Origin of the sequence: Candidatus Accumulibacter aalborgensis, from assembly GCF_900089955.1 — a bacterium.
In the GTDB taxonomy this organism is placed as follows: Bacteria; Pseudomonadota; Gammaproteobacteria; order Burkholderiales; family Rhodocyclaceae; genus Accumulibacter; species Accumulibacter aalborgensis.
On record NZ_FLQX01000155.1, the window covers coordinates 1 to 46,217 of the forward strand.

General features: G+C 60.6%; 50 protein-coding genes, 4 tRNA genes and 2 pseudogenes. 52 read left to right on the forward strand and 4 right to left on the reverse strand.

Features of this window, described 5'->3' with window-relative positions; genetic code table 11:
• Window positions 1–129 precede the first annotated feature (129 nt).
• Together ACCAA_RS19470 and ACCAA_RS19475 are read left to right on the forward strand one after the other, a co-directional pair.
• Entirely contained in the window at window positions 130–465 is a 336-nt protein-coding gene (locus tag ACCAA_RS19470) for a nucleotidyltransferase domain-containing protein (RefSeq protein WP_186408915.1), read from the forward strand.
• Between the two features lie 25 nt (window positions 466–490).
• Window positions 491–877 carry a HEPN domain-containing protein gene (locus tag ACCAA_RS19475; protein ID WP_245754694.1) on the forward strand — a complete coding sequence of 129 codons (387 nt, stop codon included), beginning with the start codon at window positions 491–493 and terminating at the stop codon, window positions 875–877.
• Between the two features lie 75 nt (window positions 878–952).
• Here the strand turns inward: ACCAA_RS19475 and ACCAA_RS19480 are convergent, their stop codons facing one another.
• From ACCAA_RS19480 to ACCAA_RS19490, 3 genes are all read right to left on the reverse strand, one after another.
• A complete protein-coding gene (locus ACCAA_RS19480; RefSeq protein WP_186408917.1) occupies window positions 953–2,077 on the reverse strand; it encodes a PQQ-dependent sugar dehydrogenase in 1,125 nt (374 codons plus the stop codon).
• 4 nt (window positions 2,078–2,081) lie between these two features.
• A complete protein-coding gene (locus ACCAA_RS19485; protein WP_186408918.1) occupies window positions 2,082–2,873 on the reverse strand; it encodes a class I SAM-dependent methyltransferase in 792 nt (263 codons plus the stop codon).
• A gap of 143 nt (window positions 2,874–3,016) precedes the next feature.
• Window positions 3,017–6,589 carry an indolepyruvate ferredoxin oxidoreductase family protein gene (locus tag ACCAA_RS19490; protein WP_186408919.1) on the reverse strand — a complete coding sequence of 1,191 codons (3,573 nt, stop codon included), beginning with the start codon at window positions 6,587–6,589 and terminating at the stop codon, window positions 3,017–3,019.
• Between the two features lie 188 nt (window positions 6,590–6,777).
• Between ACCAA_RS19490 and ACCAA_RS19495 the strand changes: the two genes are divergently transcribed.
• From ACCAA_RS19495 to rplQ, 46 genes and pseudogenes are all read left to right on the forward strand, one after another.
• Window positions 6,778–6,862: transfer RNA gene (locus tag ACCAA_RS19495), tRNA-Tyr, on the forward strand.
• Window positions 6,863–6,919: 57 nt separating this feature from the next.
• Window positions 6,920–6,993 (forward strand) — tRNA-Gly (locus ACCAA_RS19500).
• Between the two features lie 39 nt (window positions 6,994–7,032).
• Window positions 7,033–7,107: transfer RNA gene (locus ACCAA_RS19505), tRNA-Thr, on the forward strand.
• 53 nt (window positions 7,108–7,160) lie between these two features.
• Complete coding sequence (gene tuf / locus ACCAA_RS19510; protein ID WP_186408920.1) at window positions 7,161–8,351, forward strand: elongation factor Tu; 1,191 nt, start codon at window positions 7,161–7,163, stop codon at window positions 8,349–8,351.
• A gap of 57 nt (window positions 8,352–8,408) precedes the next feature.
• Window positions 8,409–8,484: transfer RNA gene (locus ACCAA_RS19515), tRNA-Trp, on the forward strand.
• 1 nt (window position 8,485) lies between these two features.
• Window positions 8,486–8,860, forward strand: a pseudogene (gene secE / locus ACCAA_RS19520) (preprotein translocase subunit SecE); the annotation flags it as partial.
• A complete protein-coding gene (gene nusG / locus ACCAA_RS19525) occupies window positions 8,857–9,390 on the forward strand; it encodes a transcription termination/antitermination protein NusG (protein WP_186408922.1) in 534 nt (177 codons plus the stop codon). The pseudogene secE and the gene nusG, both read left to right, overlap by 4 nt.
• A 128-nt stretch (window positions 9,391–9,518) precedes the next feature.
• Entirely contained in the window at window positions 9,519–9,950 is a 432-nt protein-coding gene (gene rplK / locus ACCAA_RS19530; protein ID WP_186408923.1) for a 50S ribosomal protein L11, read from the forward strand.
• Between the two features lies 1 nt (window position 9,951).
• Entirely contained in the window at window positions 9,952–10,641 is a 690-nt protein-coding gene (gene rplA / locus ACCAA_RS19535; protein ID WP_186408924.1) for a 50S ribosomal protein L1, read from the forward strand.
• Between the two features lie 283 nt (window positions 10,642–10,924).
• Window positions 10,925–11,422 carry a 50S ribosomal protein L10 gene (gene rplJ, locus ACCAA_RS19540; RefSeq protein WP_186408925.1) on the forward strand — a complete coding sequence of 166 codons (498 nt, stop codon included), beginning with the start codon at window positions 10,925–10,927 and terminating at the stop codon, window positions 11,420–11,422.
• 48 nt (window positions 11,423–11,470) lie between these two features.
• Window positions 11,471–11,839 (forward strand): 50S ribosomal protein L7/L12, encoded by a 369-nt coding sequence (gene rplL / locus ACCAA_RS19545; protein WP_186408926.1) that lies wholly within the window; start codon window positions 11,471–11,473, stop codon window positions 11,837–11,839.
• Window positions 11,840–12,100: 261 nt separating this feature from the next.
• On the forward strand, window positions 12,101–16,384 hold the full coding sequence (gene rpoB / locus ACCAA_RS19550; protein WP_186408927.1) for a DNA-directed RNA polymerase subunit beta: 4,284 nt from the start codon (window positions 12,101–12,103) through the stop codon (window positions 16,382–16,384).
• Between the two features lie 91 nt (window positions 16,385–16,475).
• Complete coding sequence (rpoC, locus tag ACCAA_RS19555; protein WP_186408928.1) at window positions 16,476–20,687, forward strand: DNA-directed RNA polymerase subunit beta'; 4,212 nt, start codon at window positions 16,476–16,478, stop codon at window positions 20,685–20,687.
• 164 nt (window positions 20,688–20,851) lie between these two features.
• Window positions 20,852–21,229, forward strand: coding sequence for a 30S ribosomal protein S12 (gene rpsL / locus ACCAA_RS19560; RefSeq protein ID WP_015767930.1), 378 nt, complete (start codon window positions 20,852–20,854; stop codon window positions 21,227–21,229).
• 96 nt (window positions 21,230–21,325) lie between these two features.
• Window positions 21,326–21,796 (forward strand): 30S ribosomal protein S7, encoded by a 471-nt coding sequence (rpsG, locus tag ACCAA_RS19565; RefSeq protein ID WP_186408929.1) that lies wholly within the window; start codon window positions 21,326–21,328, stop codon window positions 21,794–21,796.
• 62 nt (window positions 21,797–21,858) lie between these two features.
• Window positions 21,859–23,952, forward strand: coding sequence for an elongation factor G (fusA, locus tag ACCAA_RS19570; RefSeq protein WP_186408930.1), 2,094 nt, complete (start codon window positions 21,859–21,861; stop codon window positions 23,950–23,952).
• 23 nt (window positions 23,953–23,975) lie between these two features.
• Window positions 23,976–25,166 carry an elongation factor Tu gene (tuf, locus tag ACCAA_RS19575; protein WP_186408920.1) on the forward strand — a complete coding sequence of 397 codons (1,191 nt, stop codon included), beginning with the start codon at window positions 23,976–23,978 and terminating at the stop codon, window positions 25,164–25,166.
• A gap of 55 nt (window positions 25,167–25,221) precedes the next feature.
• The gene (gene rpsJ, locus ACCAA_RS19580) at window positions 25,222–25,533 is read left to right on the forward strand and encodes a 30S ribosomal protein S10 (RefSeq protein ID WP_186408957.1); all 312 of its coding nucleotides are present in this window, start codon (window positions 25,222–25,224) and stop codon (window positions 25,531–25,533) included.
• 116 nt (window positions 25,534–25,649) lie between these two features.
• Window positions 25,650–26,294 carry a 50S ribosomal protein L3 gene (gene rplC, locus ACCAA_RS19585; protein WP_186408931.1) on the forward strand — a complete coding sequence of 215 codons (645 nt, stop codon included), beginning with the start codon at window positions 25,650–25,652 and terminating at the stop codon, window positions 26,292–26,294.
• Window positions 26,295–26,915 (forward strand): 50S ribosomal protein L4, encoded by a 621-nt coding sequence (rplD, locus tag ACCAA_RS19590; protein WP_186408932.1) that lies wholly within the window; start codon window positions 26,295–26,297, stop codon window positions 26,913–26,915.
• Complete coding sequence (gene rplW, locus ACCAA_RS19595) at window positions 26,912–27,214, forward strand: 50S ribosomal protein L23 (RefSeq protein WP_186408933.1); 303 nt, start codon at window positions 26,912–26,914, stop codon at window positions 27,212–27,214. Before rplD ends, rplW begins: the two co-directional genes overlap by 4 nt.
• Window positions 27,214–28,041, forward strand: coding sequence for a 50S ribosomal protein L2 (gene rplB / locus ACCAA_RS19600; RefSeq protein WP_186408934.1), 828 nt, complete (start codon window positions 27,214–27,216; stop codon window positions 28,039–28,041). The genes rplW and rplB overlap by 1 nt, the downstream gene beginning before the upstream one ends.
• Window positions 28,042–28,054: 13 nt before the next feature.
• Window positions 28,055–28,330, forward strand: a complete 276-nt coding sequence (rpsS, locus tag ACCAA_RS19605) for a 30S ribosomal protein S19 (protein WP_186408935.1) — start codon at window positions 28,055–28,057, stop codon at window positions 28,328–28,330.
• A 10-nt stretch (window positions 28,331–28,340) separates the two neighbouring features.
• Complete coding sequence (gene rplV, locus ACCAA_RS19610) at window positions 28,341–28,670, forward strand: 50S ribosomal protein L22 (RefSeq protein ID WP_186408958.1); 330 nt, start codon at window positions 28,341–28,343, stop codon at window positions 28,668–28,670.
• Window positions 28,671–28,679: 9 nt separating this feature from the next.
• The gene (gene rpsC, locus ACCAA_RS19615; protein ID WP_186408936.1) at window positions 28,680–29,516 is read left to right on the forward strand and encodes a 30S ribosomal protein S3; all 837 of its coding nucleotides are present in this window, start codon (window positions 28,680–28,682) and stop codon (window positions 29,514–29,516) included.
• Window positions 29,500–29,913 (forward strand): 50S ribosomal protein L16, encoded by a 414-nt coding sequence (rplP, locus tag ACCAA_RS19620; protein ID WP_186408937.1) that lies wholly within the window; start codon window positions 29,500–29,502, stop codon window positions 29,911–29,913. Before rpsC ends, rplP begins: the two co-directional genes overlap by 17 nt.
• Before the next feature lie 2 nt (window positions 29,914–29,915).
• A complete protein-coding gene (gene rpmC, locus ACCAA_RS19625; RefSeq protein ID WP_186408959.1) occupies window positions 29,916–30,110 on the forward strand; it encodes a 50S ribosomal protein L29 in 195 nt (64 codons plus the stop codon).
• Window positions 30,107–30,370 (forward strand): 30S ribosomal protein S17, encoded by a 264-nt coding sequence (rpsQ, locus tag ACCAA_RS19630; RefSeq protein ID WP_186408938.1) that lies wholly within the window; start codon window positions 30,107–30,109, stop codon window positions 30,368–30,370. The genes rpmC and rpsQ overlap by 4 nt, the downstream gene beginning before the upstream one ends.
• A 131-nt stretch (window positions 30,371–30,501) precedes the next feature.
• Window positions 30,502–30,870: a 50S ribosomal protein L14 gene (gene rplN / locus ACCAA_RS19635; RefSeq protein WP_186408939.1), complete on the forward strand. Its 369-nt coding sequence runs from the start codon at window positions 30,502–30,504 to the stop codon at window positions 30,868–30,870.
• An 8-nt stretch (window positions 30,871–30,878) separates the two neighbouring features.
• Window positions 30,879–31,196 (forward strand): 50S ribosomal protein L24, encoded by a 318-nt coding sequence (gene rplX / locus ACCAA_RS19640; protein WP_186408940.1) that lies wholly within the window; start codon window positions 30,879–30,881, stop codon window positions 31,194–31,196.
• A 9-nt stretch (window positions 31,197–31,205) separates the two neighbouring features.
• Window positions 31,206–31,745: a 50S ribosomal protein L5 gene (gene rplE, locus ACCAA_RS19645; protein WP_186408941.1), complete on the forward strand. Its 540-nt coding sequence runs from the start codon at window positions 31,206–31,208 to the stop codon at window positions 31,743–31,745.
• A gap of 6 nt (window positions 31,746–31,751) precedes the next feature.
• Window positions 31,752–32,057, forward strand: a complete 306-nt coding sequence (gene rpsN / locus ACCAA_RS19650) for a 30S ribosomal protein S14 (protein ID WP_186408942.1) — start codon at window positions 31,752–31,754, stop codon at window positions 32,055–32,057.
• A 15-nt stretch (window positions 32,058–32,072) separates the two neighbouring features.
• Complete coding sequence (rpsH, locus tag ACCAA_RS19655) at window positions 32,073–32,468, forward strand: 30S ribosomal protein S8 (RefSeq protein ID WP_186408943.1); 396 nt, start codon at window positions 32,073–32,075, stop codon at window positions 32,466–32,468.
• Between the two features lie 9 nt (window positions 32,469–32,477).
• Window positions 32,478–33,014: a 50S ribosomal protein L6 gene (gene rplF / locus ACCAA_RS19660; RefSeq protein ID WP_186408944.1), complete on the forward strand. Its 537-nt coding sequence runs from the start codon at window positions 32,478–32,480 to the stop codon at window positions 33,012–33,014.
• 14 nt (window positions 33,015–33,028) lie between these two features.
• Complete coding sequence (rplR, locus tag ACCAA_RS19665) at window positions 33,029–33,382, forward strand: 50S ribosomal protein L18 (protein ID WP_186408960.1); 354 nt, start codon at window positions 33,029–33,031, stop codon at window positions 33,380–33,382.
• 27 nt (window positions 33,383–33,409) lie between these two features.
• Complete coding sequence (gene rpsE / locus ACCAA_RS19670) at window positions 33,410–33,934, forward strand: 30S ribosomal protein S5 (protein ID WP_186408945.1); 525 nt, start codon at window positions 33,410–33,412, stop codon at window positions 33,932–33,934.
• 3 nt (window positions 33,935–33,937) lie between these two features.
• The gene (gene rpmD / locus ACCAA_RS19675) at window positions 33,938–34,120 is read left to right on the forward strand and encodes a 50S ribosomal protein L30 (RefSeq protein ID WP_186408946.1); all 183 of its coding nucleotides are present in this window, start codon (window positions 33,938–33,940) and stop codon (window positions 34,118–34,120) included.
• A gap of 1 nt (window position 34,121) precedes the next feature.
• Window positions 34,122–34,556 carry a 50S ribosomal protein L15 gene (rplO, locus tag ACCAA_RS19680; RefSeq protein ID WP_186408947.1) on the forward strand — a complete coding sequence of 145 codons (435 nt, stop codon included), beginning with the start codon at window positions 34,122–34,124 and terminating at the stop codon, window positions 34,554–34,556.
• 23 nt (window positions 34,557–34,579) lie between these two features.
• Entirely contained in the window at window positions 34,580–35,905 is a 1,326-nt protein-coding gene (secY, locus tag ACCAA_RS19685) for a preprotein translocase subunit SecY (protein ID WP_186408948.1), read from the forward strand.
• A 1-nt stretch (window position 35,906) separates the two neighbouring features.
• Window positions 35,907–36,125 (forward strand): translation initiation factor IF-1, encoded by a 219-nt coding sequence (gene infA / locus ACCAA_RS19690; RefSeq protein WP_015767904.1) that lies wholly within the window; start codon window positions 35,907–35,909, stop codon window positions 36,123–36,125.
• A gap of 76 nt (window positions 36,126–36,201) precedes the next feature.
• Window positions 36,202–36,315: a 50S ribosomal protein L36 gene (rpmJ, locus tag ACCAA_RS19695; RefSeq protein WP_186408949.1), complete on the forward strand. Its 114-nt coding sequence runs from the start codon at window positions 36,202–36,204 to the stop codon at window positions 36,313–36,315.
• A 77-nt stretch (window positions 36,316–36,392) separates the two neighbouring features.
• Window positions 36,393–36,755 carry a 30S ribosomal protein S13 gene (rpsM, locus tag ACCAA_RS19700; protein ID WP_186408950.1) on the forward strand — a complete coding sequence of 121 codons (363 nt, stop codon included), beginning with the start codon at window positions 36,393–36,395 and terminating at the stop codon, window positions 36,753–36,755.
• 20 nt (window positions 36,756–36,775) lie between these two features.
• The gene (gene rpsK / locus ACCAA_RS19705) at window positions 36,776–37,171 is read left to right on the forward strand and encodes a 30S ribosomal protein S11 (RefSeq protein ID WP_186408951.1); all 396 of its coding nucleotides are present in this window, start codon (window positions 36,776–36,778) and stop codon (window positions 37,169–37,171) included.
• Window positions 37,172–37,183: 12 nt separating this feature from the next.
• Window positions 37,184–37,813, forward strand: coding sequence for a 30S ribosomal protein S4 (gene rpsD, locus ACCAA_RS19710; protein ID WP_186408952.1), 630 nt, complete (start codon window positions 37,184–37,186; stop codon window positions 37,811–37,813).
• Between the two features lie 39 nt (window positions 37,814–37,852).
• A complete protein-coding gene (locus ACCAA_RS19715; protein ID WP_186408953.1) occupies window positions 37,853–38,827 on the forward strand; it encodes a DNA-directed RNA polymerase subunit alpha in 975 nt (324 codons plus the stop codon).
• Between the two features lie 30 nt (window positions 38,828–38,857).
• Window positions 38,858–39,256 carry a 50S ribosomal protein L17 gene (gene rplQ, locus ACCAA_RS19720; protein ID WP_186408954.1) on the forward strand — a complete coding sequence of 133 codons (399 nt, stop codon included), beginning with the start codon at window positions 38,858–38,860 and terminating at the stop codon, window positions 39,254–39,256.
• An 84-nt stretch (window positions 39,257–39,340) separates the two neighbouring features.
• On the opposite strand, the gene ACCAA_RS19725 is transcribed toward rplQ, so the two are convergent.
• On the reverse strand, window positions 39,341–41,158 hold the full coding sequence (locus ACCAA_RS19725; protein ID WP_186408955.1) for an ABCB family ABC transporter ATP-binding protein/permease: 1,818 nt from the start codon (window positions 41,156–41,158) through the stop codon (window positions 39,341–39,343).
• A 203-nt stretch (window positions 41,159–41,361) separates the two neighbouring features.
• On the opposite strand from ACCAA_RS19725, the gene ACCAA_RS19730 reads away from it, so the two are divergent.
• The 4 genes and pseudogenes from ACCAA_RS19730 to ACCAA_RS19745 form a co-directional block, all read left to right on the forward strand.
• Window positions 41,362–42,138: a TetR/AcrR family transcriptional regulator gene (locus ACCAA_RS19730; RefSeq protein ID WP_245754695.1), complete on the forward strand. Its 777-nt coding sequence runs from the start codon at window positions 41,362–41,364 to the stop codon at window positions 42,136–42,138.
• 14 nt (window positions 42,139–42,152) lie between these two features.
• Window positions 42,153–44,504, forward strand: a complete 2,352-nt coding sequence (locus tag ACCAA_RS19735; protein ID WP_186408956.1) for an acyl-CoA dehydrogenase — start codon at window positions 42,153–42,155, stop codon at window positions 44,502–44,504.
• Between the two features lie 90 nt (window positions 44,505–44,594).
• Complete coding sequence (locus ACCAA_RS19740) at window positions 44,595–45,884, forward strand: acetyl-CoA C-acetyltransferase (RefSeq protein ID WP_186408961.1); 1,290 nt, start codon at window positions 44,595–44,597, stop codon at window positions 45,882–45,884.
• Window positions 45,885–45,904: 20 nt separating this feature from the next.
• Window positions 45,905–46,217: pseudogene (locus tag ACCAA_RS19745) on the forward strand (hypothetical protein); the annotation flags it as partial.

The window sequence follows — 46,217 nt, forward strand, 5'->3', positions numbered from 1 at the left end:
ACATCTTGACTTCAACACCACGACAGCGCCGCCGTTTCCTCCGCGTAGCGGCTTCGTCCAACAAGCTGCTATGCTTTCGGTATCAGAGGGAACTACAATCTCCAAAGTGGAACAAGGGAGTTAGCTTGGATGAGAAGCGAAGAAGAGAATCTGATTCGGCAGATGGTCGATGTGATCGTTCGCGAAGCTGATCCGGACGCGGTGATCCTGTTCGGTTCGTATGCGCGCGGCGAGGGGCGCCCAGATTCCGACGTCGATCTCCTGATCGTCGAGCGAGCACCCTTCAGCCCACAGCACAGTCGCCGCCAGGAGACCGCCAGACTGTACCTTGCCCTGCGCAAACTGGCCGTGCCCAAGGACCTGCTGCTCTACAGCCGCGAGGAATTCGAGCGCTTCAAGGACTCCCCACACCATGTCATTGGCCGCGCTAGACGGGAAGGCCAGGTCTTGCATGGGAGAGCTTGATGACCACCCCCAGGCATTTCTGGTCATGGCGCGCAAGGAGTTCGACGCGCTGCGTGGCATGATCGGCAATCCTTTGTTTGCCGATGAAATTTTCGGCTTCCATGCCCAGCAAGCGATTGAAAAGGCTCTCAAGGCCTGGCTTGCTGCGCAGTCAATTACCTTTCCCCGAACGCATGATATCTCCAGACTCCTCGACTTGCTGGAAGAGACAGGGGTCGATGTCGCCATATTCTGGCCGCTTGTCGAATACACGGTTCTCGCCGTACAGGCACGCTATGAAGCCCACTTGGTGGACATTGAAGCTCCGCTCGACCGGGCGGCTGCGATTGCGGATGTGCAGCGATTGCTCGACACCGTTGTCGCCGCTACTGAACCGGTCGTGGTCGGGATGCGCAAGCCGGACCTGTTGTGATGCCGGGATATCAGGGTGGGAGTGGCGCCAATACCGACGCCGTTGGGCCCTGTCCCAAAGGCCGTCCCAGTCACTTCAGCCGCGATAGCTGATGCGGTAGATCGCGCCAGCGTAGTCGTCCGCGACCAGCAGCGAGCCATCGGGCAATACCAACACGTCGGCTGGCCGGCCCCAAGCCGTCTCGCCCTGTAGCCAGCCACTGGCGAAAGGCTCGTAGGCGACCGCCTTGCTGCCTTGCAGGCGTACCAGCGTGACCCGGTAGCCAATTTTCTTCGAGCGGTTCCACGAACCGTGCTCGGCAATGAAGATCTGGTTGCGGTACTCCGGCGGGAACATCGTCCCGGTGTAGAAGCGCATGCCCAGCGCAGCGACATGGGGACCCAGCTTCTGCGCTGGCGCGGTGAACTCCGCGCACTTACGCCTGGCGCCGAAATCCGGATCGGGCAGGTCGCCTGCGTGGCAGTACGGATAGCCGAAATGCATTCCGGCGCGTGGCGCATGGTTCAGCTCGTCGGGCGGCAGGTCGTCGCCGAGCATGTCGCGGCCGTTGTCGGTGAACCAAAGCTCGCTGGTCTGCGGCTGCCAGTCGAAGCCGACGCTGTTGCGCACGCCTCGGGCATAGACCTCAAGGCCGCTGCCGTCAGGATTCATGCGCAGGATATGGGCATGGCGCAGGGGATCAGGGTCACAGATGTTACAGGGCGCACCCACTGGTACGTAGAGTTTGCCGTCCGGGCCGAAGGCGATGAATTTCCAGCCGTGGTGCGTGTCGCCAGGCAAGCTGCCAGTGACTAGCACTGGCGCCGGCGGATGGTCCAGGCGTCGCTCGATGTCGTCGTAGCGCAGGATGCGGCTCACCGCCGAGACGTAGAGACTGCCTTCTCGGTAGGCCACGCCGACCGGGAGTTGCAGTCCGCTGGCAATCAGCGTCACGCCCTGCACCTTGAAGTTGGCGCCGAAGCTCACCGCATGCACTTTTCCCGCCCGCATCGAACCGACGAAAACGGTGCCACCATGGCCATCGTGCTGCCCCAGTGCCATCTGCCGGGCGTTGTCGACGCGTGCCCACAGCTCGATGGTGAAGCCCTGCGGCAACTTGATGCGCTCCAGCGGTAACTCGCTTGCCGCGGCGATCATCGAGATCAGGGCAAAAAGAAATCCAGGAAAGACGGTGATTCCGCGTAGCGTGACTGCTCGCATGGCTTCACAGCCGGTAACAGTAGAGCAGCGTCTGGCGTGCGTCATCGATTTCGACCACGCTGGTCGGTTCGACATCCGGGACGGCAAAGCTGTTGCTGATGAACAGACTTCCCGCTGGCATCTCGCGCTGAAGCTTTGCCCACAGGGTGGCCATCGGCGCCGGCGACAGGAAGGCATAGACGACGTTGAAGGCGGCGAAATCGGTTCGCCAGAGATCGCCCCAGCGCCAATCACAGTTGGCCAGAGCGGCGGTTCGCAGGCGGCCGACGAGCCAGGTGGCCGGAGCATTCTCGACGCCGGCGAACTGTGCGTCGGGCCGCTCCCTGGCGAGCGGGCCGAGCACACTGCCGATGCCGGCGCCAAGGTCGAGGAAGCGCAACTCGCGCCGATCGGCGGTCAGTTGGGCGAGGGCGGCGGCGGTCTGGCGGTTGGAGAAGTAAAGCGGTACCTGACCACTCAGCGCACCGCGATAGACGAGTAGCAGCAGCATGAACAGCAGCAGGAACCAGCCGGGGTCGATCGCCAGACGCGAAACGGCCCAGGCCAGCGGCGCGAAGAGCGCGTGCATCAGGCGCCACCACCAGGCCTGACGCGTCAGGCTGGCGAGTAGCAGGGCGGCCCCGCCGATCGCGAAAGCCGTCTGCGGCCAGGGCAACTCTTCGTTGCGAACGCTGTAATACGGCCAGGCCAGCGAAAGGACGGCAAATGCCGCGGCAAATTGCAGGGCGAGTTGACGGACTTGCCGACCGACTGCCGGCGGCGCGGCATCGAGGGATTCGGGTGAGGGCGAAGACAAGGCGCGGCTCCAGTTCCGTAGGTCGGATTAGCCGAGCGTCACCCGACGTTTGCGCCGGGGGTGTTGGGTTACGGCCTGCGGCCTGACCCAAGCTACGACGCTATGGCGCATTGTACCCATCGTAGCCAGTTTCTGGCCTGTGCTTACGCAGCGCTTCCGGGCGCGAGCAGTCGCCAGCGCAGGGCGTCGCGTCTGGCGTGGACTTGCAGCACCGACGCCGCCTTGACATGACCGAAGCCACGAATCTGCTCCGGCAAGCTGGCCAGTTCGATTGCGCTGGCCATGGACTCGGGTTTGAGTTGCGCGAGGATGAGATTGACGTCGGCCTCGTAGTCACTGAGCAGTTGCCGTTCCATGCGCCTTTCTTCGCTCCTGCTGAAGGGGTCGAGGAAAGTGCCGCGCAGGCCCTTGAGCCGGCTCAAGCAGGCAAACGCGGTCATCATCCACGGGCCGTAGCTGCGCTTGGTGATTCTGCCGGTTAACGGATCCGGTCTGGCGAGTAGCGGCGGTGCGAGGTGGAAACGCAGTCGGTAGTCGCCCTCGAACTCTTCGGACAACTGCTGGCGGAACGTGGGGTTGGCATAGAGTCTCGCGACCTCGTACTCGTCCTTGACGGCCAGCAACTTGAAGTAGGCGCGGGCAACTGCTTCGGTCAGCGCGGTGGACTGCAAGGTCGATTCGGCAGCACGGACACTTTCGACCAGTGTCCGATAGCGCTGGGCGTAGCGTGCGTCCTGATAGGCGGTCAGTGTGTCGACTCGCCGGCTGATCGTCTCGTCGACGTTGCGCGAGAATTGCCGAGGCGAAGGTGCGCTGGTGGGCCTGATCAGACGGCGCACGGCTTCCGGGTCGTGCGCCGCTCGCCGACCCCAGAGGAAGGCCTTGCGGTTCTGGTCGACGGCGGTCGCGTTGAGTTCGATGGCCTGGTCGATGGCTGCCAGCGAGATCGGCACGAGGCCGCGCTGCCAGGCGACGCCGAGCAGGAACAGGTTGCCATAGAGCGCGTCGCCCATCAGGCGGCGGGCCATCTCGGCGGTGTCCAGGAAAAGCGTCTGGCCATCGCCACAAGCGTCGTCGATGCTGGCCTGCATGTCCTGCTGGGGAAACTGCCAGTCGGGGTTGCGCGTGAATTCGGCGGTGGGTGTTTCGGCGACGTTGACCACTGCCCTCGTCTTGCCGGCAAGTACCTTGGACAGCGCTTCGGCGCCGGCGGTAACCACCAGGTCACCGCCGATGACGGCGTCGGCTTCGCCGGTGGCGATGCGCGCGGCATGGATATCTTCGGGCTGGTCAGCGATGCGCAGGTGCGAAAAGACGGCGCCGAATTTCTGCGCCAGGCCGGTCATGTCGAGTACCGAGACGCCCTTGCCGTCGAGGTGCGCGGCCATGCCGAGCAGGGCGCCGAGGGTGACGACGCCGGTCCCGCCAACGCCGGTGATCAGGATGTTGAAGGGGCGTCGCGTGTCGGCCAGCACGGGGTCGGGAAGGTTGGCAAAAGCGGTGGCAAAAGCGGTCGAAAAAGCGCCCTCATCGGCGGCGACGGCGCGGCCGGCGCGCAGTTTGCCGCCTTCGACGGTGACAAAGCTGGGGCAGAAGCCATTGATGCACGAAAAATCCTTGTTGCACGAAGACTGATCGATCGCTCGTTTGCGGCCGAACTCGGTTTCGAGTGGAATCACCGACAGGCAGTTCGACTGCACGCCACAGTCGCCGCATCCTTCACAAACCGCTTGGTTGATGAACACTCGCCGGGCCGGATCGACGAGCTTGCCGCGCTTGCGGCGGCGGCGTTTCTCGGTGGCGCAGGTCTGGTCGTAGATCAGCACCGAGACACCGCGATGCTCGCGCAGTTCGCGCTGCACCGCATCGAGCTGGTCCCGGTGATGGATCGGCGTCTGTGGGGCGAGACCACGTACCCCTTTGTACTTGGCTGGCTCGTCGGTGACGATGACGATCTTGCTGATCCCTTCGGCCTCGAGCTGACGAGTGAGTTGCGGGACGGTCAGGCTGCCGTCGACCGGCTGCCCGCCGGTCATCGCAACGGCATCGTTGTAGAGGATCTTGTAGGTGATCGAGACGCCGGCGGCGACCGACTGGCGGATGGCGAGCAGCCCGGAGTGGAAGTAGGTGCCGTCGCCGAGATTGGCGAAAATGTGCTTCACCGCGGTGAAAGGCGCCTGGCCGACCCAGGTGACGCCTTCACCGCCCATGTGCGTGAAGGTTGCCGTGTTGCGGTCCATCCAGGTGACCATGTAGTGGCAGCCGATGCCGGCGACGGCGCGTGAACCTTCCGGGACGCGCGTCGAGGTGTTGTGCGGGCAGCCGGAACAGAAGTACGGCGTGCGCTGGATCGCCGCCAGCGCCGCCGCGCCGGTCGCGGGCAGGAGCGCCGGCGCCAGGGCGTTCTGTTTGGCTTCGAGCAGCGCGAGCCGTTCGACGATCGCCGGTGAAGTGAAGAAGCGGCCGATGCGGGCGGCCAGTGCCCGTGCGACCTGGGCCACCGACAACTCGCCGGCAGCCGGCAGCAGCCAGTCACCGTGCGTCAGGTGGCCGCTGCTGGTCGGCAGCAGCGACCACTCGCCTTTCTCGTCGAACTTCCCGACGACGCGCGGCCGGACGTCCTCGCGCCAGTTGTAGAGTTCCTCCTTGAGCTGGTATTCGAGCAGTTGCCGCTTTTCCTCGACGACCAGGATCTCTTCGAGACCCTCGGCGAAGCGGCGTACGCCATCGGCTTCGAGTGGCCAGACCATACCGACCTTGTACAGGCGAATGCCGATGCGCGCCGCCAGTTCGTCGTCGATGCCCAGTTCGACCAGCGCCTGGCGCACGTCGAGGTAGGCCTTGCCGGCGGTGATGATCCCCAGGCGGGCAGGCGATGTGGGGTCGGCACTGTCGATGATGATGCGGTTGAGGAGGTTGGCACGGCAGTAGGCCAGCGCGGCGTAGAGCTTGCGGTTGATCAGGCGAGCTTCCTGCTGCAGCGGCGGGTCGGGCCAGCGGATGTTGAGCCCGTGCGGATCATTTTCGGGCATCTCGAAATCGTCGGGCAGGCGGATCACGGTCGATAGAGGATCGATCGCTACCGAGGCCGACGTTTCAACCGTATCGGCCAGTGCTTTCATCACTACCCAGCAGCCCGAGTAACGGCTCATCGCCCAGCCGTGCAGACCGTAATCGAGATACTCCTGGACGTTGGCCGGGTAGAGGACCGGCATCATCACCGCCTTGAAGATGTGTTCGGTCTGGTGCGGCAGCGTCGACGACTTGGCGGCGTGGTCGTCGCCGGCAATCACCAGGACGCCGCCGTACTTCGCCGTACCGGCAGCGTTGGCGTGGCGGAAGACGTCGCCACAGCGGTCGACTCCCGGACCCTTGCCGTACCACATGGCGAAGACCCCGTCGTAGTTGGCGCCAGGGAAGAGATTGAGTTGCTGCGTGCCCCATACCGCGGTCGCGGCGAGGTCCTCGTTTACGGCCGGCTGGAAAACGATGCGCTGGGCGTCGAGGTATTTCTTGGCTTTCCACAGCGCCTGGTCGAGCCCGCCGAGTGGGCTGCCGCGGTAGCCGGAGACAAAGCCCGCCGTGTTCAGCCCGGCGGCTTCGTCGCGCAGGCGTTGCAGCATCGGCAGACGAACGAGGGCTTGCGTGCCGGTCAGGAAAACGCGTCCCGAGGTGACCGTGTAGCGGCTATCGAGCGTGGTCGAGAGATCGCCCATTGCTTCTCCTCCGTTATCGCTTGGCGACGATTGTAATCCATGTGTGCCAGCCTGAGGCTGCTGGCCGGAACAAGAAGAAAGTGTCGAAAAGCTCTGTCCATGCCAGCGTTTTGCGCTATAATCTTGCCCGGCGTGAAAATTCGTTTGACAGCTCACTGAATGGGCGTCAGAATCGAGGGTTCTTAGCTGGAGGGATACCCAAGTGGCCAACGGGATCAGACTGTAAATCTGACGGCTCTGCCTTCGAAGGTTCGAATCCTTCTCCCTCCACCAAAACTGCCGCTGTTGGTAGTGCTGTTCAGTCGTGAATCGTGTGCGGGTAATGGTTTTGCGGGTGTAGCTCAATGGTAGAGCTGAAGCCTTCCAAGCTTATGACGAGGGTTCGATTCCCTTCACCCGCTCCACGTGGCGGCCGCAAGATTGTTTCAGGCTTCGCGAACGACGCCCATGTAGCTCAGCGGTAGAGCACTCCCTTGGTAAGGGAGAGGTCGACAGTTCAATTCTGTCCATGGGCACCACCGTTTGGTGCATGAGATCCATCATTAACTTTTAACGTCTTGAGGTACCGGTAATGGCCAAGGGAAAATTTGAACGTAACAAGCCGCACGTCAACGTGGGCACGATTGGGCACGTGGACCACGGCAAGACGACGCTGACGGCGGCGATCACGACCATTCTGGCGAAGAAGTACGGCGGTACCGCCAAGGCCTACGACCAGATCGACGCCGCGCCGGAAGAGAAGGCGCGCGGCATCACGATCAACACGGCGCACGTCGAGTATGAGACTGCCAAGCGGCACTACGCGCACGTCGATTGCCCGGGTCACGCGGACTACATCAAGAACATGATCACCGGCGCGGCGCAGATGGACGGCGCGATCCTCGTCGTCTCGGCGGCTGACGGGCCGATGCCGCAAACGCGCGAGCACATCCTGCTGGCGCGCCAGGTCGGTGTGCCGTACATCATCGTCTATCTGAACAAGTGCGACATGGTCGACGACGAGGAGCTGCTCGAGCTGGTCGACATGGAAGTGCGCGAACTGCTGTCCAAGTACGACTTTCCCGGTGACGACGTGCCGATCATCCAGGGTTCGGCGCTGAAGGCCCTGGAAGGTGACACGGGTCCGCTGGGCGAAGGTTCGGTGATGGCTCTGGCCGATGCGCTGGACGCCTACATCCCGACGCCGGAGCGGGCGGTGGACAAGCCTTTCCTTTTGCCGCTGGAAGACGTGTTCTCGATTTCCGGTCGTGGCACGGTGGTTACCGGCCGGGTTGAGCGCGGCATCGTCAAGGTCGGCGAGGAAGTCGAGATTGTCGGCATTCGGCCGACGCTCAAGACGATCTGCACCGGCGTTGAAATGTTCCGCAAGCTGCTTGACCAGGGCCAGGCCGGCGACAACGTGGGCGTTCTGCTGCGCGGTATCAAGCGCGAGGACGTCGAGCGTGGTCAGGTGCTCGCCAAGCCGGGCTCGATCAAGCCGCACACGCACTTCACGGGTGAAGTGTACGTGCTGTCGAAGGAAGAGGGCGGTCGTCACACGCCGTTCTTCAACAACTATCGGCCGCAGTTCTACTTCCGCACGACCGACGTGACCGGCGCCATCGCCATGCCGGAAGGCGTTGAGATGGTGATGCCGGGCGACAATATCCAGATGACGGTCAAGCTCATTTCGCCAATCGCCATGGAAGAAGGCCTGCGCTTCGCCATCCGTGAAGGCGGTCGCACCGTCGGCGCCGGCGTCGTCGCCAAGATCATCGAGTAGGTCCAATACAGGCTCAGCGGTGGGCTCCGTTCGCGGAGTCACCGCAGTCTCTGCTGCAGGGGCATAGCTCAACTGGCAGAGCGTCGGTCTCCAAAACCGAAGGTTGGGGGTTCGATACCCTCTGCCCCTGCCATCAAGTAACCAAAGCGGACCCAATGGCCGATAAGTTCAAGTTTGCGTTAGCGGTGTTGCTGCTTGTGGCCGGCGTCGCTGGCTTTTACCTGCTCGCTGAGCAGGCGATGATATTGCGCGTCCTGGCCATGCTTGCTGGCGCAGCGCTGGCTGCGGCGGCTGCCTGGCAGACCGAGCAGGGACGTCGTTTTTTTGGCTTCGCGAAAGAGGCCACGACTGAAGCGAAAAAGGTCGTCTGGCCTTCGCGCAAGGAAACCATGCAGACCACGGGTCTGGTATTTGCCTTCGTCGTGGTGATGGCTCTTTTTCTCTGGCTGACCGACAAGAGTCTGGAGTGGGTCTTGTACGACATTGTCCTCGGGTGGAGAAAGGCATGAGCATGCGCTGGTATGTGGTACACGCCTATTCCGGCTTCGAGAAGAGCGTGCAGCGCGCGCTCATCGAGCGCATTCAGCGGCAAGACATGCAGGCAGCCTTTGGCCGGATACTGGTGCCGGTCGAGGAAGTGGTCGAACTCAAAATGGGCCAGAAGAGCATTTCAGAACGTAAGTTCTTCCCCGGCTACGTGCTGGTGGAAATGGAAATGAACGACGATTCCTGGCATCTCGTCAAGAGCACTCCGAAAGTGACCGGGTTTGTTGGTGGTACTGCCAACAAGCCGTCACCGATTTCCGAAAAGGAAGTCGAGAAGATCATGCAGCAAATACAGGATGGCGTCGACAAGCCGCGACCAAAGGTTTTGTTTGAACCGGGCGAAGTCGTCCGCGTCAAGGAAGGCCCATTCACCGATTTCCACGGTGCCGTCGAGCAAGTGAACTACGAGAAGAACCGTCTGCGTGTGTCGGTGACCATCTTTGGCCGTCCCACCCCGGTTGAGCTGGAGTTTGCTCAAGTCGAGAAAGCCTGATCCTGCAACCGAATCGCGGTGCGTGGGAGGTCTTTCGACGCGCCGCAGTAGTGCGGCTCGAGGGCCGCGTTTGTCGTTTGGGGAGCGCTCGTCGGAGCGCGTTCGAACCCGTCTAGAGGAGTCGTAGCGTGGCAAAGAAAATCATCGGCTACATCAAGTTGCAAGTACCGGCCGGCAAGGCCAATCCATCGCCGCCGATCGGGCCTGCGCTCGGCCAGCGCGGCTTGAACATCATGGAATTCTGCAAGGCCTTCAATGCTCAGACGCAAGGTCTGGAGCCAGGCTTGCCCATTCCCGTGGTCATCACCGCTTTTGCGGACAAGAGCTTCACCTTCATCATGAAGACGCCGCCGGCGACCGTCCTCATCAAGAAGGCCATCGGTATTCAGAAGGGTAGTGCGAAACCCCATACCGCCAAGGTCGGCACGCTGACGCGTGCGCAGTGTGAAGCCATTGCGACGCAGAAGATGCCCGACCTGACGGCGGCCGACCTGGATGCTGCCGTGCGTACGATCGCCGGCAGTGCTCGTACGATGGGCGTTACGGTGGAGGGTCTTTGAGATGGCGACTCTGAGCAAGCGTCAAAAAGCCTTCAAGGGCAAAGTGAGCCGCACCAGCAGTCTGCCTCTGGCTGACGCGCTGAAGCTGGCCAAGGAATTTGCCACTGCCAAGTTCGACGAGTCGATAGATGTCGCCGTCTGTCTGGGTGTTGATCCCCGCAAGTCTGATCAGATCGTACGCGGCTCAGTGGTGCTGCCGGCCGGTAGTGGCAAGACGGTCCGCGTTGCCGTTTTCGCCCAGGGCGACAAAGCGACTGCGGCTCGGGAAGCCGGAGCGGATATTGTCGGCTTCGAGGATCTGGCTGCTGAAATCAAGGCGGGCGTCATCAATTTTGACCGGGTCATCGCGACTCCGGATGCCATGCGCGTGGTCGGTCAACTGGGTCAGATCCTCGGCCCGCGTGGCCTGATGCCGAACCCGAAGGTCGGTACGGTGACCATGGACGTGGCGACAGCGGTCAAGAATGCCAAGGCGGGTCAGGTTCAATACCGTACCGACAAGGGCGGGATCATTCACAGCACGATCGGCCGCGCATCTTTTGAGGTCGACCAGTTGACGATCAACCTCAAGGCGCTGGTCGATGCCTTGATCAAAGCCAAGCCGGCGACTTCCAAGGGCCAGTATCTGCAACGAATTGCTCTGTCCAGCACGATGGGGCCAGGTATTGTCGTGGATTCTTCCACGCTGTGAGGCATGCGCCCAGCCACCGTGCCATGGTGGCCGGGCACTGAACTTTGTTGGGCTGTCGGCTGCACGTTCTGGCGCTGCCGACAGATCGTCAAAAACCGCAGGTGCCGAAGGCGATTGCCGGAAGCTTAAGTGTGCAAGCGGCCTGCGTAGACGGTAGGCCCCGAGAAGGACTTCGCAGCGATGAGCGTCATGCTTTTCGTTGTCGCCCCTGATCCAGGTTGCCGTGGGTGCAGCGCATCCTGCGGGATACGCTGTGGTGTTGACTTGATTGGAGGAAAGGCCTGTGGGTCTCAATCTTGAAGAAAAGAAGGCCGTCGTGGCTGACGTGTCGGCCAAAATCGCCGCTGCTCAGACGATCGTCGTGGCTGAGTACGCTGGCATGCCAGTCGCTCACCTGACTCGTCTGCGAGCGCAGGCGCGCGCCTCAGGGGTCTATCTGCGCGTGCTGAAGAACACGCTGGTGCGTCGGGCGGTGCAGGACACCGTATTCGCCGGTCTTGCCAAGGAGATGACGGGGCCGCTGATTTACAGCATCTCGGAAGATCCTGTTGCGGCGGCAAGGGTGCTCAACGACTTTGCCAAAACCAATGACAAGCTCGTTCTGAAAGCCGGCAGCTATTCCGGCCAGTTTCTTGACAAGGCCGGCGTGCAGGCACTGGCGTCGATCCCGAGTCGCAACGAACTGCTTGCTCAGTTGCTTGGCATCATGCAGGCTCCGGTGACCGGTTTTGCCTGCGCACTCGCAGCTCTCGCCAAACAACGTGAAGAAGCGGTCGCCTGATCACGCTGTCAGCTTTTACAAGTATTCTGATTTAGGAGTTTATTGATTATGGCACTTAGCAAAGAAGACATCCTCGAAGCCGTCGGCGCGATGACGGTCATGGAACTGAACGACCTGGTCAAGGCGTTCGAAGAGAAGTTTGGCGTTTCCGCGGCTTCGATGGCGGTTGCTGCGCCTGGAGCGGCCGCTGCGGTAGTTGAGGAACAAACCGAGTTTACCGTGATGCTGATGGCTGCCGGCGAGAAGAAGGTCGAGACCATCAAGGTTGTCCGCGCGGCGACTGGCCTTGGCCTCAAGGAAGCCAAGGATCTCGTCGACGGTGCGCCGAAGGCGGTCAAGGAAGCTGTTTCCAAGGCTGATGCCGAAGCCCTCAAGAAGTTGCTCGAGGACGTCGGGGCCAAGGTCGAGGTCAAGTAATTCCTGGTCACGCACGCTGGGCTGGCAGCCTTCCGGCTGTCGGCCCTGTTGTGCTTTTCCGGAAACGGCTTTGCGTCTGCGCATTGCGTGGGCGTGAGGGCGTGTAGCGCGCAAACGCAAGTACGAGTAGCGAAAGCAGAGCGAACCTCCGCCTGCCTGTCAAGCTTCTAATCGTATTGCGTTTGTCCGTTGCGCTCCGGCGGGTCTGACGACTGTCGCCGGTGCATGCTAGAGGATTTGCCTTCTGAGTTCGGAGCGACCATGACCTACTCCTACACCGAGAAAAAGCGTATCCGCAAGAGCTTCGCCAAGCGCGCCAGCGTGCTTGACGTGCCGTTCTTGCTGGCTACCCAGCTCGAGTCTTTCTCTGCTTTCCTGCAGGCCGCCGCCCCGGTGGCGCAGCGCAAGAATCAGGGTTTGCAGGCTGCGTTTTCCTCGATCTTCCCGATCGTCAGCCATAGCGGCAACGCGCGCCTGGAGTTCGTCAGCTACACGCTTTCCGAGCCTGCTTTCGACGTCACGGAATGCCAGCAGCGTGGCCTGACCTTCGCCTCGGCCTTGCGGGCAAAGGTTCGCCTGGTCATCCTCGACCGCGAAGCACCCGACACCATCAAGGAGGTCAAGGAGCAGGAAGTCTACATGGGCGAGATCCCGTTGATGACCACCACCGGCTCCTTCGTCGTCAACGGTACCGAGCGCGTCATCGTCTCGCAGCTTCACCGCTCGCCGGGGGTTTTCTTCGAGCACGATCGCGGCAAGACCCACAGTTCAGGAAAGTTGCTGTTTTCGGCGCGGGTCATTCCTTACCGGGGCTCATGGCTCGATTTCGAGTTTGACCCCAAGGACCTGCTGTTCTTCCGCGTCGACCGTCGGCGCAAGATGCCGGTGACCACGCTGCTCAAAGCTCTTGGCCTGACGTCGCAACGCATCCTGCGTGAGTTTTTCGAGTTCGACACCTTCCATATCGGCCGCAAGATCACCGAATTCGCTTTGGTTCCCGAGCGCCTGCGTGGCGAAGTCGCTCGTTTCGACTTCAACGACCCGTCCGGAAAGCTGATCATTGCCAAGGACAAACGGATCACCGTCAAGCACATCCGTGAACTCGATGCCGCCGGTATCAAGCAAGTGGCCGTCCCCGATGACTTCCTGATCGGCAGGGTCGTTGCCGAGGAGATCATTGACCAGAGTAGCGGCGAAATCCTGGCCAATGCCAACGACGAAATAAGCGAAACCCTGCTCGCCAAGCTCATCGAAGCCGGCGTCGAATCGCTGCACACGCTATACATCAACGATCTCGACCGCGGTGGTTTCATCTCACAGACGCTGCGCGCCGATGATACGGTTACCAGGCAGGCCGCACGAATCGCCATCTACCGGATGATGCGACCGGGCGAGCCGCCCACCGAAGAAGCGGTTGAGATCCTGTTCAACGGATTGTTCTACTCCGACGACCGCTACGATCTTTCAGCGGTTGGGCGTATGAAATTCAACCGCCGGGTCGGCCGCAAAGCCGTCATCGAGCACAAGGTGATGCTCAAGCATGTGCCGTCCAAGCGCGAAGGCCTTGCCAAGCTGGTCAACGAGGCCGTCAGTAACTCGGTCGCGGCGGTCGAGCAGGTGATGGCCGAGTTGAGCTATGGCCCGCGTGCGGTGGCCGAAAACCTCGCCCAAGAGACCGCCGTGGCTCTGTTCGAGCAGTTGAAGGCCCTGGGCGCCACCGGCGAAGTACGCGAACAGTTGACGCTATCGCCACGTGACATCGTCGAAGTGATCAAGCTGCTGGTCGAATTGCGCAATGGTCGCGGTGAAATCGACGACATCGACCACCTGGGCAACCGGCGTGTTCGCTCGGTGGGAGAACTGGCGGAGAATCAGTTCCGGGCGGGCCTGGTGCGCGTCGAGCGGGCGGTCAAGGAGCGCCTGTCGCAGGCCGAGTCGGATAATTTGATGCCCCACGATCTGATCAACGCGAAGCCGATCAGCGCCGCAGTCAGGGAGTTCTTCGGCTCCAGCCAGTTGTCACAGTTCATGGACCAGACCAACCCGCTGTCCGAGATCACCCACAAGCGTCGCGTATCGGCGCTTGGTCCGGGCGGCCTGACGCGCGAGCGCGCCGGCTTTGAAGTGCGTGACGTGCATCCGACACACTATGGGCGCGTGTGCCCGATCGAAACGCCGGAAGGTCCGAACATCGGCCTGATCAACTCGCTGGCTCTTTTCGCACGCACCAACGAATATGGCTTCCTCGAGACGCCATACCGTAAAGTGGCTGGTGGCATGGTCAGCGATCAGATCGAATTCCTTTCGGCAATCGAGGAAGGCGCCTATATCATCGCCCAGGCCAACTCCGATCTTGGCGAAGGGGGCGTATTGTTGGATCAACTGGTCACCTGTCGCGAAAAGGGCGAAACGATCCTCGCCGAGGCGGCGCGCGTTCAGTATATGGATGTGGCGCCGAGCCAGATCGTCTCGGTGGCGGCGTCGCTGATTCCCTTTCTCGAGCACGACGATGCCAACCGTGCCTTGATGGGTGCCAACATGCAGCGGCAGGCGGTTCCGTGCCTGCGGCCGGAGAAGCCGCTGGTCGGCACCGGTATCGAACGTACCGTGGCCGTGGATTCGGGCACCGCGGTCCAGGCGCTGCGTGGTGGAGCGGTCGATTACGTCGACGCGTCGCGGGTCGTGGTGCGGGTCAATGACGAGGAAACGGTATCCGGCGAAGTCGGCGTCGACATCTACAACCTGGTGAAATACACCCGCTCCAACCAGAACACCAATATCAACCAGCGGCCGCTGGTTCGCGTCGGTGACGTCATCGCCAAGGGCGATGTGGTCGCTGATGGCGCGTCGACCGACAAGGGTGAACTGGCGCTGGGCCAGAACATGCTGGTTGCCTTCATGCCGTGGAATGGTTACAACTTCGAGGATTCGATCCTCATCTCGGAGCGCGTCGTAGCCGAGGATCGCTTCACCTCGATTCATATCGAGGAACTGACGGTCGTGGCGCGCGATACCAAGCTTGGCCCGGAGGAAATCACGCGCGATATCGCTTCCCTCGGTGAATCACAGCTTTCGCGACTCGACGAATCGGGGATCGTCTACATCGGTGCCGAGGTCGAAGCCGGTGATGTGCTGGTTGGCAAGGTGACGCCGAAGGGCGAGACGCAACTTACACCGGAAGAGAAACTGCTGCGCGCGATCTTTGGTGAGAAGGCGTCCGATGTGAAGGACACCTCGCTGCGCGTGCAGTCAGGTATCGCCGGAACGGTCATCGACGTTCAGGTTTTTACCCGCGAGGGTATCGAGCGCGACAAGCGGGCACAGTCGATCATCGACGACCATCTGCGCAGCTACAAGCTCGACCTGGCCGATCAACTGCGCATCGTTGAGCGTGATGCCTTCGCGCGTGTCGAGCGACTGATCATCGGCAGGCCGGCCAACGGTGGACCGAAAAGGCTGGCCAAGGGGACGCTGGTCAGCCAGGAGTACCTCGAGGGGATCGAACCACACCACTGGTTCGACATTCGGATGGCCGACGATGAAGTCGCACACCAACTCGAGTCGCTGCGCGAGGGCCTGGAGCAGACGCGCAAGGGCTTCGACATTGCCTTCGAAGAGAAGCGCAAGAAGCTGACTCAGGGCGACGAATTGCCGCCCGGTGTGCAGAAGATGGTCAAGGTCTATGTCGCCGTCAAGCGCCGCCTGCAGGCTGGTGACAAAATGGCTGGGCGCCATGGCAACAAGGGCGTCGTGTCGCGTATTGTCCCGGTCGAGGACATGCCGTATATGGCCGATGGCCGTCCGGTCGACATCGTGCTCAATCCGCTCGGCGTGCCGTCGCGGATGAACGTCGGGCAGATTCTCGAGGTACACCTCGGCCTGGCCGCGAAAGGCCTGGGTTTCAGGATCGGCGAAATGCTTCACCGGCGTGCGACGACCAGGGAGGTCCGCGGTTTCCTCGAGCAGATTTACAACAGCACCGGCAAGCCGGAAGACCTCGACCAACTGGTCGACGGCGAGATCATGGAAATGGCCGGCAACCTCGAGGCCGGAGTGCCCTTCGCCACGCCGGTTTTCGACGGCGCCAAGGAGTCCGAAATCAAGGCCATGCTGGCGCTGGCGGGGATGCCCGAGTCCGGGCAGATGACGCTCTACGATGGCCGTACGGGCGAGCAGTTCGAGCGTCAGGTGACCGTCGGTTACATGCATGTCCTGAAGCTGCATCACCTGGTCGATGACAAGATGCACGCCCGCTCTACCGGCCCGTACTCGCTGGTGACGCAGCAGCCCCTGGGCGGCAAGGCACAGTTCGGCGGCCAGCGTTTCGGTGAGATGGAGGTCTGGGCTCTCGAAGCCTACGGCGCTTCCTACGTGCTGCAGGAAATGCTGACGGTCAAGTCCGACGACGTCAATGGGCGGACCAAGGTCTACGAGAATATCGTCAAGGGTGACCACAAGATCGACGCCGGGATGCCCGAATCATTCAACGTACTGGTCAAGGAAATCCGTTCGCTGGCCATCGATATTGATCTCGAACGTTTCTGATTGTCTGCCGCGAGGTGAGCGCTGAAGGCGGTGTTCTTGCCCGTCCCTCAGCGCCTTGCCCCCGATGCCTTACGCCTCACTGGAGCAAAAGATGAAAGCACTGCTTGATTTGTTTAGACAGGTGACGCAGGAAGAGCAGTTTGACGCGATTACCATTGGTCTGGCTTCGCCGGACAAGATTCGCTCCTGGTCCTACGGCGAAGTGAAGAAACCGGAGACGATCAACTATCGTACCTTCAAGCCCGAACGTGACGGCTTGTTCTGCGCCAAGATCTTTGGCCCGATCAAGGACTATGAGTGTCTCTGCGGCAAGTACAAGCGGCTGAAGCATCGTGGCGTGATCTGCGAGAAGTGCGGTGTCGAGGTGACGCTGGCCAAGGTCCGCCGTGAGCGAATGGCGCACATCGAGCTGGCCAGCCCGGTGGCCCACATCTGGTTCCTCAAGAGTCTGCCAAGTCGACTCGGCATGGTGCTCGACATGACGCTGCGCGACATCGAACGTGTGCTCTACTTCGAGGCGTTTGTGGTGTTTGATCCGGGCATGACGCCGCTGGCCCGCGGCCAGTTGCTGACCGAGGATGACTATCTGGCCAAAGTCGAGGAGTATGGCGACGATTTCTACGCGGCCATGGGCGCCGAAGGGATCCGCGAACTGCTACGCTCCATCGATCTCGGCCGCGAAGTGGAAACCCTGCGCTCAGAACTCGAAACGACGACTTCCGAAACCAAGAGCAAGAAGTTTTCGAAGCGCCTGAAGATTCTCGAAGGTTTTCAGAAGTCGGGGATCAAGCCGGAGTGGATGGTGCTCGAAGTGTTGCCGGTTCTACCGCCGGATCTGCGTCCGCTGGTGCCGCTTGACGGCGGGCGTTTTGCGACCTCCGACCTCAACGACCTTTACCGCCGCGTCATCAACCGGAACAATCGCCTGAAGCGTCTGCTCGAGTTGAAAGCACCGGAGATCATCGTGCGCAACGAAAAGCGAATGCTTCAGGAAGCGGTCGACTCGCTGCTCGACAACGGTCGTCGCGGCAAGGCGATGACCGGCGCCAACAAGCGTCCGCTCAAGTCGCTGGCCGACATGATCAAGGGCAAGGGTGGCCGTTTCCGCCAGAACCTGCTCGGCAAGCGCGTTGACTATTCCGGCCGCTCGGTGATCGTCGTCGGTCCGCAGCTCAAGCTGCATCAGTGCGGTCTGCCGAAGCTGATGGCGCTTGAACTGTTCAAGCCCTTCATTTTCAATCGCCTTGAGGTCATGGGCCTGGCGACGACCATCAAGCAGGCCAAGAAAATGGTCGAGACGCAGGAGGCGGTGGTCTGGGACATCCTCGAAGAAGTGATCCGCGAGCATCCGATCATGCTCAACCGGGCGCCAACGCTGCACCGTCTCGGCATTCAGGCTTTCGAGCCGACGCTCATCGAGGGCAAGGCGATCCAGTTACATCCGCTCGTTTGCGCCGCTTTCAACGCCGACTTCGACGGCGACCAGATGGCTGTGCACGTGCCGCTGTCGCTTGAGGCCCAGATGGAGGCGCGGACGCTGATGCTCGCCTCTAACAACGTCCTTTCGCCTGCCAATGGCGAACCGATCATCGTTCCCTCGCAGGACATCGTCCTCGGGCTCTACTATGCCACCCGCGAGCGCATCAATGCCAAGGGTGAAGGCATGATGTTCCCGGACCTGGCCGAGATCACGCGCGCCATGCAGGCCGGCGAGCTTGACGTCCACGCGCGGATTTCGATCCGCATCACCGAGTATGAAAGGGACAGCGAGAACGTCTGGCAGGAGAAGATCACGCGTTACAAGACGACCGCTGGCCGTGCGCTGCTCTCCGAGATCCTGCCCAAGGGCCTGCCTTTCAGCCTGATCGACAAGCCTCTCAAGAAAAAGGAAATCTCCAAACTGATCAACGCAGCCTTTCGCCGTTGTGGTCTGAAGGAAACGGTGGTTTTTGCCGACAAGCTGATGCAGAACGGTTACCGTCTGGCGACCCGCGCCGGCATTTCGATCTGTTCCGACGACATGCTGGTGCCGGCGCAGAAGCGGGAAATCATTGCCGCTGCTGAAGAAGAGGTCAAGGAAATCGAGAACCAGTACACCAATGGTCTGGTCACCAACGGTGAGCGCTACAACAAGGTCGTCGATATCTGGGGTCGTACCGGTGATCAGGTGGCCAAGGTAATGATGGATCAGCTCGGTCACGTGGAAGTGACCAACCGCCACGGCGAGAGCGAAAAGCAGGAGTCGTTCAACTCCATCTTCATGATGGCCGATTCCGGTGCGCGGGGTTCCGCAGCGCAGATCCGTCAGTTGGCCGGCATGCGTGGCCTGATGGCCAAGCCCGATGGCTCGATCATCGAAACGCCGATCACGACCAACTTCCGAGAGGGTCTCAACGTTCTGCAGTACTTCATTTCGACTCACGGGGCGCGCAAGGGCCTCGCGGATACGGCGTTGAAAACCGCCAACTCGGGTTACCTGACGCGCCGACTGGTGGACGTCACGCAGGACCTGGTAGTCATCGAGGAGGACTGCGGAACGAGCAACGGCGTCACCATGAAGGCCCTGATCGAAGGCGGTGAGGTCATCGAGGCCTTGCGTGAGCGCATCCTTGGCCGCGTCACCGCCGCTGACGCAGTTGACCCCGACAGCGAAGAGACGGTCATTGAGCAGGGGACGCTGATCAGTGAGGATCATTGCGATCTGATCGACCGGGTCGGTATTGACGAAGTCAAGGTGCGCACGCCACTGACCTGCGACACACGCTACGGTCTCTGCGGGAAGTGCTATGGCCGAGACCTCGGACGGGGTTCTCCGGTCAACGTCGGCGAAGCGGTTGGCGTCATCGCTGCACAATCGATTGGCGAACCCGGAACGCAGCTCACGATGCGTACCTTCCACGTCGGTGGTGCCGCGTCACGCGCAGCGGTCGCCAGCCAGGTCGAGACGCGCAGTGCCGGTGTCGTGCGCTTCACGGCGACCATGCGCTATGTGACCAGTGCCAAGGGTGAGAAGATTGTCATCACCCGTTCGGGTGAGATTCTGATCACTGACGACAACGGCCGCGAACGTGAAAAGCACAAGGTGCCCTACGGGTCGACGCTGCAGGTGGTTGACGGTCAGCAGGTCAAGGCCGGCGCCCGGCTGGCAAGCTGGGATCCGCACACGCGGCCGATCATCGCTGAATACTCGGGTCTCGTGAAGTTCGAGAACGTCGAGGAAGGGGTCACCGTGGCCAAGCAGATCGACGAGGTTACCGGCCTGTCGACGCTGGTGGTCATTGATCCCAAGCGCGGTGGCAAGGTGCCGAGCAAAGGCCTGCGTCCGCAGGTCCGGCTGTTCGACCCCGCTGGCGACGAAGTCAAGATGCACGGCAGCGATCACGCGGTGACCATCACTTTCCAGGTCGGAGCGATCATCAACGTCTTCGACGGCCAGGTGATTTCCGTGGGTGACGTGCTGGCTCGCCTTCCCCAGGAGTCGGCCAAGACACGTGACATCACCGGTGGCCTGCCACGAGTTGCGGAACTCTTCGAGGCGCGCACTCCCAAGGACGCCGGCATGCTGGCGGAGTTTACGGGCACCATGTCGTTCGGCAAGGATACCAAGGGCAAACAGCGGCTGGTGATTACCGATCTCGAGGGCGTCACCCACGAGTACCTGATCCTCAAGGACAAGCATGTCCTCGTGCATGACGGCCAGGTGGTCAACAAGGGGGAATCGATCGTCGATGGCGCGCCCGATCCGCACGACATCCTGCGGCTGCTGGGCGTTGAAGCGCTGGCCATCTACATCACTGACGAGGTGCAGGACGTGTACCGTCTGCAAGGCGTCAAGATCAACGACAAACACATCGAGGTGATCGTTCGCCAGATGCTGCGTCGCGTCAATGTGCTCGACTCCGGCGACACCAAGTTCATCAAGGGAGAGCAGGTCGAGCGCGCTCATCTGCTCGACGAAAATGACCGCATGCTGGCTGCTGGCAAGCTGCCGGCAACTTACGAGCACGTGCTTCTGGGGATCACCAAAGCCTCCTTGTCCACCGATTCGTTCATTTCTGCGGCGTCCTTCCAGGAAACGACGCGGGTGTTGACCGAAGCGGCGATCATGGGCAAGCGCGACGAGTTGCGCGGCCTCAAGGAGAATGTCATCGTCGGTCGTCTGATACCGGCCGGTACCGGTCTCGCCTACCATGTCACACGCAAGAAGAACGCCGCCGGCGAGGATATCGCTGCGGCCAGTGGCTGGCCGGACGAGGCGCTCGCGGACAGCGAAGAGAGCACCCATGACGCACCGGTGGGTTGACTTGAAACGCGATAGACCCTAGAATCGCCGGTCTTTGTCGCCGTTGCCAAGTGTGGCGCCGGCTTCTCATGAAAATCGCCGAGGCGGCCTTTGGACCGCCTTGGTTTTTTGCAGACGCCATGTGCTTGTCACGACGGTCGCTGCACTGAATATAGGGGTGGAACATGCCAACCATTAACCAGCTCGTGCGCAAGCCTCGCGAGGCCATACGCAGCAAGAGCAAAGTGCCGGCTTTGGGAAATTGCCCTCAGAAACGGGGCGTCTGCACACGCGTCTACACGACGACGCCAAAGAAGCCTAACTCAGCGCTGCGGAAGGTCTGCAAGGTACGGCTGACGAACGGTTTCGAGGTCATCTCCTATATTGGCGGTGAGGGCCACAATCTTCAGGAACACTCGGTGGTTCTGATCCGCGGTGGCCGCGTCAAGGATTTGCCGGGTGTCCGCTATCACACGGTTCGCGGTTCGCTCGATACGCAGGGTGTCAAGAAGCGCAAGCAGAGCCGTTCCAAGTATGGTACCAAGCGCCCCAAGGCTGCTTGAGTTTCCGTCCGAGTAAGGGCCGTTCCAGGTGGGCGGCCGGGAGGGTCGGTATCCCGTCCGACCCTTCGACTGAATTGTGACTTTTGAGAGGTTGCTATGCCCCGTCGTCGTGAAGTGCCGAAGCGCGATATTCTGCCGGACCCGAAGTTTGGTAACGTCGAGGTCTCCAAGTTCGTCAATACGATCATGAAATGCGGCAAGAAGTCCGTCGCCGAACGCATCGTCTATGGTGCGTTCGATCTGATCGTGAGCAAGACCAGCAAGGACCCGATCGAGGTGTTCGGTATGGCTCTGGGCAATATCAAGCCCTTGGTTGAAGTAAAGAGTCGCCGTGTGGGTGGTGCCAATTACCAGGTGCCGGTGGAAGTCCGCCCAAGTCGTCGGATGGCGCTGGCCATGCGCTGGCTGCGGGAATCGGCACGCAAGCGTTCGGAAAAGTCGATGGGCCAGCGCTTGGCAGCCGAAATGCTTGAAGCATCGGAGAGCCGCGGCGGTGCCGTCAAGAAGCGCGACGAGGTTCACCGTATGGCCGAAGCAAACAAGGCGTTCGCGCACTTCCGGTTCTGAGGCGCCAGCGTCGCAGTTTTCTACTGCCGACGATCGTTCTTTCTTAGTGAAGGTTTATTACTGTGGCACGCAAAACCCCCATCGAGCGCTACCGGAACATCGGCATCAGCGCTCACATTGACGCCGGCAAGACGACGGCGACCGAGCGTATCCTGTTTTACACCGGTATCAATCACAAGATTGGTGAAGTGCACGACGGCGCCGCGACCATGGACTGGATGGCGCAAGAGCAGGAGCGCGGCATCACCATCACTTCGGCGGCCACTACCTGCTTCTGGAAGGGCATGCAGTTCGACCGCCCGGAGCACCGGATCAACATCATTGATACGCCGGGTCACGTCGACTTCACGATCGAAGTCGAACGCTCAATGCGGGTCCTTGACGGCGCGTGCATGATCTACTGCGCGGTCGGTGGCGTTCAGCCGCAGTCCGAGACGGTCTGGCGCCAGGCCACCAAGTACAAGGTGCCGCGACTGGCTTTCGTCAACAAGATGGACCGCCAGGGCGCCGACTTCTTCAAGGTCGTCGAGCAGATGAAAGCGCGCCTGAAAGCCAATCCGGTGCCGATCGTGATTCCTATCGGCAAGGAAGACTACTTCGAGGGCGTCGTCGACCTGATCAAGATGAAGGCGATCTATTGGGACGAGGCCTCGCTGGGAATGAAGTTTGATTACCGCGACATTCCAGCGGCGCTGCAGGCTGAAGCGGAAGATTGGCGCGGCCAGATGGTCGAGGCCGCCGCCGAGGCGTCCGAGGAGTTGATGGACGCGTATCTCGATCGGGGCGACCTGGCTGAGGCTGAAGTCATCGCGGGGCTCCGTATGCGCACGATCGCCTGTGAGATTCAACCAGCGCTCTGTGGCACTGCGTTCAAGAACAAAGGCGTGCAACGCATGCTTGATGCGGTGCTTGATTTGCTTCCGTCGCCGGTTGACATCCCGCCGGTGACCGGCGAAAAGGAAGACGGCGAGCCGACCAGCCGCGATGCGTCGGACACGGCCAAGTTCTCTGCCCTTGCATTCAAGTTGATGACCGACCCCTACGTTGGCCAACTGACCTTCATCCGGGTCTACTCGGGTGTGCTGAAAACCGGTGACACGATCTACAACCCGACCAAGGGTCGCAAGGAACGCATCGGCCGCGTGCTGCAGATGCACGCCAACAACCGCGAAGAAATCAAGGAAGTTTTTGCTGGCGACATCGCCGCTTGCGTCGGTCTCAAGGAGATCACCACCGGTGAGACGTTGTGCGATCCGCTGGCGGTCATTACGCTCGAACGGATGATCTTTCCGGAACCCGTGATTCACGTTGCCGTGGAGCCGAAGACCAAGCCGGACCAGGAAAAGATGGGCATCGCTCTCGGTCGTCTGGCTCAGGAGGACCCATCTTTCCGCGTCCGTACCGACGAAGAGTCGGGGCAAACGATCATTTCAGGAATGGGCGAGTTGCACCTCGAGATCATCGTTGACCGGCTGAAGCGCGAATTCGGTGTCGATGCCAACGTCGGCGCGCCGCAAGTGGCGTACCGGGAGTGCATCAAAAAGTCGGTCGAACAGGAAGGGAAGTTTGTCAAGCAGTCGGGTGGTCGAGGTCAGTATGGGCATGTCTGGTTGAAGATCGAGCCCAACGCGCCTGGCAAGGGTTACGAATTCGTAGACGCGATCAAGGGTGGCACGGTGCCGCGGGAGTACATCCCGGCGGTGGACAAGGGACTGCAGGACGCAGTCACCAGTGGTGTGCTGGCCGGCTTCCCTGTTGTGGACATCAAGTTTACCCTGTTCGAAGGCTCCTACCACGACGTTGACTCCAATGAAAACGCTTTTCGGATGGCTGCTGCGATGGCCTTCAAGGAGGGCATGCGGCGCGCTTCGCCGACCCTGCTGGAACCGATGATGGCGGTCGAGGTGGAGACGCCGGAAGACTATATGGGCAACGTGATGGGCGACCTGTCGGGCCGTCGCGGCATGGTTCAAGGGATGGAAGACCTGCCAGGGAACAACAAGGCGATCAAGGCCGAGGTGCCTTTGGCCGAGATGTTTGGCTACTCGACCACCTTGCGCTCGCTGTCCCAGGGTCGCGCGACCTACTCAATGGAATTCAAGCACTACGCCGAGGCGCCAAAGAACATCGCCGAGGCGGTCATCAACAAGAAATGACTTTGATATTGAGGGAGCGGTAAATGGCCAAGGGAAAATTTGAACGTAACAAGCCGCACGTCAACGTGGGCACGATTGGGCACGTGGACCACGGCAAGACGACGCTGACGGCGGCGATCACGACCATTCTGGCGAAGAAGTACGGCGGTACCGCCAAGGCCTACGACCAGATCGACGCCGCGCCGGAAGAGAAGGCGCGCGGCATCACGATCAACACGGCGCACGTCGAGTATGAGACCGCCAAGCGGCACTACGCGCACGTCGATTGCCCAGGTCACGCGGACTATATCAAGAACATGATCACCGGCGCGGCGCAGATGGACGGCGCGATCCTCGTCGTCTCGGCGGCTGACGGGCCGATGCCGCAAACGCGCGAGCACATTCTGCTGGCGCGCCAGGTCGGTGTGCCGTACATCATCGTCTATCTGAACAAGTGCGACATGGTCGACGACGAGGAGCTGCTCGAGCTGGTCGACATGGAAGTGCGCGAACTGCTGTCCAAGTACGACTTTCCCGGTGACGACGTGCCGATCATCCAGGGTTCGGCGCTGAAGGCCCTGGAAGGGGACACGGGTCCGCTGGGCGAAGGCTCGGTGATGGCTCTGGCCGACGCGCTGGACGCCTACATCCCGACGCCGGAGCGGGCGGTGGACAAGCCTTTCCTTTTGCCGCTGGAAGACGTGTTCTCGATTTCCGGTCGTGGCACGGTGGTTACCGGCCGGGTTGAGCGCGGCATCGTCAAGGTCGGCGAGGAAGTCGAGATTGTTGGCATTCGGCCGACGCTCAAGACGATCTGCACCGGCGTTGAAATGTTCCGCAAGCTGCTTGACCAGGGCCAGGCCGGCGACAACGTGGGCGTTCTGCTGCGCGGTATCAAGCGCGAGGACGTCGAGCGTGGTCAGGTGCTCGCCAAGCCGGGCTCGATCAAGCCGCACACGCACTTCACGGGTGAAGTGTACGTGCTGTCGAAGGAAGAGGGTGGTCGTCACACGCCGTTCTTCAACAACTATCGGCCGCAGTTCTACTTCCGCACGACCGACGTGACCGGCGCCATCGCCATGCCGGAAGGCGTTGAGATGGTCATGCCGGGCGACAATATCCAGATGACGGTCAAGCTCATTTCGCCAATCGCCATGGAAGAAGGCCTGCGCTTCGCCATCCGTGAAGGCGGTCGCACCGTCGGCGCCGGCGTCGTCGCCAAGATCATCGAGTAGTTCGGCACACTTCGGGTGGGGCATGTGCGTCACCCGTCGCTCTTTGGAATCCGATATGCAAAGCCAGAAAATTCGCATCCGCCTGAAGGCATTCGATTATCGCCTGATCGATCAATCCGCTCAGGAGATCGTCGACACCGCCAAGCGCACGGGAGCCGTTGTTCGCGGACCGGTGCCGCTGCCGACTCGCATCCAGCGCTTCGATTTGCTCCGCTCCCCGCACGTGGACAAGAGTTCGCGCGACCAGTTTGAAATGCGCACACACCTGCGTCTGATGGACATCATCGATCCCACGGACAAGACGGTCGACGCACTGATGAAGCTTGATCTGCCTGCCGGCGTTGACGTCGAAATTAAGTTGCAGTAGGGACGCGCTTGCGGCTATAATCGCCGCCTTTCGTCGGGCAGTGGTGTGTTGAGACACTGCCCGGTTTTGTTAGCAACGCTCGCCGGCCAATCGTAGCCGGTCAGAGGAGAACAACCATGAGTCTAGGCCTTGTTGGGCGCAAGGTTGGCATGACGCGCATCTTTACCGACGAGGGCGTTAGCGTCCCGGTGACTGTGCTCGATGTGTCGAACAATCGCGTCGCCCAGATCAAAACGCCGCAAAACGACGGTTATTCAGTCGTCCAGCTGGCCTTTGGCAAGCGCCGCGCGTCGCGCGTCAATCAACCCTTGGCAGGCCATCTGGCTAAAGCCGGTGTCGAAGCGGGTCACGTTCTGAAGGAGTTCCCTGTTTCCGTCGACGAACTCGCCACGCTCAAGCCTGGCGACCAGATCAGCGTGACCATTTTTGCCGTCGGCCAAAAGGTCGACGTCACCGCTCAGACCATCGGCAAGGGTTTTTCGGGGGCGATCAAGCGCCATCACTTCTCTTCGCAAGGTGCGGCACACGGCAACTCCGTTTCGCACCAGGCGCTGGGGTCGACAGGAATGGCCCAGGATCCGGGCCGGGTTTTTCCCGGCAAGAAAATGGCCGGGCACCTGGGCGCCGTCAAGCGCACCCAGCAGAACCTCGAAGTCGTTCGTGTCGATGTGGATCGCCAGTTGCTGTTGCTCAAGGGCGCGGTTCCCGGCTCCAAGGGGGCGGATGTGATTGTGCGTCCTGCAGTCAAGGCGGGGGCATAAATGGAACTCAAGCTTATCAATCAGCATGGCCAGGACAGCAGTTGCGTGGATGCTTCTGACTCCCTGTTTGGCCGTGATTACAACGAGGCGCTGGTGCACCAGGTTCTGGTCGCCTATCAGGCCAATGCGCGCAGCGGTGACCGCGCCCAGAAGGACCGCCAGGATGTGCGGCACACGACCAAGAAGCCGTGGCGCCAAAAAGGCACCGGTCGCGCCCGCGCAGGCATGTCTTCCTCGCCGATATGGCGTGGCGGCGGTCGGGTCTTCCCGAGTTCGCCTGACGAGAATTTCAGCCAGAAGCTGAACCGCAAGATGTACCGCGCGGGAATGGCCGCTATCCTCTCCCAGCTTGTCCGCCAGGACCGCCTGGCGGTGGTGGAGAGCCTTTCGATCGATGCGCCGAAGACCCGGCTGTTCGCTGCCAGGATCAAGGAACTGGGCTATGAGTCGGTGCTGATAATTACCGATAGTCTCGACGAGAACGTCTTTCTGGCGGCGCGAAATCTGCCCAATGTGCTGGTACTGGAAGTTCACCAGGCCGATCCGGTATCGTTGGTCCACTTCCCGAAGGTATTGCTGACCAAGGGCGCGCTGGCCAAGTTTGAGGAGATCCTGGGATGAACCAAGAACGTCTGTTGCAAGTCCTGCTCGCCCCTCAGATCTCGGAAAAGGCTACTTTCCTGGCCGAGAAGCATGAACAGGTGATCTTTCGCGTGGTGTCCGACGCGACCAAGCCTGAAGTCAAGGGCGCCGTCGAGCTGCTGTTCAAGGTGGCCGTCGAGTCGGTTCAGATTGCCAACGTCAAAGGCAAGCACAAGAAATTCGGTCGTGTCATGGGCCGCCGCAAGAGCTGGAAGAAGGCATACGTTTGCCTGAAGCCCGGTCAGGAAATCAATTTCGTCGATGGGGGAGCCGTCTGATGGCACTCGTCAAAGTCAAGCCGACTTCGCCTGGCCGCCGCGCGGTGGTCAAGGTCGTCAATCAAGGTCTGCACAAGGGTGCGCCGCTCGCTGCTCTGGTCGAGCCACAATCCAGGCATGCTGGCCGTAACAATAGCGGTCGCATCACGACCAGGCACCAGGGCGGTGGCCACAAGCAACACTACCGGCTGGTCGACTTCAAGCGCAACAAGGATGGGATTCCAGCCGAGGTCGAGCGTCTTGAGTATGACCCGAACCGGACGGCGAACATTGCCTTGCTCTGTTATGCCGATGGGGAACGGCGCTATATCATTGCGCCGAAAGGGCTGGTCGTTGGCCAACAGGTCTCCAGTGGTTCCGAAGCGCCAATCAAGGTGGGCAACACGCTGCCGATCCGCAACATCCCGGTGGGTACCACCATCCACTGCGTCGAGATGGTCCCTGGCAAGGGTGCGCAACTGGCTCGCTCGGCAGGCACCTCGGTCCAGTTGCTGGCCAGGGAAGGCGTCCACGCGCAGTTGCGCCTTCGCTCAGGCGAGATCAGGCGGGTGCACGTTGAGTGCCGTGCCACAATTGGCGAAGTGGGTAACGAGGAACATGGCCTACGTTCCATCGGCAAAGCCGGTGCCAATCGCTGGCGTGGTATCCGTCCGACGGTTCGTGGCGTGGCGATGAACCCGATCGACCACCCGCATGGTGGTGGCGAGGGCAAGACAGCTGCGGGTATGCATCCGGTCAGTCCTTGGGGTACCAAGACCAAGGGTTATCGTACTCGTCGCAACAAGCGTACGACTTCGATGATCGTGCAGCGCCGCAACAAACGCTAGGGGATAGAGAACCATGGGACGTTCCGTAAAAAAGGGCCCGTTTGCAGATGCCCATCTGATGAAAAAGGTGAGCGCGGTGCGCGCTACGGGCGACAAGCGCCCGATCAAAACGTGGTCGCGTCGGTCCACGGTGCTGCCGGATTTTGTCGGCTTGACCATCGCCGTTCATAACGGCAAGCAACATATTCCGGTGTTCGTGACCGAGAACATGGTTGGGCACAAGCTCGGCGAGTTTTCGCTGACCCGTACTTTCAAGGGCCACACGGCTGGCAAGAAGGCCAAGAAGTAAAGGAATGAATATGGAAACTCGTGCTGTTTTGCGCGGCGTACGACTCTCGAGTCAGAAAGGGCGGCTGGTGGCTGATCAGATCCGTGGTCTGGCGGTCGACAAGGCGCTCAACATTCTGACCTTCAGCCCCAAGAAGGGTGCGGCGATCATCAAGAAAGTGCTGGAATCGGCAATTGCCAACGCCGAGCACAACGATGGTGCCGATATTGACGAACTGACGGTGAAGACTATCTGCGTCGAAAAGGGCGCGGTGCTGAAGCGCTTTACGGCGCGGGCCAAGGGGCGGGGCAACCGAATCGTCAAGCCGACCTGTCACGTGTTTGTGACCGTCGGCAACTGAGGAATAAGAATGGGACAAAAGATTCATCCCGCAGGGTTTCGTCTGGCCGTGACGCGCGACTGGTCGTCACGTTGGTATGCCAACAAGAAGAACTTCCCCGGCATGCTGAACGAAGACATCAAGGTTCGGGAATACCTGAAGAAAAAGTTGAAACACGCTTCGGTCGGACGCATTCTGATTGAGCGCCCCGCCAAGAACGCGCGCGTGACGATCTTCTCGGCGCGCCCGGGTGTGGTCATTGGCAAGAAGGGTGAGGAGATCGATCACCTGCGCGTAGCCCTGCAAAAGATCATGGGTGTTCCGGTGCACGTCAGTATCGAAGAAATCAGGAAGCCCGAGCTTGACGCCCAATTGATCGCCGACTCGATTACGCAGCAACTGGAAAAGCGCATCATGTTCCGTCGCGCCATGAAGCGGGCCATGCAGAACGCGATGCGGCTTGGTGCGCAAGGGGTCAAAATCATGAGTTCGGGCCGCCTCAACGGTGCCGAAATCGCTCGCCGCGAATGGTATCGCGAGGGCCGCGTGCCGCTGCACACCTTGCGTGCGGATATCGACTACGCGACGTCCGAGGCTTTGACGACCTATGGCCTCATCGGCGTCAAGGTCTGGGTCTTCAAAGGCGAAATTCTGAATCGCCAGGAGCAGGCGGCGCTCTCTCAGGACGCGGTGGCTGATGAACGCAGACCGCGGCGCACAGCGCGCCCGGGTGAGCCTGCAGATCGGCCAAGTCGTCCGGTGAGAGGCCAGGAGGACGCGGCCAAGGCCGATGGGGCGGCTGCGGAAGCGAAGGCGCCGGTGAAACGAGTCAGAAAGGCAGGAACAACAGATGCTGCAGCCAGCTAGAAGGAAGTACCGTAAGGAGCAGAAGGGCCGCAACACCGGTCTGGCAACGCGGGGAGCCAAAGTCAGCTTTGGTGAATTCGGGCTCAAGGCGATCGGTCGTGGGCGCTTGACAGCTCGTCAGATTGAAGCGGCACGACGGGCGATGACCCGCCACATCAAACGCGGCGGCCGGATATGGATTCGCGTCTTTCCCGACAAGCCGATTTCCAAGAAGCCCGCCGAGGTGCGCATGGGTAGCGGCAAGGGTAATCCGGAGTACTGGGTCGCCGAGATCAAGCCTGGCAAGGTTCTTTACGAGATGGATGGTGTCAATGAAGGTCTGGCGCGTGAGGCCTTTGCGCTTGCTGCCGCCAAGCTACCGATCCCGACAGTTTTCGTTATGCGCATGGTGGGTTGATCATGAAAGTCAGTGAACTCAGAGCAAAAACCGTCGACGAACTGAACGCGGAATTGCTGGCGCTGCTGAAGGCCCAGTTTGGCCTGCGGATGCAGCTTGCCACCCAGCAGTTGACCAACAACAGTCAAATCGGCAAAGTGCGTCGACAGATCGCGCGCGTACGCACGCTTCTTCGTGAAAAGGCAGTTCAACAATGAGCGAGACCACCAACAAGCGTACCCTCGTAGGGCGCGTCGTCAGCGACCGGATGGACAAGACCGTCACGGTTGTTATCGAGCGCCGCGTCAAGCACGCGATGTATAACAAGATTATCGTGCGCTCGAGCAAATACCACGCGCACAATGACGGCAACCAGGCCAAAGCGGGCGACCTCGTCGAGATTCAGGAGTCCCGTCCGCTGTCGAAGACCAAGTCCTGGGTGGTCACCAAGTTGCTGGAGCGTGCAGTTTCGGTGTAAAGGCTTGCAAAAGTTTCTGTAGCCGCTATAATGCTACGTTTTCCCGCGCCCGACTGGTGCTAAACCTTGGGCGATCCTCCCCGTACGGGTTCCAAGACTGACCGCCAACGCGGGCCAAGTTGGAGTGACAGATGATTCAAGTACAAACGGTTCTCGACGTCGCCGACAACACCGGCGCACGATCGGTTATGTGTATCAAGGTGTTGGGTGGCTCCAAGCGGCGCTACGCCGGTGTCGGCGACATTATCAAGGTCACCATCAAGGATGCTGCTCCGCGCGGGCGCGTCAAGAAAGGCGATGTCTACAGCGCCGTCGTGGTACGTACCGCCAAGGGCGTGCGCCGTGTCGATGGCTCTCTGGTGAAATTCGACCACAATGCGGCCGTACTCCTGAATAACAAGATGGAGCCGATTGGCACTCGTATTTTTGGGCCGGTGACGCGCGAGCTGCGTGGCGACCGATTCATGAAGATCGTGTCTCTGGCGCCGGAAGTGCTGTAAGGAAGGTCATGGAAAAGATTCGCAAGGGCGACGACGTGGTCGTCATCGCTGGAAAAGACAAGGGCAAGCGGGGATCCGTCCTGCGCCGTTCCGACGCTGAGCACGTGCTGGTTGACGGGGTCAATCGCGTCAAGAAACATGTCAAGCCAAATCCTGTCAAGGGCGTCGTTGGTGGCATCATCGAAAAGGAGATGCCTCTCCACATCTCGAATGTGTCGCTTTACAACCCGGCAACGCGGAAAGCGGATCGTGTCGGTTTCAAGACGCTCGAAGACGGTACGAAGGTGCGGTTCTTCAAGTCAAACGGCGAAGTGTTAGGGGTCTAAGGAGCAGTCATGGCGCGTTTGCTGGATTTTTACAAGACGACAGTGGTTCCCGAGTTGACCGAAAAATTCGGTTACAAGTCGGGAATGGAAGTGCCTCGGATCACCAAGATCACTCTCAACATGGGTGTCGGCGAGGCGGTTTCCGACAAGAAAGTGCTCGACCATGCCGTGGGCGACCTGACCAAGATCGCCGGCCAGAAGCCGGTGGTCACCAAGGCCCGCAAATCGATCGCCGGCTTCAAGATTCGCACCGGCTACCCAATCGGCTGTATGGTTACCTTGCGTGGTCCGCGAATGTTCGAATTCATCGATCGCCTGGTCACTGTGGCACTGCCCCGAGTCCGCGACTTTCGCGGCATATCGGGAAAGGGCTTCGATGGCCGCGGTAACTACAACATGGGCCTCAAGGAGCAGATCATCTTTCCGGAAATCGAATACGACAAGATTGATGCGCTGCGCGGCATGAATATCAGTGTCACCACGACTGCCAAGACCGACGACGAGGCGCGTGCCTTGCTTGGCGCGTTTAAATTTCCCTTCAGGAACTGAGACGAAATGGCAAAACTCGCTGTGATCAACCGCGGTGAAAAGCGGCGCAAGATCGTTGAAAAATATGCCAAGAAGCGCGCCGAGCTGGTGGCGATCATCGGCGACGAAAGCCGCTCCATCGAGGATCGCTTCGAGGCACGCCTGAAAATTCAGTCGTTGCCGCGCAACTCGAGCCCGGTCAGGCTGCGTAACCGTTGCGAAATGACCGGGCGCCCTCGCGGCGTCTATCGCAAGTTCGGTTTGGGGCGTGGCAAGCTGCGCGATTTCGCGCTGCGCGGCGAGGTGCCGGGAATGATCAAGGCAAGCTGGTAGGCAGGAGAGAATAGAATGAGTATGAGCGATCCGATCAGCGACATGCTGACCCGCATCCGAAATGCCCAGATGGCAAACAAGGCCTCCGTCGCCATGCCATCTTCGAAAGTAAAAATCGCCATCGCCCAGGTGCTGAAGGACGAGGGGTACGTGGAAGAATTTGCGGTCAGCGAGAATAACGGCAAGCCGCTGCTCCAGATTGGCCTGAAGTATTACGCGGGCCGCCCGGTGATCGAGCGGATCGACCGTGTCTCCAGGCCGGGGCTACGCATCTATCGCGGCGCCGATAACATTCCAGTGGTCATGAATGGGCTTGGGGTGGCCATCGTGTCCACACCCCAGGGGGTCATGACCGACCGCAAAGCCCGCGCCAGCCACATTGGTGGCGAAGTGTTGTGCATCGTCGCCTAAGGGGTCGCCATGTCGCGCGTTGCTAAAAACCCAATCGTCGTCCCACCGGGTGTTTCGGTGGATATCTCGGCGGAACGTATTGCCGTCAAGGGCCCGTTGGGCGCACTTGAATTTGCTGCCAATTCAGCGGTCAGTGTCGAGCAGGAGGGAGACAGTCTGCTCTGCAAGCCGGTGCCCGGCGTCGCCAATTCCGATGCGCTGTCCGGAACCGTCCGTGCGGTGGTCAACAACATGGTGAACGGTGTCAGCAAGGGCTTCGAGCGCCGTCTCAACCTGGTGGGTGTCGGCTATCGCGCTCAGGCTCAGGGTGACACGCTCAACCTGACCCTCGGTTTTTCGCATCCGGTGGCGTACAAGTTGCCCCAGGGCATCTCGGCCGAGACGCCGACGCAGACCGAGATTGTCATCAAGGGGGTTGACCGTCAACTCGTTGGCCAGGTGGCGGCCGAAGTTCGCGCGTATCGCAAGCCGGAGCCCTATAAGGGCAAAGGGGTGCGCTATGCGGACGAGGTGGTGGTCATCAAGGAAACGAAGAAGAAGAAATAAAGGGTGCTGAGATGATAGAGAAGAAACAGGCGCGTTTGCGCAGGGCTCGCAAGACGAGGGCCAAGATCGCTGAGCTGAAGTCGGTGCGGCTGTCGGTACACCGCAGCAACTGCCACATCTATGCGCAGGTGATTTCCCCCTGCGGGTCCAAGGTGCTGGCTTCAGCCTCCTCGCTCGAGCCGGATGTGCGCAGGGGCTTGCCGAATGGAGGCACTGTCGACGCCGCGAAAGCGATTGGCCAGTTGATCGCCGAACGGGCGATCAAGGCAGGCATCGAGCAGGTTTCGTTTGATCGGGCCGGCTTTCAGTACCATGGTCGAATCAAGGCGCTGGCCGAGGCCGCGCGTGAAGCCGGTCTCAAGTTCTGATCAGCCCGAAAAGAATTGGAGTAATCAATGGCTAAGCCACAAAGCAGAAAACCCCAGCAAGCCGAGAAACCTGATGACGGCATGCGGGAGAAAATGATTTCGATCAATCGCGTGACGAAAGTGGTGAAGGGTGGCCGTATTCTCGGCTTTGCCGCCTTGACCGTCGTCGGCGATGGTGACGGGCGTATCGGCATGGGCAAGGGCAAGTCCCGCGAAGTCCCGGTGGCCGTCCAGAAGGCGATGGAAGAAGCTCGACGAAACCTGGTCAAGGTGAGCCTGAAGAATGGCACTTTGCAGCATACGGTAGTCGGCCACCACGGCGCGTCACGGGTCATGATGCAGCCGGCCCCCGAAGGCACGGGTATCATCGCCGGCGGTGCCATGCGGGCAGTTTTCGACGTCATGGGAATGGCCAATGTCGTCGCCAAGGCACATGGTTCGACCAATCCGTACAACATCGTCCGGGCGACGATCAACGGCCTGCGGGCAATGACCACGCCGGCCGAGGTCGCTGCCAAGCGCGGCAAGACCGTCGCCGAGATTCTGGGGTAAGAGATGGCTGATAAAACAGTAAAAGTAACGCTCGTCCGCAGCCTGATCGGCACCAAGGAATCGCATCGGGCGACCGTCCGCGGTCTGGGTCTGCGCCGCGTGAACAGTAGCTCGACATTGGAAGACACGCCAGCCGTGCGCGGCATGATCAACAAGGTCGCCTATCTTTTGAAGTGTGAGGGCTGAAATGAAACTGAATACTATTCAGCCGGCCGACGGGGCCAGGGCAGACCGTAAGCGCGTGGGCCGGGGCATCGGCTCAGGTTTCGGCAAGACCTGTGGCCGCGGTCACAAGGGCCAGAAATCGCGCGCGGGTGGTTTCCACAAGGTCGGTTTTGAAGGCGGTCAGATGCCGCTGCAGCGTCGCTTGCCAAAGCGTGGCTTCAAGTCAATGACCAACGATCGTAACGTCGAGGTACGGCTGTCGGAAATTGCCGCTTTGCCGCTTGGGGAGATCGACCTGCTGACCTTGAAGCAGACCAATCTGGTGTCTCAGCGTGCGCTTTCGGCCAAGGTCGTGCTCTCGGGTGAGATCACGCGCCCAGTCGTCCTCAAGGGTGTTGGCGCTACGGCGGGTGCGCGGGCGGCTATCGAAGCCGCCGGTGGCAGCGTTGCCGAATAGCGCTTCGGCGGGGGTGATCTTTTTTGGCAACTAATCCAGCGACGGTCAGCAAGGGGGGGAAGTTCGGCGATCTGAAGCGTCGGCTCTGGTTCCTCCTTGGCGCACTGGTCGTGTACCGGATCGGCTCGCATATTCCGGTTCCGGGCATTGACGCGCAGGTTTTGAGCGAGCTGTTCAACAAGCAGCAGGGCGGCATCCTCGGCATGTTCAACATGTTTTCGGGTGGCGCACTGTCGCGGTTTACGATTTTTGCGCTCGGGATCATGCCCTACATCTCGGCGTCGATCATCATGCAGCTTATGACGCACGCCAGTCCCCAGCTCGAGGCGCTGAAAAAGGAAGGCGAGGCCGGGCGGCGCAAGATCACCCAATACACCCGCTACGGAACCGTCTTGCTGGCCTTGTTCCAGGGCATCGGGATTGCCGTCGCGGTCGAGTCACAGCCGGGACTGGTGCTTGAGCCGGGTATGATGTTCCGTTTCGTGACGGTGATCACACTGCTTACTGGAACGATGTTTCTCATGTGGCTCGGCGAGCAGGTTACCGAGCGTGGCCTGGGTAACGGGATATCAATCATCATCTTTGCCGGTATCGCCGCTGGCCTGCCAAACGCCATCGGCGGCCTGCTTGAATTGGTTCGCACTGGTGCGATGCATCCGCTGACGGCGATCGTCATCAGCCTGCTCGTCGTTCTGGTGACTGCCTTCGTCGTCTTCGTCGAACGGGGGCAGCGCAAGATTCTGGTCAATTATGCCAAGCGCCAGGTGGGTAACAAGATTTACGGTGGGCAAAGCTCGCACCTTCCGCTGAAACTGAACATGGCGGGGGTGATCCCGCCGATCTTTGCCTCGTCGATCATTCTCTTTCCGGCAACGATCGCCGGCTGGTTTGGCTCGGGCGAGTCGGTTCGCTGGCTGAAGGACATTGCGGGTGCGCTGTCACCTGGGCAACCGATCTATGTGATGCTCTACGCGGCGGCGATCATCTTTTTCTGCTTTTTCTATACGGCGTTGGTCTTCAACTCCAGGGAAACGGCCGACAATCTGAAGCGCAGCGGCGCATTCGTCCCCGGTATTCGGCCCGGTGATCAGACGGCGCGCTACATTGACAAGATACTAATGCGTCTGACGCTGGTCGGCGCGGGCTACATCACCATCGTTTGCCTGTTGCCTGAATTCCTGATTCTGAAATGGAACGTGCCGTTCTATTTCGGCGGCACTTCGCTGCTGATCATTGTCGTGGTGACGATGGATTTCATGACCCAGGTCCAGGCGTATGCCATGTCGCACCAATACGAGAGCCTGTTGAAAAAGGCCAACTTCAAAGGCTCCGGGCTACCGGCGAAATAGAATGGCAAAGGAAGATTTGATTGAAATGCAGGGTGAGGTGATTGAGAACCTCCCCAACGCGACGTTCAGAGTGAAACTGGAGAACGGCCATGTCGTGCTCGGTTTCATATCCGGCAAGATGCGCATGCACTATATCCGCATTCTCCCGGGCGACAAGGTGACAGTGCAATTGACACCTTACGATCTGAGTCGCGCGCGAATCGTTTTCCGCGCCAAGTGAAGAGTAGTTACGCAATCCACGTCACAATTCGGCACAGGGTTGGCTGCACCTGGCGTCGGGTAATCAGGAGTGAATCATGAAAGTGCTGGCATCTGTGAAACGCATCTGTCGCAAGTGCAAAATCGTTCGGCGCCATGGCGTCGTGCGGGTCATCTGTACAGATCAGCGTCACAAACAGCGTCAAGGTTGACCGCTGTGGCTCACTCTTGTGAGTCCTCAGTCGGTTGAAGGCATTAACTGTAAGTATCGATTAATTGGGGTGAAACGATGGCCCGCATCGCAGGCGTAAACCTACCGAACCACCAGCATACCGAGATTGCGCTCACCGCGATTTACGGTATCGGGCGCCCGCGCGCACAAAAGATTTGTGATGCTGCTGGTGTGACACGTGCGACAAAAATGAAGGACCTGACGGAAGCAGAGCTGGAGCGGCTGCGCGAGCAGATCGGCAGGTTCTCTGTCGAAGGCGATTTGCGTCGCGAAGTGACGATGAACATCAAGCGCTTGATGGACCTCGGTTGCTATCGCGGACTTCGTCACCGCAAGGGCCTTCCCTCCCGCGGTCAGCGGACAAAGACCAACGCGCGTACCCGCAAGGGACCGCGGAAGGCGATCGCTGGCAAGAAATGATTAGGAACTAGGACCCGACTATGGCCAAGACCGCAGCAAAAGTACGCAAGAAAGTCAAAATTAGAAAGAATGTGGCTGAGGGTGTCGCTCACATCCACGCGTCGTTCAACAACACGATCATCACGATCACCGACCGCCAGGGTAACGCGCTGTCGTGGGCGACGTCGGGCGGCGCTGGTTTCAAGGGATCTCGCAAGAGTACGCCCTTTGCTGCACAGGTTGCTGCGGAAGCTGCGGGCAGGGTTGCCGTTGAGTGTGGTGTCAAGAATCTCGAAGTGCGCATCAAGGGTCCAGGCCCTGGGCGGGAGTCATCGGTGCGTGCGCTTAATGCTCTCGGCATGAAAATCACGTCGATTACCGATGTCACGCCTATCCCGCACAACGGCTGCCGGCCGCCGAAGAAGCGTCGGATTTAAGGAGAAGAAATAGTGGCTCGCAACCTCGATCCGAAGTGCCGTCAGTGCCGCCGTGAAGGCGAAAAGTTATTCCTGAAGGGAGAGAAGTGCTTTACCGACAAGTGTGCCATCGAGCGTCGCTCGTATGCACCCGGTCAGCACGGTCAGAAGTCCGGGCAGCGTCTGTCGGATTACGGCGTTCACCTTCGCGAGAAGCAGAAGATTCGTCGTATCTATGGCGTTCTTGAAGGTCAGTTCCGCAAGGTTTACAAGGAAGCCGATCGGCGCCGAGGAGTAACCGGCGAGGTTCTGCTGCAGTTGCTGGAGGCCCGTCTCGATAGCGTGGCATATCGCATGGGCTTCGCGGCATCGCGCTCGGAGTCGCGCCAGGTCGTCCGCCACAATGGTGTGCTGGTGAATGGTCGTCGGGTCAACATCCCGTCCTACCAGGTCCGTCCCGGCGATGTCGTTGAAGTCTGCGAAAAGGCGAAAGCTCAGCTCCGTGTCAAGGCTGCCCTGGCGGCTGCCGAGGCGCGCGGTTTTCCGGAGTGGGTCGAGGTCGACGCGAAGGCCGCGAAGGGTACCTACAAGGCGCACCCTGAGCGCAGCGAACTGCCGCCGACGATCAACGAGAGTCTCGTCATCGAACTTTACTCGAAGTAGTCGTGACGAGGCTTCACGGAATCAGGCAAAGGACAGTACATGGACAGCAGTGGACTATTTAAACCGCGCATCATCGATGTGCAGAGCTTGTCGCCGGTGCATGCGCGAGTGGTCATGGAGCCGTTCGAGCGTGGCTACGGCCACACCCTGGGCAATGCGCTGCGCCGGATTCTGCTTTCCTCGATGCCTGGTTACGCGCCAACCGAGGTCAGCATAGAGGGCGTGCTCCATGAGTATTCGACGATCGACGGAGTGCAGGAAGACGTCGTTGATATCCTGCTGAACCTGAAGGGTGTCGTCTTCAAGCTGCATAACCGGGAGGAGGTCGTCCTTCATCTGCGCAGCGAAGGGAAGGGCGTCGTTCGGGCGGCCGACATCGAAGTTTCACACGATGTCGAGATCATCAACCCTGAGCACGTGATCGCGCATCTCTCGGCTGGTGGCAAGCTGGCAATGGAACTCAAGGTAGAGCAGTCGCGCGGCTATCTCGCCGGTAACCTCAGGCAGATCGGCGATGGCAGCAAGAGCATCGGCAAGCTGGTTCTCGATGCGTCGTTCAGCCCGGTTCGCCGGGTCAGTTACGCTGTCGAGAGCGCACGCGTCGAGCAGCGGACGGACCTCGACAAACTGATCATGGACATCGAGACCAACGGTGCCATCGAGCCCGAGGAGGCGATTCGCACCGCCGCTCGCATCTTGATGGAGCAACTGTCGGTATTTGCCGACCTTGCCGGGACGGCGATGCCGGTCGAGTACCAGAAAACGGTCCAGGTGGATCCGCTTTTGCTGCGTCCGGTTGACGACCTTGAGCTGACGGTTCGTTCAGCCAACTGTCTGAAGGCGGAAAATATCTATTACATCGGTGATTTGATCCAGCGCACCGAGAATGAGTTGCTCAAGACCCCGAACCTCGGTCGAAAGTCGCTTAATGAAATCAAGGAAGTGCTGGCTGCACGTGGCCTGACACTGGGCATGAAGCTCGAGAACTGGCCGCCGGCCGGGCTCGAGAAATAAGCCGCCGGAAAAGAACAGGAAGGAATCGATATGCGTCACCGTTTGGGTCTCCGCAAACTGAATCGTACCAGCTCTCATCGCCTGGCGATGTTGCGCAACATGACCGTCTCGCTGCTTCGCGAGGAGACCATCAAGACGACCTTGCCCAAGGCCAAGGAGCTTCGTCGGGTGGTCGAGCCGATCATCACGCTCGGCAAGAAGCCGAGTCTCGCGAACCGGCGCCTGGCTTTTGACCGTTTACGCGACCGCGACATGGTAGTCAAGGTGTTCGATGAACTCGGGCCTCGTTACGCCACGCGCAATGGCGGCTATCTGCGGATACTGAAGTGTGGTTTCCGGGATGGTGACAACGCGCCCATGGCATTGGTCGAATTGCTCGACCAGCCTGAAGCAGGTGGCGATAGTGCTTCCGGGGGAAGCGGCGCCTGAGCAGATGAGGTCGCGTATTGAATCCAGGAAAGCCAGGCCATGCCTGGCTTTTTGCGCTCAGGTGGCGGCCAGCGAGGCCTGTAACTAGCCTGCGCACGGCTCGGCACTTGACTCTTCGAGCTGCTGGAGGGCCCACATCTGTGCATACAGGCCTTCCGCTTCGAGCAGTTCAAGGTGCGCTCCGCGTTCGACGATACGGCCGGCGTCCATGACCAGAATCTGGTCGGCATTCATGATCGTAGACAGGCGATGGGCAACCACCAGTGTCGTCCGTCCGCACGCCGCGTGGTCGAGGCTGGCCTGGATCGCTTTCTCGGTTTTCGAGTCGAGGGCCGATGTAGCCTCATCGAAAATCAGCACCGGCGGGTTTTTCAACAAAGCGCGGGCGATTGCGACACGCTGCTTCTCGCCGCCGGAAAGCTTGAGACCGCGCTCGCCGACCCGGGTTTGATAGCCGTCAGGGAGCAGCCGGATGAATGCCGCGAGTTGTGCTGCCTCGGCCGCCGCCAGCACCTCATCGTGGCTGGCTTCCGGGCGGCCGTAGTGGATGTTGTAGTAGATCGTATCGTTGAACAGCACGGTGTCCTGGGGAACGATGCCGATCGCAGCGCGCAGGCTCGACTGCGTGAGCTGGCGCAGATCGGTCCCGTTGATCAGTATCCGGCCGCCGCTGACGTCGTAGAAGCGGTAGAGAAGGCGAGCGAGGGTCGACTTTCCGGATCCGGACTCACCGACGACGGCGACCGTGCGTCCGGCCGGGACTGAAAACGTGACTTGGTGCAGGATCTGCCGGTTTGCTTCATAGAAGAAATCGACCCCGGCAAAGCGGAGTTCGACTTCCCCGGGCACGAGCGCTGTGGCGTCGGGGGAGTCGGCGATTTCCCGATTGACGGCGAGCAAACCGAACATTCGCTCGATATCGGCCAGTGACTGGCGGATTTCGCGGTACACGACGCCAAGGAAGTTGAGCGGCATGTAGAGCTGAATCAGGAAAGCGTTGACTAGCACCAGGTCGCCAATGGTCATCGTTCCGGCGACGACGCCGCTCGCTGCCCGCCACATCATTGCCGTGACGCCGAGCGCGATTATTATCTGTTGGCCCAGGTTAAGCCAGGAAAGCGAGACCTGGCTTCGCGTCGCGGCGTCTTCCCAGTGCCGCATCTGCTGGTCGTAGCGCCGCGCCTCATACTCCTCGTTGTTGAAATACTTGACCGTTTCGTAGTTCAGCAGACTGTCGACAGCGCGCGTATTGGCGGCTGAATCAGCCTCGTTGAGTTTGCGGCGAATGTCTATTCGCCAGTTGCTGACCTTGACCGTGAACACGATGTAGGCGGTGAGCGAAAGCAGGGTGATGAGGACAAACGAGCTGTCGTAGCGCGCGAACAGGATGCCGAGGACGAGCGTGATTTCGACCAGCGTCGGCAGGATGGAATAGAGGGTGTAGCTGATCAGACTGGAGATTGAACGGCTGCCGCGCTCGACATCGCGCGAAACGCCGCCGGTCTGCCGCTGCAGATGGAAGCGAAGTGACAGTTCGTGCAGGTGGCGGAAGACTTCGAGGGCGATACGGCGAACTGCTCGTTGGGTGACGCGGGCAAAAAGAATCTCGCGCAGCTCGGCAAACAGAGAGGTCGAAAAACGCAGAGCGCCGTACAGCAGGAGTAACAGGACGGGTAGCGCCATTGCCTGCTGGGCGCTGGTCAGGTCATCGATCATGGACTTGAAGACCAGCGGCACGGCCACGTTGGCCAGCTTGGCGGAAAACAGACACGCCAGCGCCAGGATGACGCGCCATTTGTATTGCCACAGGTAGGGAACGAGCTTGTTCAGCGTCAGCCACAGGTGGCTGTCGCCAACGGGCGCCCGATCGGCGGCAGAGGAGGAACTGGCGGCGCTGCGCATGATAGTGGCTAGTCGATGGGGTGGTTGACCTGCCGAGTATGCCCTTTTGCCGGGCCATGTCTCAAGGTCTGCGCAGAAAGATGCCGGAAAAAAGCCTTGCATTCGACGCTCGGTGGCCATAAAATTAAAACGAACGTTTGAACGATGCGCCATTACATGACCTTGCGCTCTTCGCGCTTCAACTTTCCTGGACCAGTGAGCTAATGCCCGATCAAAAGTCAGGTCAAGATACACGCGAGCGAATTCTCGATATCGCCGAACGTCTGTTCATGGAGAACGGTTATGAAGCGACGTCGATGCGGATGATCACGGGCGCAGCCGAGGTCAATCTGGCGGCGGTGAACTACCATTTTGGGTCCAAGGAAGCGCTGCTGCGTGAAGTCTTCCGGCGCCGTTTGTCGTGGCTCAACGGTGAGCGCCTGGTGGCCCTCGACAAGCTCGAAGCGCAAGCCGGCGGCGCGGCGCTCAAACCATCTCAGATCCTGGAAGCCTTCTTCGGCACCCTGTTGCGCATGGGTGAGGACGAGTCTCTCGGCGGAATGACCTTCCTGCGCCTGCTCGGCCGAACGCTGACCGAACCTGCCGAGTTCATCCGCACGTTCTTTGCCGGCGAATATGCGCAAGTGATTGATCGCTACAAGCTGGCCTTGTTTCGCGCCTTGCCTGATGTGCCGAAAGCGGAGATCGTCTGGCGTCTGCATTTCATGCTCGGCGCCATGTCGTATGCCATCGCCGGTACCGATGTACTACAGGTGGTCACTGGCTGTGGGCTGGGCGATCTTGCCGGTGAAGGCGGCAGCGATGGTGCCGGCGATACGGCCCTGGCCAGGCGTCTCGCTCAGCGGCTGATGCCTTTTCTGCTCGGTGGCCTGCGGGCGCCGTTGCCGCAGTTGCTCGACGTAGCGCACAAACCAGCCGTGACCCATGACGGCGCGGGAGTTCAGATTCATGATTCAGGCATCAACGCCCAAAACCAATGACAGGAGTAACAGCCATGCTCACAACGATCATCTCGGCCCTCATCGGCGTCACTCTGGTGAGCCTGGCCGTGCTGATCAGCGTCCGTCCCTTGCGGCGAGAGCTGATCAGCCGGTCCATTTTCAAGACTTACAAGCGGATTCTGCCGCAGATGTCCGACACCGAGCGTGAAGCGCTCGAAGCCGGTACGGTGTGGTGGGACGGCGAACTCTTTCGCGGCAACCCTGACTGGAACAAGCTGCTCGCCTATCCGGTGCCCACGCTGAGCGCCGAAGAACAGTCCTTCATGGACCACGAGACCGAGCAGGCGTGTGCGCTGGTTGATGACTGGCAGGTGACCCACGAGCTGTACGATCTGCCGCCCGAGGCGTGGCAGTACATCAAGGACAAGGGCTTTCTCGGGATGATCATTCCCAAGAAGTACGGGGGTCTGGAGTTTTCCGCTTACGGCCACTCGCAGATCGTCACCAAGCTGTCAACGCGCTGCTCGGCGCTGGCGGTATCGGTGATGGTGCCGAACTCGCTAGGGCCCGCCGAACTTCTGCTGCACTACGGAACTGAAGCGCAAAAGAACCACTTTCTGCCGCGGCTGGCCAAGGGACTTGAGATTCCAGCCTTCGCACTGACCAGTCCGTGGGCCGGCTCCGATGCAGCCTCGATTCCCGATGTCGGCATCGTCTGCAGGGGCCTCTGGCAAGGCAAGGAGGTGGTCGGCATGCGGGTCACCTGGGACAAGCGCTACATCACGCTCGGCCCGGTGTGTACCATCCTTGGACTGGCTTTCCATCTCTTTGACCCGGATGGCTTGCTCGGCGCCAAGAAACACATCGGCATCACCTGTGCGCTGGTACCGCGCGACACGCCGGGTGCCGAGATCGGTCGCCGCCACTTTCCCCTGAACGCCATGTTCATGAACGGCCCGACGCGCGGCAAGGACGTTTTCATGCCTCTCGATTACATCATCGGTGGCCCGGCGATGGTCGGTCAGGGCTGGAGAATGCTGATGGAGTGTCTTGCGGCGGGTCGTTCGATCTCGCTTCCGTCGTCGAACACCGGTATGGCACAAATGACTGCGCGCACCGTCGGTGCCTACGCCCGTGTGCGCAGTCAGTTTAAGATGGCCGTCGGGCGCTTCGAGGGCGTTGAAGAAGGGCTCACCCGTATCGGTGCCTATACCTACATGATGGACGCCGTGCGCAAGATGACCGCTGGTGCCATCGACCTCGGCGAGAAGCCCTCGGTGGTTTCGGCGATCGCCAAGTACCATGTCACCGAGCGCGCCCGCGAGGTGGTCAATGATGGCATGGACATTGTCGGCGGCAAGGGGATCTGCCTCGGGCCTTCGAACTTCCTCGGCCGCGCCTATCAGCAACTGCCGATCGGAATTACCGTCGAGGGTGCCAATATCCTGACCCGCAGCCTGATCCTCTTTGGCCAGGGAGCCATCCGCTGCCACCCCTACGTTTTGAAGGAGATGAAGTCTGCCTTCAACCCGGACGGCGTACAGGGGCTGCGTGACTTCGACGAGGCCTTGTTCGGCCACGTCGGCTTCACCATCAAACATGGCTGCCGCGCCTTCCTGAAAGGGCTGACCGGTTCGCATTTCGTTTCGGTGCCGGCCAATGTGGCCCCGGAAACGAAGCGCTACTATCAGCAACTGACGCGTTTCTCGGCCGCCTTTGCTTTCCTTGCCGACATCTCGATGCTGGTCCTCGGTGGCGAGCTGAAGCGGCGCGAAAAGCTCTCGGCGCGACTGGGGGACATCCTCTCGATGCTCTATCTGTGCTCGGCGACGCTCAAGCGCTACGAGTCGGAAGGGCGTCAGCCGACCGATGCTCCACTGATGCACTGGGCGATGTGGGACGCGATGTACAAGGCACAGATGGCTTTCGACGGTGTGATCGCCAATTTCCCGGTGCGCTGGATCGGACGCTCCCTGTATCGCATCGTTTTCCCGCTCGGTCACCCCTACGACGTGCCGTCGGACCGGATCGGCCACAAGGTGGCCAAATTGCTGATCGAACCGTCCGCTTCCCGCGATCGTCTGACTGCTGAATGCTATCTACCCGGCACCGAGACCGAGGCCGTCGGTGCACTCGAACTGGCACTGGTGGCAACCATCGCCGCCGAACCGATCGAAGCCAAGATTCGCGCTGCCGAAAAGAGTGGCGTGCTGGCCGATAATCCGGATGCCAACGTCCGCGACCTGGCGCACGCGGCTTTCGCCGCCGGTATCGTCACCCCGGCAGAATACGCTGTCCTCAAGCGGCGCAATGAACTTCGTGACATCGTCATTCGTGTCGACGATTTTCCGCACGACCTGGGCCGTAGCCGGCAGCAACCGCTGCTGCATAAAGCGGCGGCCTAGAAAGTCGCAGATCCCGAGAAAAGGGGCGAGGAGCTTTGTTCCGTGTCTCTGTCTTGTGCCGGGAGAGGAGGCATGAAAGAAGGAGAGCAAATGGGATTCGAGCCGGTGTTCGTCGTGGATGGCGCCAGAACGCCCTTCCTCAAGGGGCGCAATGTGCCGGGGCCGTTCGCGGCCAGTGATCTGGCGGTCCAGGCGGGACGCGCGCTGCTGATTCGCCAGCCGTTCGCGCCGACCGACCTCGACGAGGTCATTCTCGGTTGCGCCAGTCCGTCGCCCGACGAAGTGAATATTGGCCGCGTCGTTGCGCTGCGTCTCGGCTGTGGTCACCAGGTGCCAGCCTGGACGGTGATGCGCAACTGTGCCAGCGGCATGCAGGCGCTCGACTCGGCGATGGCCAACATTCAGAACCGACGCTCACAACTCGTTCTCGCCGGTGGTGTCGATGCGCTCTCGCACGCGCCGCTCCTTTACTCAGAGGCGATGGTGCGCTGGTTTGCCCGCATGATGCAGGCGAAAACGGTCGGCCAGAAAATTGGCACCTTCGCCCGCCTGCGCCCTGCGCAACTGTTGTCGCCGGTCATTGGCCTGCTCAAGGGCCTGACCGACCCGGTCGTTGGCTTGCTGATGGGGCAGACCGCCGAGAATCTCGCCTGGCGCTTCGGCATCTCTCGTCAGCAGATGGACCAGTACAGCGTGCGCAGCCACCAGCGTGCCGTCGCCGCTCGCGCCGCCGGGCATCTCGCCGAGATCGTTCCGCTGATCGACGCCAACGGTCACGTTTATGGCGAGGATGACGGCGTGCGCGCAGATTCGAGCGTCGCCGGGCTGGCCAGGCTCAAACCCTTCTTCGATCGCAAGTACGGCCGCATCACCCCCGGCAACAGCTCGCAGATCAGCGATGGGGCGGCCTGGCTGATCCTGGCCTCCGCGGCGGCTGTCGACCGGTGGCAACTGCAGCCGCTGGGTCGGATCACCGACAGCCAATGGGCAGGCCTCGACCCGGCGCAGATGGGTCTCGGCCCGGTCCATGCGGTGACACCGATTCTGCAACGGCATCAGCTCATGCTCGCCGACATCGACCTCTGGGAAATCAATGAAGCCTTTGCCGCACAAGTCCTCGGCTGTCTTGCCGCCTGGGAATCGGACGAGTACTGCCGCGAGCAGCTTGATCTGACCGGTGCTCTCGGATCGCTGTCCCAGGAGCGCCTCAATGTCGATGGCAGCGCCATCGCCGTCGGTCACCCGGTGGGTGCTTCCGGCGCACGCATCGTCCTGCACCTGCTGCACGCCCTGCGCGCTGCCGACGCCCGGCGGGGTATCGCCGCGATATGTGTCGGCGGTGGTCAGGGTGGGGCCATGCTGGTCGAAACGACCACTTGAACGCAGAAACAGGAACACTCATGAACATCAATATCACCCCCTACCAGCACTGGCGGCTGCAGGTTAACGCCGAGGGCGTCGTCTGGGCAACGCTGGACAAGGCCGGCGAGTCGACCAATTCACTGTCCACCGTGGTGATGAGCGAACTTGCCGGAATTCTCGACCAGTTCGACAGCAACCCACCGAAGGGGCTGGTCTTCCGTTCAGGCAAGTCGGCCGGTTTCATCGCCGGCGCCGACATCCAGGAGTTCACGCAGGTCGCTAGTGCCGAACGAATAAGGATAGATCGTGCGAAGCCACGATCTGATCCGTTTGTTGGACGAGCCCGGGCCG

Coding starts and splice junctions, on each gene's coding strand:
- rpsL (WP_015767930.1), top strand. CDS start 20,852: ATGCCAACCATTAACCAGCTCGTGCGCAAGCCTCGCGAGGCCATACGC.
- rplN (WP_186408939.1), top strand. CDS start 30,502: ATGATTCAAGTACAAACGGTTCTCGACGTCGCCGACAACACCGGCGCA.
- nusG (WP_186408922.1), top strand. CDS start 8,857: ATGAGCATGCGCTGGTATGTGGTACACGCCTATTCCGGCTTCGAGAAG.
- rpsC (WP_186408936.1), top strand. CDS start 28,680: ATGGGACAAAAGATTCATCCCGCAGGGTTTCGTCTGGCCGTGACGCGC.
- rpmD (WP_186408946.1), top strand. CDS start 33,938: ATGGCTGATAAAACAGTAAAAGTAACGCTCGTCCGCAGCCTGATCGGC.
- ACCAA_RS19480 (WP_186408917.1), bottom strand. CDS start 2,077: ATGCGAGCAGTCACGCTACGCGGAATCACCGTCTTTCCTGGATTTCTT.
- rplE (WP_186408941.1), top strand. CDS start 31,206: ATGGCGCGTTTGCTGGATTTTTACAAGACGACAGTGGTTCCCGAGTTG.
- ACCAA_RS19715 (WP_186408953.1), top strand. CDS start 37,853: ATGGACAGCAGTGGACTATTTAAACCGCGCATCATCGATGTGCAGAGC.
- tuf (WP_186408920.1), top strand. CDS start 7,161: ATGGCCAAGGGAAAATTTGAACGTAACAAGCCGCACGTCAACGTGGGC.
- rplL (WP_186408926.1), top strand. CDS start 11,471: ATGGCACTTAGCAAAGAAGACATCCTCGAAGCCGTCGGCGCGATGACG.
- rpsE (WP_186408945.1), top strand. CDS start 33,410: ATGGCTAAGCCACAAAGCAGAAAACCCCAGCAAGCCGAGAAACCTGAT.
- rpsK (WP_186408951.1), top strand. CDS start 36,776: ATGGCCAAGACCGCAGCAAAAGTACGCAAGAAAGTCAAAATTAGAAAG.
- rplO (WP_186408947.1), top strand. CDS start 34,122: ATGAAACTGAATACTATTCAGCCGGCCGACGGGGCCAGGGCAGACCGT.
- rplV (WP_186408958.1), top strand. CDS start 28,341: ATGGAAACTCGTGCTGTTTTGCGCGGCGTACGACTCTCGAGTCAGAAA.
- ACCAA_RS19725 (WP_186408955.1), bottom strand. CDS start 41,158: ATGCGCAGCGCCGCCAGTTCCTCCTCTGCCGCCGATCGGGCGCCCGTT.
- rpoC (WP_186408928.1), top strand. CDS start 16,476: ATGAAAGCACTGCTTGATTTGTTTAGACAGGTGACGCAGGAAGAGCAG.
- ACCAA_RS19470 (WP_186408915.1), top strand. CDS start 130: ATGAGAAGCGAAGAAGAGAATCTGATTCGGCAGATGGTCGATGTGATC.
- rpsS (WP_186408935.1), top strand. CDS start 28,055: ATGGGACGTTCCGTAAAAAAGGGCCCGTTTGCAGATGCCCATCTGATG.
- ACCAA_RS19735 (WP_186408956.1), top strand. CDS start 42,153: ATGCTCACAACGATCATCTCGGCCCTCATCGGCGTCACTCTGGTGAGC.
- tuf (WP_186408920.1), top strand. CDS start 23,976: ATGGCCAAGGGAAAATTTGAACGTAACAAGCCGCACGTCAACGTGGGC.
- rplC (WP_186408931.1), top strand. CDS start 25,650: ATGAGTCTAGGCCTTGTTGGGCGCAAGGTTGGCATGACGCGCATCTTT.
- rplD (WP_186408932.1), top strand. CDS start 26,295: ATGGAACTCAAGCTTATCAATCAGCATGGCCAGGACAGCAGTTGCGTG.
- ACCAA_RS19730 (WP_245754695.1), top strand. CDS start 41,362: ATGCCCGATCAAAAGTCAGGTCAAGATACACGCGAGCGAATTCTCGAT.
- ACCAA_RS19740 (WP_186408961.1), top strand. CDS start 44,595: ATGGGATTCGAGCCGGTGTTCGTCGTGGATGGCGCCAGAACGCCCTTC.
- rpsJ (WP_186408957.1), top strand. CDS start 25,222: ATGCAAAGCCAGAAAATTCGCATCCGCCTGAAGGCATTCGATTATCGC.
- rplB (WP_186408934.1), top strand. CDS start 27,214: ATGGCACTCGTCAAAGTCAAGCCGACTTCGCCTGGCCGCCGCGCGGTG.
- rpsN (WP_186408942.1), top strand. CDS start 31,752: ATGGCAAAACTCGCTGTGATCAACCGCGGTGAAAAGCGGCGCAAGATC.
- rplF (WP_186408944.1), top strand. CDS start 32,478: ATGTCGCGCGTTGCTAAAAACCCAATCGTCGTCCCACCGGGTGTTTCG.
- infA (WP_015767904.1), top strand. CDS start 35,907: ATGGCAAAGGAAGATTTGATTGAAATGCAGGGTGAGGTGATTGAGAAC.
- ACCAA_RS19490 (WP_186408919.1), bottom strand. CDS start 6,589: ATGGGCGATCTCTCGACCACGCTCGATAGCCGCTACACGGTCACCTCG.
- rplA (WP_186408924.1), top strand. CDS start 9,952: ATGGCGACTCTGAGCAAGCGTCAAAAAGCCTTCAAGGGCAAAGTGAGC.
- rplQ (WP_186408954.1), top strand. CDS start 38,858: ATGCGTCACCGTTTGGGTCTCCGCAAACTGAATCGTACCAGCTCTCAT.
- rpsM (WP_186408950.1), top strand. CDS start 36,393: ATGGCCCGCATCGCAGGCGTAAACCTACCGAACCACCAGCATACCGAG.
- rpsH (WP_186408943.1), top strand. CDS start 32,073: ATGAGTATGAGCGATCCGATCAGCGACATGCTGACCCGCATCCGAAAT.
- rplX (WP_186408940.1), top strand. CDS start 30,879: ATGGAAAAGATTCGCAAGGGCGACGACGTGGTCGTCATCGCTGGAAAA.
- rpmJ (WP_186408949.1), top strand. CDS start 36,202: ATGAAAGTGCTGGCATCTGTGAAACGCATCTGTCGCAAGTGCAAAATC.
- rpmC (WP_186408959.1), top strand. CDS start 29,916: ATGAAAGTCAGTGAACTCAGAGCAAAAACCGTCGACGAACTGAACGCG.
- rpsG (WP_186408929.1), top strand. CDS start 21,326: ATGCCCCGTCGTCGTGAAGTGCCGAAGCGCGATATTCTGCCGGACCCG.
- rpoB (WP_186408927.1), top strand. CDS start 12,101: ATGACCTACTCCTACACCGAGAAAAAGCGTATCCGCAAGAGCTTCGCC.
- rplP (WP_186408937.1), top strand. CDS start 29,500: ATGCTGCAGCCAGCTAGAAGGAAGTACCGTAAGGAGCAGAAGGGCCGC.
- rpsQ (WP_186408938.1), top strand. CDS start 30,107: ATGAGCGAGACCACCAACAAGCGTACCCTCGTAGGGCGCGTCGTCAGC.
- rplW (WP_186408933.1), top strand. CDS start 26,912: ATGAACCAAGAACGTCTGTTGCAAGTCCTGCTCGCCCCTCAGATCTCG.
- ACCAA_RS19475 (WP_245754694.1), top strand. CDS start 491: ATGGCGCGCAAGGAGTTCGACGCGCTGCGTGGCATGATCGGCAATCCT.